This window comes from Pseudomonas sp. X4 (assembly GCF_040784925.1).
In the GTDB taxonomy this organism is placed as follows: Bacteria; Pseudomonadota; Gammaproteobacteria; order Pseudomonadales; family Pseudomonadaceae; genus Aquipseudomonas; species Aquipseudomonas putida_Z.
On record NZ_CP160798.1, the window covers coordinates 5,723,758 to 5,780,491 of the forward strand.

Consider the following 56,734-nt stretch of genomic DNA (forward strand, 5'->3'; position numbering starts at 1 on the left):
CCAGCCTCAAACGATCCGGCTGGTTGTCGATCACGAACACCTCGGAGGCACCTTTGATGATTGCCGAATAGGCCGCCATCAACCCGACAGGGCCCGCTCCATAAATCGCAATGCTCTCGCCCGGCTGCAGGCCGGCCAGCTCTGTCGCATGCCAGCCAGTGGGGAAAATATCCGAAAGCATGACGTAGTCATCTTCACGTTCCTGGGCGTCATCCGGCAGCACCAGGCAGTTGAAATCAGCGTATGGCACACGCAACAGCTCGGCCTGGCCACCTTGGTAGGGCCCCATGTCGGCAAAACCATATGCGGCCCCGGCAGCACCCGGGTTGGCAGTGAGGCAGAACCCTGTCAGGCCTTTTTCGCAGTTTTCGCAGAACCCACAGCCGATGTTGAACGGCAGGCTGACCCAGTCACCGACTTTGACGCGGTCCACCCCGGCCCCCACCTCGATCACCTCACCGAGGTTCTCATGGCCGAACACACGCCCGGCCTCGAACGATGTGCGCCCCTCATACATGTGAAGGTCGGACCCGCAGATGTTGGTGGTGGTGATGCGCACCAGCGCATCGGTAGGTTTCTCGATCCTTGCATCGGCAACATTCTTGACGGCGACGTCGCGCGGTGCGTTGTATACGATTGCTTTCATGCTGAACTCCCAGAAGTCAGGGGCGATGGAAAAGCGCCCTACCCTGTTGGGGTAATGGATTTACCTCAGGTGTTCAGTGCTGTACGTGAATAGCAGATCAGTGGCGCTAATCATCGTCGCGCCTTGGATCTAACCACGCTATAGCATTTTCTCCAGTCCGATCGCGCTGCTGAGCCAGGAGTTGAAGTGTCGCCACCAACTCCCCGGTTCCTTGGTCAATGTATGTTGCTTGCCATCGTCTTCGGTGACCCATACCAGCTGATTCTTTTCCAGCCGGGTGTGATAACTCAGAGCCGGTGCCATCCCCTCCAGAGCCAGTTCGCGCACCAGTATCCGAGTACTGATGCCGTCGTGAACGATGTAGTATTGCAAGTCGATGCTGCTTTGAGCATTGCGAATCAGCTCGGCGCGTGCGGCGAAAGCCTCGGCACTATCGGAATACAAGCGAAAGCCCGACTGGCCCCGATGGGGGGCTGCCTGGGCCTGGATAGAACGACCGAACGCCGAATCGTTCGCAGGCAAGGCCTGACTGGGTTCGTGAGAGACAGTGGGTGTCGTACAACCAACAAACAGCAGGGTAAGTAACAGCAGAGCAGTAAGGGGCTGTTCGATTGTCACGGAGGCTACCCCGGGTGATGGCGATGAGGGTGCCGGGTCCCGAAGAATGGCCAGTCCCTTACCACCAGCATCAGGCCGTATCGACCTTGTGCAATGTTTCTTCGATCTGCGGTGTTGTTACAGAAGCGTAGTTCATCTCCTGCTGACCGCGGTGCCTTCACCGAAGGCGCCTGCCGCCAATCAGTCGCGATCTAGCATCTAAGGACCTTGCATAACCTGATCAGGCTGCGACGACGAGGTCAACTGCAAGCGCACTTATGCTCTTGGCGTCCGTTGCAAATCGGCTGCTCCTGTTGATAGCGAGTATTAACCTATGTCGGTCAGCCGAGCTGGATCCGAATGCTGGCCTGTGTGTACCAAGGCGCAGCGGAGTCGACGTGCACATGTCTCTGCTGCTTCGGCTCGAAGGGGGTATCAAGCGTTCCTAGCGCTATGGATATCCAGCCGGCATATTCACCTTGAGAACGTGACCAGAATAAAGTCGAACCACACGCCAGACAAAATTCGCGCATTACTGTCGGTGAAGACGCATACGTCCTGATGCTATCGGCGCCACGTAGTACTCGCAGGTCGCTACGCGGGACGCTACCGTAGGATGCGAATGCAGCCCCGTGACCTTTGCGGCACTGGCTGCAATGGCAGTGAGTAACTGCCTTTGGCGCAGTGACTAGTTCGAAACTTACTGCAGAGCACAAGCAGCTACCTAGGTAAGTCATTTTCATTGACGCTTCCGTGCAAATGACGCGAGCGTAACTGTCTTGGCTGAATTGGTCGACAGGTTGTAATTCGCTCTCGGTAAATGGCTGTTATGGGTCGAAAGCAGTCACCCACGACCGGCTGCTTTCGACCCAAAACGGACGCTAAAAGATAACTGGTTTCGTAAGCGCGACGCGAACTCTGTGGGAGCGGGTTTACCCGCGAAGCAGGCGCCGCGGTGGATGGCACCGGCCGTGCCGGTGTTCGCGGGTGAACCCGCTCCCACAATGATTGCTGTGGGGCAAAATGACCGCTACGGGTCGAAAGCGCCCTCGTATCTGCTCCGGTCTGGCGTAACAACCAAACCGCTCGGGAATTTAGGTATGAAATAGATGAGCAGTTGATTTCGATAACCTTGTGCCCAACCGGTTGCGCCTGGCACTGGCGCTCCGCTGGCGGCCGGGTTCTACTCAAGCTCCAGGCTGTAACCCACCCCATATACCGACCTGAGCGGGTCATGTCCTGGAGTTACCCCTGACAGTTTGCGCCGTAAATTCTTCACGTGACTGTCTACGGTTCGGTCTGCGACCACGCGATGGTCTCGGTAGATGTGATTCATCAGTTGGTCGCGTGACAGCACTTGTCCCGGGCGAGCCGCCAGTGCCGCAAGCATGCGAAACTCTACCGGCGTCAGGTCCAGCGCCACCCCCATGTAGCGCGCCTGGAATGATCGAGTGTCGAGCTCCACGCCTAGGCTCGGTGCCTGCTGCCCGCTACGGCGCAACACGGCCTTGACCCGTGCGACTAACTCGCGTGGTGAGAACGGCTTGCAGATGTAGTCGTCGGCGCCCAGCTCCAAGCCCAGCAGGCGGTCGATCTCGTCGACCCTGGCGGTCATCATGATCAATGGCATCTGGCTGAAGCCGCGCAGCTCGCGGCAGATATCCAGGCCATCGCGACCGGGCAGCATCAGGTCGAGCAGAACCAGGTCGTACTGGCCCTGGCGAATCGCCGGGATCACCGCCAGGCCGTCCTCCTGGTGGTCGACGCGGTAGCCACCGGCGCGCAGGTAATCGCCCACCAGCGCGGCGAGCTTGGGTTCATCTTCCACCAACAGAATCTGGCTCATGCCTGATCTCCGGCAACCGGAAGCGTGAGTGACAACAGCAAGCCGCCCAAGGCCGAGGCTTTGGCCGTCAGCTTGCCACCGTGTACTTCGGCGATGCCACGGCAGATTGCCAGGCCCAGGCCGGTGCCCCCACTGGCACGGTTACGCGAACGCTCGGCGCGGTAGAAACGCTCGAACAGGCGCGCCAGGGATGCACTGTCCACGCCGGGGGCGGTGTCCTCGCATTGCACCAGCACCTGGTCGCCGTCCTGGAATGCGCGCAGCACCGTGTGGCCGCCCGCATCGGTATAACGGCGACTGTTTTCCAGCAGGTTGTGCAGCAACTGGCCCAGGCGTGACTCATCGCCCAGCACCCACAGCGGTTCTTCCGGCAATTCCAGGCGCAACGCCAGGCCACGCTCGGCAAAACCGGCCTGGAAGGCATCGGCCACCACCGGCAGCAGCACCCGCAGGTCGATACGTTCGCGACGATAGGTCGGTCCACCTACTTCGGTCAACGACAGGTCGAACAGGTCGTCGACCAGCTTGCTCAGCGACCCGACTTCGCCTTGCAGCGAGCGCAGACCGTTGCTATCGACCGGGCGAATGCCATCTTCCATGGCTTCGAGTTCGGCCCGCATCACCGCCAGCGGCGTGCGCAGCTCGTGGGAAATATCGGCCATGAAGTCGCGCCGCAGGCGCTCGTTGCTCGCCAGCGTGGCGGCCATGCGGTTGAAATCGCCGGCCAATTGCCCAGCTTCGTCTGCCGAACGCACCGGCAGCTGGATTTCATAATCACCTGCAGCCAGGCGATGGGTGGCACTGGCCACTTCACGGATCGGGCGCAGCAAGGCACGGCTAAGCCACCAGGCGATCACACCCGTGGCCAACAGGCAGGCCAGACCTATCAGCAGGCTGGAGCGCAGCTGGTTCAGCTGGAAGCGGCGGTCACCCACGCTGGTCACCGACTGCAGCGGCGCAAGGGCCATCCAGCCGACCAGCTGTTCTTGATGCCTGATCGGGCGCAGCAGCATTTCACTGCCAGGCCCCTGGTAGCCGATGATAGGCCGGCGCTGGGCATCGAGCAGGGCGAAGCGCACGAACGCGCCAGTCAGGTCGGAGACTGTCAGCAAGCTGGGGTCGAAAGTCTTGTCCGGCTGGATATCGTCCGGGCGCAGCAGTTCGAACCACTGGTCCTTGTCGCGACGGATGAAGTCCCAGCTGCCATTACGCGCATAGGCCTGCTCGACCCGCGGCACGATGCGATCCATGCGCTCCTCGGCTTGCTGATTGAGGTAGCCGAGAAAGCCATACTTCAAGCTTAAGTAGGCGGCGAACACCATGCCCAACACGGCGAAAGTGCAGACCAAGAGCATCGCGAAGAAAAACTTGTGCGAAAGGCTGACTTTCATAGCTCCGCCGGTGAATTGGAATTGCCACCATTGAAGCGTGCCAACTCCAGTGCCGCAAGGCGCGCAGGCCAATCTCCATCCTTTCTGCACATTTGCTGCACAATTCCCACGCACGCTTGGGCCATCTGAATCAATTGGGTCGGAGCCTGCGATGCATACGTTATTCCACTCCCTGTTCTATACACGTTCACCTTGGTCCCGGGCGCTACTGCTTGGCGCCGGCCTGCTTGTCCTGGGAGGTTGCGGTGAAACCGAAACCGCTGCAGCCCCCGCTCCTGTACAGGAAGTGGCGGTGCATGAAGTGACAACCGCCGCCCAGGCCCTGACCACCACCCTGCCCGGTCGCGCCAGCGCCCACCTGATTGCCGAGATCCGTCCGCAAGTTGGCGGCATCATTCAGAAACGTCTGTTCAATGAGGGTGACACGGTCAAGGCCGGCCAGGCGCTGTACCAGATTGACCCGCAGTCCTACCAGGCCACCTTGGCCCAGGCCAAGGCCACCGTCAGCTCGGCCAGAGCCACGCTGCGGGCTGCCGAACTCAAAGCCAAGCGTGATGCTCAACTGGTGAAGCTCGACGCAATCAGTGCCGAAGACAACGAAAGCGCCCAGTCGGCCTTGCTCGAGGCCCGTGCCAGCCTGCAGTCTGCCTTGGCGGAGCAGCGTACCGCACAGATCAACCTCGACTACACCCGCATCAACGCACCGATCGATGGCCGCACAGCCACTTCCACGGTCACCCCTGGCGCACTGGTCACTGCCGAGCAGACCACGGCCCTCACCACGGTACAGCAACTCGATCCGATCTACGTCGACTTCACCCAGCCAAGCAGCACCCTGCTACGCCTCAAGCGCGAACTGGCCGAAGGCAAGCTGGCACGCAGCGGGCAGGCGGATGCCGCTCGTGTGACCCTGGAACTTGAAGATGGGAGCGCCTACGCCCATGCCGGCACCCTCACCTTCAACGGCGTCAGCGTTGACCAAAGCACCGGCAGTGTGACGTTCCGCGCAGTGGTGCCCAATCCCGACGGCCTGCTGATGCCGGGCATGTACATCAAGGCAACGTTGCAGGAAGGCGTGCAGAACGACGCTATTTTGGTACCGCAGCAGGCCGTCAGCCGTGACGAGCGCGGTAGCGCCACCGCCCTGGTAGTGGTCGATGGCAAGGTAGAACAGCATGAGCTGACGTTGGCCCGTGCTGTGGGCAACCGGTGGTGGGTCAGTCACGGCCTGGCAGCTGGCGACAAGGTCATCATGGAGGGTTTGCAAAAGGTGCGTGTTGGCCAACGGGTGCAGGTGCAGAACAGCCCCCTGACCGCTCACAACGATAGCAACTGAGGCCCATCCCATGGCACGTTTTTTCATCGACCGGCCAATCTTCGCCTGGGTCATCGCCATCCTGATCATGCTTGGCGGAGGCCTGGCCATCTTCGAACTGCCGCTGGCGCAGTATCCCAACATCGCCCCGCCGCAGATCAGCCTCAACGCCACCTACACCGGCGCGTCGGCCAAGACAATGGAAGATTCGGTGACCCAGGTCATCGAACAGCAGATGACCGGCCTCGACGGCCTCACCTACATGTCCTCCACCAGCAGCTCGTCCGGCAGCGCCAAAATCACCCTGACATTCGAGGCCGGCACGGATGTAAATACTGCGCAAATGCAGGTGCAGACCAAGCTGGAGCAGGCCAAGGCGCGCCTGCCCGATACCGTGCAGCAGCAGGGTATCCAGATCAACAATTCGGCCAGCGACTTCCTCATCATCGTATCCCTGGTATCGGACAGCCCTGATGTGACCGCCACCGACATCAGTGACTTCATCTCCAGCACCTTGTATGACCAGATCAGCCGGGTCAGCGGCGTCGGCGATGTGACCACCCTCGGTTCGAGCTACGCCATGCGCATCTGGCTCGACCCGGACAAGCTCAAGCAATTCGCGCTGATGCCCTCGGACGTCAGCGGCGCGCTGGAAGCGCAGAACGTCGACACCTCGGCCGGCCAGTTGGGCGCTCTGCCTGCCCGCGCCGGCCAGCAGCTCAACGCCACCATCAACGCCCGCAGCAAGCTACAGACCGCCGCGCAGTTCCGCGACCTGGTTCTCAAGTCCAACAGTGCCGGCGCTATGGTGACTCTGGCCGACGTGGCCCGGGTAGAGCTGGGCAGCGAAAGCTACGACGTGGTCGCCGAGCACAATGGCCGGCCTTCCGGCGGCCTTGCGGTGAGCCTGGCCACCGGCGCCAACGCACTGGACGTTTCTGAAGCGGTGCAAGCCAAGTTGGCCGAACTGGAGCAGTTCTTCCCTAGCAAGCTGCAACTGCGTAGCGAGGTGGCCTACAACACCGCGCCGTTCGTGAAGATTTCCATCGAGGAGGTGGTCAAGACCCTGTTCGAAGCCATCGCCCTGGTAGTGCTGATCATGTACCTGTTCATGCAGAACCTGCGCGCCACGCTGATCCCCGCCATTGCCGTACCAGTGGTGTTGCTCGGCACCTTCGGCGTATTGGCGATGCTCGGCTACTCGATCAACACGTTGACCATGTTCGGCATGGTGCTGGCGATCGGCTTGTTGGTTGACGATGCCATCGTGGTGGTGGAGAACGTCGAGCGCATCATGGCCGAAAAAGGCCTGTCGCCGCGTGAGGCGACCCGCCAGTCGATGGGCGAGATCAGCGGCGCGCTGATCGGTATTGCCGTGGTGCTCTCGGCAGTATTCATCCCGATGGCCTTCTTCGGCGGCTCAACCGGGATCATCTACCGTCAGTTTTCGGTAACCCTGGTAGCAGCCATGGCCTTGTCTGTCCTGGTGGCGATGACCCTGACCCCGGCCCTCTGTGCCACCCTGCTCAAGCCGGTGACGGCCCACGGTACAACGCAGCGTGGCTTCTTCGGCTGGTTCAACCGTACCTTCGACCGTACCTCACAGCGCTACCAGCGCGGTGTCGGCAATGTACTTGCGCGTCCGCTGCGCGGCCTGCTGGTCTACGTACTGCTGCTGGGTGGCGTGGCGCTGATGTTCGAGAAACTGCCCACGGCTTTTCTGCCTGAGGAAGACCAGGGCATGCTGATGATGCAGATGACCCTGCCGGTGGGCGGCACCGACGAGCGCTTGCAAGCGGTCAACCGTCAGGTTCAGGAATACATGCTGCAACAACCGGAGGTGGCGTCGATCCTCACTGTGCGCGGCCTGGGCACCGGCGGTAACGCACAGAATTCGGGGCGAGCCTTCATCAAACTCAAGGACTGGAGCGAACGCCAGGGCGACGAACACAGCGCCACAGCGGTGGCACGAAGGGCCAACATGGCGCTGGCAAAGATCCTTGATGCCAATGTGTTCGTCATAGCCCCACCGGCTATCCAAGGCTTGGGTCAGAGCTCAGGCTTCGATGTGCAGTTGCAGGACCTGGCTGGCCTCGGTCACGCCGAGCTGCTCAAGGCCCGCGATCAGTTCCTTACCTTGGCGGCCAAAGACGCGCGCCTGGCCAACGTTCGTGCTCAGGGGCTGGAAGACACGCCCCAGCTGAACGTCGCCATCGACGACCGCAAGGCCGGTGCCATGGGTGTTTCCGCCAGCGATATCAATGACACCCTCAGCACCGTGATGGGCGGCAGTTACGTTAACGACTTCGTCGACGCCGGCCGGGTGAAGAAAGTCTACCTGCAGGGCGAGGCCGACAAGCGCATGCTGGCCGAGGATATCGGCGCCTGGTATGTGCGCAACGACAGTGATGCCATGGTGCCGTTGTCGGCATTCACCAACACCTCATGGAGTACCGCTTCGCCGTTACTGGAGCGCTTCAATGGCTTCGGCTCGTACGAACTGGTAGGTGAGCCGGCCAGTGGCGTGAGCTCCGGCGAGGCCATGACGGCAGTCGAGCAGATCATGGCGCAATTGCCTGACGGCATCGGCTACGCCTGGGCCGGGCAGTCATACCAGGAACGTATGGCGGGTACCCAAGCCCCCCTGCTGTATGCCATCTCGATCATGTTCGTGTTCCTGTGCCTGGCGGCGCTGTACGAAAGCTGGTCGGTGCCCTTTGCGGTGATGCTGGTGGTGCCGGTGGGGATCCTTGGCGCGCTGCTGCTGACGGGCCTGCGCGGCCTGGCCAACGATGTCTACTTCCAGGTCGGGTTGCTGACCACGGTGGGTTTGACGGCGAAAAACGCCATTCTGATCGTCGAGTTCGCCAAAGAAGGATACGAGCGCGGCCAGGACCTCATCACTGCCATCCTGGAGGCCGTGCGCATTCGCCTGCGGCCAGTACTGATGACCTCGCTGGCATTCATCCTTGGCGTACTGCCGCTGGCACTGAGCAGCGGCGCCGGGGCCGGTGGACGAAAAGCAATTGGCACCGGCGTGCTGGGTGGCATGCTCGCCGCCACCCTGCTTGGCCTGTTCTTCATCCCGTTGTTTTACGCCCTTGTGCAGCGCTTGGCCGGCCGAGGCGCCAGCACTGTCGATACTGTTGCAGGAGAAGCGTGATGCGTCTGTCCCCCTTGTTGCTGGCGCTGGTTCTTACTGGCTGCGTAAACCTCGCACCCGACTACCAGCGCCCGGCAGCACCGGTAGCCGAGCAGTGGCCAACCGCCACCAGCGCAAGCACCACGAGCGCCGATATCAACTGGAAATCGCTGTTCACCGATGCCCGCCTACGCGATACCGTGGCGCTGGCGTTGACCAACAACCGAGACCTGCGCGTGGCCGCATTGAATGTCGAATACCAGCGGGCGCAGTACCGCATCCAGCGCGCCGAGCTGTTTCCGGCAGTTTCGGCAACTGCCGAAGGTACCCGACAGCGCAGCGTGACCAACGGCAGCTCGGCGGTCAGCAGCCAGTACAGCGTCGGCCTGGGCGTCAGCAGCTATGAGCTGGACCTGTTTGGCCGCCTGGATAACCTCAAGGATGCTGCGCTGGAGCAGTACCTTTCGCTGGAGCAAACTCGCCGCAGCACGCAGCTCAGTCTGGTAGCCGAGGTCGCGACGGCCTGGATGACCCTGGCCGCCGACCAGCAACTGCTCAAGCTGGCAAATGACACCTATGCCAGCCAGCAGAAAACCTACACTCTGGTGCAGCAGAGCCATGGACTGGGCGGAGAGTCCGGGGTGAGCCTGGCGCAAGCGCGCAGTACAGTCGAGTCCGCCCGGGCCGATGCGGCCAATTATGCCAGCCAGGTCGAGCAGGACCGTAACGCCCTCGAACTGCTGGTCGGCGAACGCCTGAGCGACACGCTGCTGCCAGGCGACCAGCCATTCGATACCACACTGCTGGTGGGCGTGCCGCAGGGCCTGCCCTCGAGCCTGCTGCAGCGTCGCCCGGACGTTTTGGCCGCTGAGCATTCACTGAAGGCGGCCAATGCTGATATCGGCGCGGCTCGGGCTGCGTTTTTCCCGAGCATTACCCTTACCGCCAGCGGCGGCACCGCCAGCAGCGAGCTGTCCGGGTTGTTCAAAGACGGCAGTGGCGCATGGAGCTTCGCCCCCTCGATCAACCTGCCGATCTTCAACGCAGGCAGCAATCGGGCCAGCCTGGATGCAGCCAAGGTCAACAGCAAAATCGAAGTGGCGACCTACGAGAAGACGATCCAGACCGCGTTCAGCGAAGTGGCCGATGCGCTATCAGTGCGTGGTCATATCAATGAGCGCCTTGATGCCCAGCGCAGCCTGACCGCCGCTACCGACACCGCTTATCAGCTCTCGTTGGCCCTATACAAGGAAGGCTCGGAAAGCTTTATGGACGTGCTCGACGCCCAGCGCTCTTTGTATTCGGCGCAGCAGTCGCTGATCAACCTGAAACTGACAGAACAGACCAACCGGGTGACCTTGTACAAAACACTTGGTGGCGAATGGGCAAACGGTGAAAAATCCAGTTGATACAAGCCCGATAATGCCCCCATCTGCTCTCGGCATCGTTCAGAAAGAGCAATGTGTAGGCAGCCAATTTTCAGCCCCGCCCATCCAGCTATCGACTCGAAGCGGACATCTGTAATCGGGGCCGCTTCGCGGCCCATCGCCGGCAAGCGCGGCTCCCACAAGTACAGCGCATGCCTTAAGGCTGGTGATATTCCTGTGGGAGCCGGCTTGCCGGCGATGAGGCCTGCACTGACTACAGAGCTTTGGATCAGTGTTCGCTTTGGGTCGAAAGCCGTCATCTACGACCGGCAGCAAACGACCCAGAGCGGACACTGAAAAAACTGATGTCGTGAGTGCCATGCGCACTCTGTGGGAGCGGGCGTGCCCGCGAACACCGGCGCAGCCGGTGCCAGTCTCCGCGTTTGATTCTTCGCGGGCGCGCCCGCTCCCACAGAGATTGCTGTTCGGCTCACCGGCAGCAACGGGTCGATAGCGGTCGGTCGTGGATGGCTGCTAACGACCCATTGCGGACATTCATCAGAGGCTAAAATACAGCACCAACTCACCAACAACTGCCTGCCCTACTCTTCGTCTTCCTCAATAAAGCTCGCAATCGCATCAGGTGTGGTATTGGGAGCGTCGACAGCCAATCTCTGCTTAGCGTTCGTGCGCCAGCCGCCATGAAGGCGAGAGCTGTAATTTCTCCATGCCGCGGCAGGGCGTGATAGAAGGCACGTGTCGGGCGCCCGAAGACCCTCGATAAGTGCTGCCCCTGCCTGAGGGCCTAAAGCATTGGTTAGGGGCCGTCAGCATCCTGCCCCGGGGCGACGGAATGCTGCATCCTCAAAATGAATTGCTTGGTTTCGGGCAATAGTTTCTGGAATACCTCGTCCAGTTCCGGGGCAATCTGGATATCCCCGTCTCGTAAACCCTGGGCAACCTGATCCTGGTAACGCTCAACAAAACGCTGCCGGATGTGCAGTGCCTCGGGGGTATCGTTGGCGACAAGTTCTTCAAGAACCCCTTGCATTGCTTGCATGAACACCAAGCTGCGCTTGTACTGCTGGTCTCGCAGCCTGGATTGCTCGAGCGCTGCTGCATAATGCTCATCCATGACCTCAACCCTTGCCTGCAACAGGTCATTGGTGCTCTGCAACGCCTCAAACGCTTTTGACATTCCAGTCGTCTGTCCGCCCTCGGCGTGCTTGCCCGCTTTCGCGACTTGGGAGAGTTGTTGGTACATCAGGTCAATCATTGTCTCCTGGCGCTCGACAACGGCCCTGAGCTGCACTGCCTCCTCGAAATACTGCCGTAGATGCCCCCTCAGCGGCTCCAGTTTTTCATTGGCGCACGCCGCCCCCGCATCCCAGCCTTGCGAGTAGCCGTGGGAATGCCCTTCATCGAAGCCCTCCTTGCGCCCTTCTTGCCGCCCCTGGCTGCGCCCGACATGCAAGTTGGAGATCGCATGGTCCAGGGACCCGGTATAACCGCCATCCAGGCCGCCACCGCGCCTGCCCGCACCCCAGTTGTGATCCATCTGCCACCTCCTTTGATCCGCCTGTCGTTAGCATGCCCACCGGCGAAGTCTGGCACAGGGTGGCGGATTAATGTCAGCGTCGTACAGCGCTCGAAATCGGGCAGCATTGGTGTGGGTAGCCTTGGGCTGGCCATGTCCTTGTTGCTGCCAGTACCATCTAAGTGCGCCGTGACGTGCAATGAATCACTCATGCCGTGTCCCTATGAACATACGTCGGATCAGTCCGCATTCAACTTCAGAATGTGATCACGTATTGCAAACCCGGCCTGGTCGATGAGTGGTTCCCAGAACTCACGCCCCCTGGCCATGAGTGGCGAGCCTCGCAAAGCGTCCGCCGAAGCATGCAGTGCAAGCACTCCGAACTCTTCAGCCATGCTGGTGACGCAGCGCTTACGCCTGTCCAGGTTGTCATACGGTTTCTCATACCACGTCGCGATCTGGAACTCGACACCCTGCTTTTCGAACTTGGCGTACAGATGAGAGACCAGTGCAATGATGGTTTCTCGAATCAGGCCAGGGTCAACACCCTGTGCTTCCAGGAAAGCCTGAGTAGCAATCTGGGCAACCGCAGACAGATCTTCGTGGGTATAGCCAGACATCGGCGGAAAAACGCCATCCGGCAATTCCATCTCGGCACCTGAGTCGTGGCAGGTATTTTCATCATCTTGCATGAAGGGCACCAGAGCAGTTCAGCTCATGAAAATGAATGTCGAAAAATTGCAGTTGAACACATGCAGCCCGTGCTGGGCGAGTATGGCCAGGCTTACCCAGCGCTCGTAACGTCGGTCGAGGGCTCCATCCTGGCTCGCGAGTTTGCCCACTAAAGTGCCGCACAGCAGGCTGACGTCAGCCAAGACTGGCTGAACGCTGCCGATATACCCACCACAGGGATCATCGAGTCAGCCGCAGACGGCATCTGGAACATGAACCCCTAGCCAGAAATGCAGGCACAAAACCGACAACAGCCGGTGAATTCACGCGCTATCGCGAAGCAGTCTTGAACTGCCGGGTGCTGTCCTTGCACCCCATGGATGCAACCGTGAACAATACCTCATAGCGCGTGTACGAACTTGCATCAATGCTCGATGGCCTGGGCCCTTTATCAACAGTTTTGCTATATGCGAGCACCGCATCGCACGCGATAGCATCCACGACCTGGTTACCGACACGTGCCGCACGCTGGCGCATACCCAGCTCGAACCCCGCATCATCCAGAACAACCGGCGTACGCGCTGGCGTGGTCGCCAATGCAGCGTAAGTCCCCTGGGATTCCCCCAGCAAACGTACGGAAATCGTGATGCCACCACCGCTCTCGATCCGCGGGTAGCCGGCAAACCGTGCAATGAACTTATCCTTAGCCGCCAACTGGTTTACCGTGCGACTCACCACTTTGGACCAGTACTCATTTGGCGGATTTGAAGGATCATATGCTGGCGCTCCTCGATCATAGGACTTGCCCGCCATCCTGAGCTGCTCCTGGCGCAAGAAGTAGCTGGAGCGGCACCTGTTGCTGATCTGCGCGTCCAGCGGCCGACCAGACTTTGCGCTGTAAAGCAAAGCGGATGCGCATTGCAGCTCGAACTGCCCATTGAGGTACAGTGGCTCACCGGTCCCCAGCGGGCTTATAGTGGGGATAAGGTTGACCGCCTCCCCACCTGCACCACCCGCAACCCCGGTCACAAGGGCATTGGGCATCATCGAGGTCAGAGAACTGACAGCCTCGTCCGAAAAGCGAATCTTGGTGGTGCCGTCCGGCATCTGCTCGGTGGTTACACAGCCCGCCATTGCCGCAGTCGCCAGCAGGAGCAGGATGAGTTTGTACTTGGTCATGCTTGTGTCCTTACTTAAAAAATCTAACCAATTTATGAACCCCACCTGCCCACAAGGTGAGCTATTAGTTTACCGTGGCATTACTGGCTTACAGTTCCACGGCAACAACGCTTCGAAGTCACCAACTGTTGACGCATGCGGCAACTGTTTCAGTGCGTAGCTCAGCCACGCATAGGGGGCGCGGCTATCGACCCATTGAAACTCGCATGGACGTGACGGTGTTAGTCCAGACCGACTCAATACGCATGACGCTGAGGTTGCCTGAGCATCACGCAAGCAAAGGGCGAAGGAAGGTTCTCTCGTAGCTCACGATGAACTTCAATTCGGACGCTTCCTCAACCAAACGTAAACATTCAGGATCGACTGCGGCTTCTTGCCGATACCGTTCGTAGTCGGCAAGGCCGGAGAAGCTAAAGAGGCAATACGCGACGTTATTTGCTCCTTCAGCCGGTAGGAAGTAGCCGTGATGCTGGCCACCCATTCGGGTTACTACTGGAATCCAAGAGCGAGAATAGCGTTCGAACGCATTGATCTGATAGGGGTCGATGATGTACCGGACATGACAGGTGATCATGAAATCGTTCCTTGATTTGGGATCGCCATTTTAGGGGGCGACGACGACGGGTCAAGAGCAAAGGCGATCGCTCACGTGCGGATGTGATTCTTGAGTCGCTCTTGGTTTGGTACCTAGAATGGCTGCAAAGAGTCGATAGCGGTCGGTCGCGGATGGCTGCTAACGACCCATTGCGGACATAGCGTTTGTCGCTGACTTGGACAACTCAGCCAACAATCCTTGAGATTCCTCCTTGCCATTGGCATACCCCACCGTCAGGATGGATGCTTTATCAGGCTTAAGGAGAGAGCCGTGTTTCCAATGAATGTGTGGTTTGCCTACACTGCTGCCTGCGTGCTGTTGGTATTGGCGCCGGGCCCTGACAACCTGTTGGCCATTGGCCGTGGTCTCAGCCAGGGCAAAGTCGCAGCTGCCGTATCCGGCATGGCGTCAGGCGCGGGCATTCTGTTTCACGTCGCAGCCGCTTCGTTAGGGTTGACCCTTCTGATGCAAACCTCGGTAGTCGCTTTCTGGGTGATCAAACTCATTGGTGCTGGCTATCTGCTCTGGCTCGGCATCAAGGTCTTGCGCGCGCGCAGTTTGATCAGCTTTCAGCCGACTTCCCGGCAATCGTTGCCCAGCATTTTTCTAACCGGTCTGCTTTCGGCTGCGCTCAACCCGAAACCTGGCTTGTTCGTGTTGGCATTCATTCCCCAATTTGTCGATCCGGCTCGCGGATCGGTCAGCGTGCAGATGATGGTTTACGGGGTGTGGTTTGCTGTACTCACAGCCTTCGGTTTTGCCTTGATGGGCATTTTCGCCACGGTGTTATCTCGCTACCTGTACCAGCGGCCGCGGCTGGTAAATGGGCTAAATGTGGGCGCTGGCCTCACCTTTGTCGCATCTGGTGTTTCGATTGCGGCTTTGAGTCAAAGGTAGTGGGTGAGGAAAAGCGGCGGGGCTTTGGATGAGCCCCGCGTTGTCATCAAGATGCTGAAGGTTCGTTGGCCAGCTTCGCATGGGTGGCCAGTTCTTCAGTGATGAAGGCCGAAATCATTGCCCGGTAGACCTGCTCCACGACCTCAGCCGAGGCACCAGTTTCGTCAGCCATTTCACGAACCTTCCTTATCACTTGCTCAACCCGAGCAGGCGCACGCACATCATGGGTGGTTTTCTTGAAGGCAGCTGCTTGCGTCACAAGCCGGCCCCGTTTTGCGAGAAGCGAAACGAGGTTGCGGTCGATTTCATCGATCCCTTGGCGGACTTCGTCCAGAGAGGTGCAAAGTACATCCATTTGCTTGACTTCCTTTTCATGAGCCTGCGCTTGATTAGTGCAGGCAGTTGCTGGTGATCTGGTGCTGTATTGTAGCCTCTGGTGAATGTCTGCAATGGGTCGATAGCGGTCGGTCGTGGATGGCTGCTAACGACCCATAGCTGCCACTCGTGGTAAACGAATCCCGATGCCAGCCCCTCACGGTAGCCCCAGGAGAAATAAACACTATGGACTGTGTAGCAATCGTGCTTCTTGGCATGTGGCTTTACGCCATCGGGACACTTATCACATTGCCGTGCAAGATCTTCGGCATGAAGCGGCGATCCCAGGACATTCGGGCCTTTCTGACGCGGCGGCGACTTCTCTTTCTTGGCTGGCTCTACCTGATCACTGCACCGCTGGTAGGATTGGTCATCTTGGGCATTAGTGGCGCCGGGATAAGCGGCAGCAACGCATCGGGCGTGTCCGATACGCTTGTAGTTCTTAGCTGGCTGAATCTATGGACGTTTCTGGTGGCCGGCTGCTTTGCCTTGAGCGGCGCCTACCTATGGCGGCGCTGCTGATAACTCAAGTGAGTGCTGCATAAAACGGAGGCACTCTCTGCGACCCGCCTGAGTTCATTCAGCCTCAGCGCACGATGAGTTCGTCAGGGAAATAAACTCCCATAGAGTCGTTGGTACGTATTCCTAGCACCCCACCGGCCATGCTCTGCACCACCGTCTGCCCGCCCTCGATGAGCGTTCCAGTACGTCGATCCTGAGCTTGTGCGTCCGGTGGCAGGCTAAACAGCATCTGGCCCTGATCAAAGCTGACCTGGATATCGGCCGGATAGTGAATAGCGCCGAAGTTGAAGGGCTGGTTTGCGGAGCCTCGCCACCAGCGCCCATCCCCATATGGGCGATCCAGCATCATGCTCAGTGAGCGCAGTTCGATCCCCAGTAGCTTGACCGGGCTTTGCTCGGACCTAGCCTCCCAACCCGTGGTATTTGAGAACACCTCTACCGGGCCAGGCCAGACAATACCGCCCAGCTCGGTACCTGGCGCCAGCGTGCATTGGTGCATTTTCCACTTGGAAAACATGAAATGAGCACCGAATGGAAAGCGGAACTCTACCTCCCCTGGCGCACATTTCCATCCTGCCAGGTCATGGGCCGACAGCGTCTCGACCGTCGCGAAACCGTGGCCCTGCGCCAGTTTCAGACGGCGCACAGGCATGCCAATGATGTTACCTGGCGTGCGGTCGAAATCAGCATGATCCAGGCTCTGCATGCCATAGGGCACGGGATCGCCGGACAGGTCATTGAAAGGCTCCAGGTTTTGCAGGTGGACCTGCGTACCAGCCGGAAGCACCAGGTCACCGAGCACTTCCTCGTGTTTGAGACGGGGATTGTGCGAACGCCAATCCTGCCAGAGGCTGTTGGTGGACTCGATGTAAGGCACACTGCCGCCTGCCAGCAACATCAGCAACAAACCGAACCTCCAGCGCCGCGCCACCATATAACGACGGCTTCGCGGAATCAGCAGGGCGATCAGGCCGGCGATGAAAAGCCAGAGAAAAACTTCGGAAAAGATGTAGATCATGTAGCCGAGCAACATGAGCGGCATATCGACAGGAATCATGGACGTCCTTGTAAGTCCTGATGCAGGCCGCGCAGAATAAACCAGCTCACACTGATGCACCACGCCCGGCTCTTGAAATCGGATGTATGCTGCCAGTGCGCCCCGATTGAGCTTCATCGCCACGGACGACAACCAAATCACAAGGGAATGTATGCTTGCAAAAATTCTGCTGCTTGTAATCGTGTTATCTCTAGGCGGCTGCTTCAGCACTATTGGCCACATGAGTGGGGAACGCTGCGTTTATCACGGCACACGTGCATCCTGGGCCTGGGCAAATCACCCAGACACATTGAGCAGTTGGCCATTTCTGATCGATACGCCGTTTTCTTTTGCGCTGGACACCCTCTTGCTGCCCTACGACCTTACGGCCTTTCTACCTGATAGCATGGGTGGCGACCGAAGCGAATGCGTGATCAAAGGTGGGTTGAACGTCATTATGTAATCAGCCCCTTTAATCGCGAACACGGGCGAAGCCCGTGCCATCCTACGCGTTGCCTGCTTCGCGGGTGAACCCCGCTCCCACACGGATCGAGCCTGCTTTCGAAAGTTGAGTAAGACAGTCTCTCCCCCAAAGATTGCTGTTCGGCTCACCGGCAGCAACGGGTCGGTTAGCGACCGTCCATCGCATCGAGTTCACCCTTGTCCTCCTCTAACGCGGAGGAGAACACATGAAAACCGCTGCTATCTACACCCATCGCCCATGGAACAAGGGAAAGCTAGTCGGGCAGAAAGCCCCGCTCCGACTCAGAGATATCTGGGCCATCCGGGTAAGTCTCCAGATCGCAGAGAAATCCAGGGATCTGGCGTTGTTCAACTTGGCAATCGACAGCAAGCTGCGAGCCTGCGACTTAACCAAGCTTCGTGTACGGGACGTAGCCCATGGAGAGCATGTGTCGTCACGAGCGATCGTGATGCAGCAGAAAACTCACCATCCAGTGCAATTTGAGATCACCGAGCAAACCCGTATGGCTTTGGAAGCCTGGATGCACCAGGCTCATCTCCGTAGCGAGGACTGTCTGTTTCCAAGTCGGCTACACGGTTCAGCTCATCTCTCCACCAGGCAATACGCTCGAATAGTGAAAGCCTGGGTGACAGCCATTAGCCTTGATCCAGCGCTGTACGGCACCCACACGCTGCGAAGAACAAAGGCGTCGTTGATCTATCGTAGAACCAAGAATCTGAGGGTAGTCCAACTCTTGCTTGGCCATACGAAGCTTGAAAGCACCGTCAGATATCTGGGGATTGAGGTCGACGATGCCTTGGAGATGGCAGAGCAGACGGAGGTCTGACCATCCAAAGCGACGGTCGAGGGCAGACCGTCGCTAACCGACCCAAAGCAGACGCTGAAAAAAACTGATGTCGTGAGTGCCATGCGCACTCTGTGGGAGCGGGCATGCCCGCGAACACCGGCGCAGCCGGTGCCAGTCTCCGCGTTTGATTCTTCGCGGGCGCGCCCGCTCCCACAGAGATTGCGGTTCGGCTCACCGGCAGCAAGGGGTCGAAAACGGCCACTCGTGAACGGCCGCCTTCTTCCATGGCGAGCTTTCGCAGTCTGGCGTCAGCGCTCATTGGCTTGGCTGCGTCTCCTCCTGCTTGAAAACACGAAATCCGCGCGCCTGATAATTTCCAAGCGCGGCAGGATGGTCGAACGTGCATGTGTGTACCCACACCCGCTCTGTACCTTGCCATTCCCACGCAGATCGAACAGCGTGACTCAAGAGCGCCCCGCCGAAACCACACCCGAGAAACTGCGGTGCCAACCCGAAGTAGCGGATTTCGCAGTTACAGCCATCGGGGCGATAAAGCTCGTAATAGCCAGCTATCGCGCCACGGTGATAGGCAACCCAGGTATGGTGGCACTCCTGTTCAACGAGTGCCTGCCATTCGGAACTGCTCCAGCTATCAAGATCGCCCCACTCCCAGGGCGTTCCTACCAGCTTGTAGAGAAACCGATTGAATTCCGCCTGAGGCACTTCACATTCGATGATCTGAAGGTCGTGACGCTGTGGTTTTTCCTGCAGCTCGGAAGCCGAGGTCATTTCCAGGTAATAAGTGATGCAAGACCGTTCCATCGTAGACTCCCTGCGTCTTCCCGCTAGCGATCAGACAAGCATGCCAGCTGCGGCTCGACCGCGGCTACACCAAATCTCTGCGCCGGCTAGAAAGCGGTCACTCTCAAGTAATAAACAAGAATTGGCTCGCGTTGCGCGAACCACAGCTTGGCGCAATCGGAATTAGCCATGGCATCTTGTGCTAGTGCCATCCCCAAACCCGCACCGTAGCATCTCCTTGCCCAAACGTATTGCACCAAGCAAGGAGAAAACATGGTTACTGACACCGCATTGATCACTGGCGCCTCGGGTGGCATCGGACTGGAACTGGCACGCCTCCATGCGGCCAAGCGTGGCGATGTCCTCCTGGTAGCGCGCTCGCGTGACAAGCTGGAGTCCATCAAGCAGGAACTTCAGACTCGATACGGCGTGAAAGTGTATGTAATCGTGGAAGACCTGGCCGATCCTGGCGCAGCAGATCGGGTATTTGCTGCCACCGAAGCATTGGGGTTGTCCATCGACGTTCTGATCAACAACGCCGGGTTCGGTGGCCACGGGAAGTTCGTCGAACGCGACATCGCTGCCGATCTAGCCATGATGCAAGTGAACATGACCGCGCTTACCGCTCTGACCCATCATTATCTGAAGGCGATGGTGTTGCGTCGACGCGGGCGTATTCTCAACGTCTCGTCGACCGCCTCGTTCATACCAGGCCCCCTGCAGGCGGTTTATTACGCCACGAAGGCATTCGTGACATCCTTCACCCAGGCTATCGCCGAGGAAACCCGAGAATACGGTGTAACCGCCACTGCGCTGTGCCCGGGCGCGGTCGCAACAGGTTTCGTCGCCGCAGGTGATCTGCAGGGTGTGGATGCCTGGAACAATGCCAGGACGGCACAATCCGTGGCGCAATGCGGTTACCAGGCCATGGAGCGCGGTGAACTGGTTGCGTTCAATGAAGGCAAGTTGCGCGTCATGCTCGACTGGATTGTTCCGCTGTTGCCTCGCAAACTGGTGCTCAGGATGTCCCGCAAGGCAATGGAAAAGGCATCCTGAGAAGGCCAGAGAAGCCCTACCCGTTCGCCTTGCTGACTTGCGTGCTACGGCAATGTGCTGCAAAGAGATGCCTCGATAATGAAACAAGCCAAGAATTTCGCCGTGCATGCTGGGTGGAAGGTGATCATTGCTGATTTGGGAGTTGCGCCTGGGGACCTGCTGGCCTTGGCCGAGCTACCGGCTGATCTATTCAGCCGCAAGGACTCCGTGCTCTCGCCACCTGAGTATTTTCGACTTTTCGAAAGCCTTGAGCAGCTGGTCGGAGAGTCGCATCTACCGCTCCGACTCGGTGGTGCCATTTCAGTCGAAGCCTTCGATCCGGCTCTTTTTGCTTGCCTGTGCAGCCCCGACTTCAACGTAGCGCTCACCCGGCTTGCCGAATACAAGCGTCTGTGTGGTCCCTTGGCACTGGATGTGGTCTTCCACGACGCTTACACCGAGGTTTTTATCGAGTGCTATGGATACGACCGTCCGCTCCCGCGCAGCCTCCTTGCGATGGAACTGGTTTTCCTTACCCACCTGGCGCGCCTCGCCACAAGGCAAACGATCACCCCGCTGGAGGCAGAGCTGGTTGCGCTGCCCGAACCAGCAAAACCGTGCGAAGAGTTCCTGGGATGTAGCTTGCGACAAGGCAACTGCAATCGTATTCGCTTTTCCAAAGAAGATGCTGCGCGCCCTTTCCTTACCGAGAACGTTGCCATGTGGCAATTCTTCGAGCCGGAACTCCGGACGCGGCTTTCAAAGCTCGAAGCCGGCGCCACCACGCAAGAACGAGTACACAGCGCGCTGCTCGATATGCTGCCGAGCGGGCGGAGCAGCATCCATGATGTCTCCAGTCGTCTGGCGATGAGCAAGCGCTCGCTCCAGCGTCATCTTGCAGACGAGGCGCTGAACTATCAGGAGATACTCAATGACACGCGTCAGGGCCTGGCTTGCCATTACCTGTCTCGCTCAAACCTGTCCCCCGGGGAAATTGCGTTCCTGATCGGGTTCATGGATGCCAATTCTTTCCTGCGCGCCTTCAAAGCCTGGACAGGCATGACACCGGGCGAGTACCGGAGGCAGCACAGCCACCAAACGTGAGGGCTGAATGGCAGCTTTGGCGTCAGAAGCGCTCATCGCCGATCGCCGGCAAGATCAGCTCCCTTACGAACGAAGCCCCGGACAAGCGCAACAGCGCGTCGACCATGGTGACCACATCATGCACCGGTACCTGGCGCCGTTCGCCTCGTGCTGCGGCTTGTGCCAATGGCGCGTTCAGGGAGTCTTCGGTATTCAGGTAACCCAGGTGAAGCACGGTCACCGCCAGGTTGTCATCCCTGAAGCCTTCACGTAGCGCATCAGCCATGCCGTTGAGGGCGAACTTGGAAGCGCCGAACGCCACCTCCGGGCGCCCGCTCTGGCGAAGGGCCGAGGTCGAACCGGTGAGGATCAACTGCGGCCGGGGCGCACCCAGCAGCTTCGGCACCAGCCGCTTGAGCAGAAGCAGCGTGGCGGTGATGTTCACCTCGACCAGCCTGGCGATCGATTCGTCGCTGTCGTCGAGGAATGCGTAGTGCTCGCTGAAGGCATGTTCTTCCCAGATGCCGACGTTGCAGATCAGGACATCCAGATCGGCAGGTGTTAGATCCGCGATCTGTGCTACAGCCGCCGTTGGCTTGGCAAGGTCGGCATCGATCCAGTGCAGATCGATGCCCGAGGCAAGGGCCAGGTCGACCGGCTGTTTGCGGGATACGCCGATCAGCGTGTCCCCTGGCTTGCCGAGCCCTTCGAGCAAGGCACGGCCCAACCCTCTGCTGGCACCTACGATCATCGTCTTCATCTGTTGCTCCTTCCTGGCATCCTGCAAGTATCCATTGACCGATCAACCCCACCGGACATTGAGTACGACGAAGTGCAGCAGGATCCAGACCATCAGCAGCAGATGGGTCAGTTGCAACCCTTCCTGGCGAATCCAGTAGCCGAACCATATCCCGCCCAGCAGCATCGCGAGCAGGAACCCGAGCGTTGCGCTCAAGGCCAGGTTCAACCAGGGCAACGAAGCCTCCAGGCCGGCGCCAAGCACCAGTTCATAGCACCCGACCCAGGCCGCGAGGGCGGCGGCTGCCTGTATCAGCACGATGATCGACAAGGCCAGGCGATGGAGAGAGGGAGAGGTCATCGCTCGCCCCAGCAGTGGGAGGCTGATTGCGGGAGGTTGGGCCAGCGGCGCCATCGACATGGTCGCCCCGATCGCCCCGGCCGAACTGGCAAAGGCATGCAGGTTGTTGATCAGGCTGATGCTCAGCCACAGGCTCAAGCCAATGCAGCAGGTGATCTGGAAAATCAGCAGTGAGGTCGGAGTGTCCATTCCTGGTCCTTTGTGAGTTCGTTTCCGGAAGTAGCGAGAGAGTCCGGACGACACTCTAGAACCTCCACTTAACTCGAGGTCAATACCGTTTTCCAGGAAGGCTTCCATGCTGGCGAACCAGGTTAAGCCAGGTTCTACTTCACGCGATTGGAGGAGTGGCCATCTCAATCGTTGCCCGCTACTTCGACAACCTCGACAAACCCCTCTGACCTGCAAGGCGGCTCGAATGCAGCCGCAACTGCCTCGATACTCTCCCGCGGCACTTGATGATCCGCGCGGCGTAACGCATTGCGTGCCAGTGCCTGCTCCACCGAGGCACGAACCCAGACCGCCGAGACCGGCACGCCAATGCGCGCGGCCAACGCCAGAAGTGGCGCACGATGCACGCGCCGCGGCAGTGCTGCATCGAAATACAGGCAACCGTTATCATCCCCTGCCCCACGATGCTGCTCGATCCAGGTGGTTTTCCCCGCAGCTTGCATGCCCACGACCAACAGCAATCGCGCTTTCGGGCCACTGCGCGTTAGCGCAGCCTCCAGCGCCAGCAGGGTGAGCCGCCAAGCGTCGGCGTTGCGCGATTGGCTGAACACGCGCCCACCGAGCGTTTCAAGGTAATGGTCTGGATTGAACACTCGGATATCGGCTGGAGGGGCAGACGACCAACGATAGCCAGTCAGCGACCACGATTGCCCTGCCAGTTCAATGGACCGTACAGACGCCTCCTGGCCACTGCAGCGTCGGTAGAAGTGCCGATTCGGGTTATCCGTCAGCACCCAGGCGAGCAAACCTTGCCGGCCCGGCGCTTGAAGCTGCATCGCCACGGCCAGCAGCAACTGCCGCCCAACGCCCTGCCCTTGCCAATGCGGCAGCAGATAAAGACCATAGAGCTCGTTAGCCTCCGCGAACGCCGGGCTTCGGTTCGGCCCCCCCGAGCAGAAGCCGACGATCTCGCCCGCTACCTTGGCCACGTGGTAGATCACTCCACTAACGGCGAACAGGGCCCGATGCCGTTGTTGCTGAGCCTCGATGGTCAACCCGGCCAGAAATGCATCCGGCAGGATGCCCTGAAACGTTGTCTGCCAAGCCTTCACCGTCACGGCCGCGATGCCTGCCAGGTCCTCAGGGGCTGCCGGGGCAATGAGCAAATCCATGTGCGCTCTCCTTCGATTCGCCATTTGTTCGTGCCATTTGGCCTGAAGCACGCAGAGCGAAAAAGCCTCGTCAGGGTTCGAGCATCAAGCCAAAGCGGGTTATCGCAAGTGGCTCACTGTTCTCTTCAAAGACGCGCTGGCTTGCAGCTTGCGCAGTGAAACCGTGCTTGAGGTAAAAGCGTTTGGCGCGCTCGTTGCCATCAAGTACCCATGCGCAGACCTGCTGATACCCATTGTTCCTTATCGCCTGCAGGGCCTCTGCCCACAGAGCCGTACCTATGCCATGCGCCCAGAAGGCCGGGGCCAAATAGATCGCCATCAGTTCGGCAGTGCAATCCACAGCGTCCAGATCGCGGCTAGGGCCGAAGGAAACCCAGCCAACCACCTGCCCATTCAATTCGGCTACACGAATGGAAGGATTGCCAGACTCGATTGCCTGCCTCAGGAAACCCACACGGCGTTCCACACTGCTGTCCAGGGCGCTCAGGTAACGGCTCGACAACAGCCCTTCATAGGCGCTCTGCCAGCTGCGAATGTGAAGGATGGCAATGGCAGCGGCATCAGCGCTGACGGGCTTGCGAACAAGGAGCTTGGGTAGCAGGCTGACGGGTTCCATGTGATCAGACCTCAACTGGGCATTCAACACAGTACTGCACCAGCCATGCCACCAGGCATGCAGCGATCAACTGCCGCTTTCAGCGGGTAGCCCGCAGGCTTGACCTGTACAGCAGCAACGCAAACTGTCTGAACACTGTCCCCAGGCCGACAGCATTGGCGCTGAGCGCTATCTGCCCAATATAGATAGCCCGCTCCACCTACCTCATGCCTGGTAGAGCGAAACATGTAAATGACCACCGGGCTCGATACCGGCCCGGTGATTGCTCAGCACCTTACCAATTGTGCGTATAGCTGGCAGTCAACACAGTGCCGGGTGCCGGCAAGTGGCTGGTGTTGTTGTTATTGCGCAGCAATTGGCTGTAGAGCGGGTAGTAGTCGCGGTTGAACAGGTTCTGGATGCCGACGCTAACCTTGTCGTCAGCGGAGATCTGGTACTGGCTGATCAGGTCGACTGTCGTATAGCTGCTCACCTGATGTCGACCAAAGCTGTCCACGCCATCGAGCCTGTAGTCCTTGGCGTCGAAGAACGTGGCTTGCAAGCGGTTGCTCCAATCCAGGGTCGGCTTGTATTGCACGTAGGCGGTCAGCTTCAGCGGCGGAACGCGATAGCCGGTCATGTCTTGCCAGCCTTTGCCGTCCGGTTTTTCTCGCCCGCGCATCCAGGTCGCACTCCCCCCTGCGCCCCACACCGCATCGTCCGATAGCCAATCGGCACTGGCTTCAGCGCCGTAGATGCGCTCCTTGGTGCGGGTCAGAATCAGGCCATTGTTGAAACTTTGCACATCCCCCAGTTTGGAGGTGGTGTAGAACAGCGCCAAGGTACCGAGGGTGTTGCTGCCCAGCTCTCCTCGCCAGCCAAGCTCGTAGTTGTTGGTCTTGACCGGCTCCAGGTTCGATGCGTCGATGTCGAAACCACGGCGCGCATTGCGCAACTGAATGCCCACATCGGGCAATTGGAAACCCTGGCTGAAGGAGGCGTAGATTTCCTGGCCGAGTACCGGTGAGTAGACGATGCCCAGGTTCGACAGCACCGCATCGTAATGAATGTCGCCACCCTTCACCGCCACCGGGGAGGCAGCCGTGGATTCAGACAACGGGACGAAGTCGTCGAACTCGGCGGTGGAGTATTCGTAGCGCAGGCCGCCGTCGATAGACCAATGCTCGTCGAAGCGATGCTGCAGCTGGGCGAACGCTCCGGCGCTTCGCGTCCTCAGCGGGGGCATGTAGGTGAGCTTGCCGGTCTTGTCGAATACCAGGCCGCCACTGGCGTCATAAGCCGCCGGGTCGAAGACGTCGAGCGGCATGTCGCTGCGCTCCTGGTTATAGTCGCCACCCCACACCAGCTCGGTACTGCCGCTGTCGCCAAGTGGCGTGCGCAGGGTCAGGCGGCTGCCGAAGACTTCACTGTTCTGCATGATCTGGTCGATGTTGCCGCCGCGGGTGGCAACGGCCCGGGCGTCGAACGGGGTGAAGCGGGTGAAGTAGTCCCGGTAGTACATCTGGGCAGAAAGCCGGTTTCCGAGAATATCGAGATTCTCGTACTCCAGGTTCACCAGCGTGTTGCGGATGCGGTTCTGCTCGTCGAGGTCCAGGCCCTTGATCGCATTGGCCGGCACAGAGCCTGCGGGGAGTTTCGCGACGCTTGGGTCGGTAGCGTAGTCAGTGTCCTGGCGGGCGTCGTAGTGGCTGACTGCAAGCTGGATTCGCTGGTTCTCGTCGATGTGCAGCCCCAGCTTGCCGCCAATGTTGTAGATGTTCGAATCGAACAGGTCGCCTTGACTGGGCTCCGGGGCGATCCGGTCGCCGTGCGCATCGTATGAGGCACCAATGTGGCGGGTACCGAAGTCGAACGAGTAGTCCACCGCACCCTGAGAGCCTGCGAAATACTGCTGGAACTGCCCCCCCAGGCCATCGCTGCCCAGGCGGGTGAGTGGCGAGGTGACGCTCAGGCTGGTTTCGGCACGGTTTTCGCCACCAGCAGGCCGTGTGGTGATGGAGATGATGCCCCCCGTGGCGCCGCTGCCGTAGATGGCGCTGCTGCCACGGATGACTTCGACCCGTTCGATCAGTGCCGGGTCGATGTTGGCCAGGTTGCGCGAAGAGTCGCGGTTGGTATTGAGCGGCACCCCGTCGACCATGACCAGCATGCTGCGCCCGCGCAGGGTCTGGCCATACTCGGTGACGGTGCGGCTGGAGTCGGACATGCCCGGAATCGCCTTGGCGAGTACCGTGGCCAGGCTCTCTGAACCCTGGCGCAGCTCCTGCAGTTGTTCATGCTCCAGAACGGTGGATTGCCGCGTTGCGGAAACCAGGCTGCTGCTGGTGCGCGAGGCGGTGATTTCCATCTGCGCCATTTCCACGGGCACGCTTTGGGTTGCGGGGCTGGATGCAGGGGCACCCTGCGCGACGATGACGAACGTGCGCTCATCCTTGGCCTGTACCTGCAAGCCACTGTCCTTGAGCAGCGTTTGAAGTGCTTCCTCAGGTGTGAACCGCCCTTTCACCGCAGGCGCGTTTCGGCCTGCACCGAGATCGCTGGCAAAGATGATCTGCACCGAAGACTGCTGTGCGAGCGCATTGATGGCCTCGCCCAGCGGCGCAGCGGGGAGATCCATGTTCACCTTTTCCCGGCCCTGGGCCGACATTGCGATGAGCAGGCTACTGGCGAGCAATGACAGGCGTATTTGGCGACTGCGGAGGGGAAAATGCACTTCTCGAGTTCCTTTTTATGGTTGGGCTTTTTCAGTAGCCGCCATGGGGATCGAGAAACCCTACCTGCGCCTGAGAATTATTTTCTTGTCGATTTGGGTTGAATCCGGACGCTGCCATCCCCTTCTCGCAGCACGGCGACGGGCAGGATGCTTGGCAGCAGATCCAGTAGCAGGTCGACATTGTGCGCCTCGAACACCCCTGTCACCTTGAGTGCGGCCAGGCTTGGGTCGCTCAGCTCGATGGGGGCCTTGCGATAGAGGCGCAGCAACGACACCGCTTCATCCAGCGGCGTCTGCTCGAACACGATGCGATCATCTTTCCATGCCATCGCCCTGGAGGCGTCGGCCTTCGCAACCGGCATCAGTTGCCCGCCAATCGAGTCGACCTGTTGCCCTGGCCTGAGGGTGACAGGCGCTTGTGCTGCAGCCGCCGCGGTGACGTCCACGCGCCCACGGGCCAAGGACACACGCACCGCGTCGTTATCCAGGCGGCGAACATTGAACAGCGTACCGAGCACCTCGACTTTCGCCAGGCCAGCGGACACCACGAAGGGGCGGTACACGGCCGAGGACACATCGAAAAGCGCCTGCCCTGCGCGCAGGTCGACTTCGCGGCTGAGCAGACGCCAACTGATATCGACATGCGTGCCACTGTCGAGCAGCAGCTTGCTTCCATCGCTCAGCAGCACAGCGCGCCGCTCACCAATGGCGGTAGCGAAACGCTCGCTCTTGTAGGCGGGGTTAAGCCAGGCCAGGGCTGCAAAGGCGATCGCAAGCGCCAGCGTGATACCTGCCGACTTCACCGCTTTCGAGGGCGCAGGCCTGGACGGCGGCATGGGGAACCGCTGCTTGAGCTCTTCACGATGTCGCCCCAGGGCCTCGTCCAGCGGCGCCTGTTCGGGCTGCTTGGTCATGGATGCACCTCATCGCGCCCAAGCCGTTGCCTGCACGCCGCCAACCCCAGGCGCAGGTGCTTTTCCACTGTCTTGATGGAGATACCGAGGCGAGCGGCTACTTCTGCCTGGGGGATTTCGTGAATCTTGTGCATGACGAAAACAGCCTGACAGCGAGGTGGGAGGTCTGTGATAGCGTCGACGAGCAGTTGAAACTCGCGCTCGCTGTCATACCTGGTCATCGGGGTGGCTGCCGGGCAGGCCACCTCAGGCAGCTCGGAGATAGCCTCTACCCAGGCGCCTCGGCGGCGATCGCTACGATAGCGACTCACGGCGGTGTCGTGGGAGATTTTTCGTAGCAAGGCCAGTGGGGTTCGGACGTCGTCTTTCTCACCGCGCTCAAGCAATTGCACGCACACGTCATGCACTACATCGCGCGCCATGCTTCTGTCGCCGAAGCGTCGGCGAATGTGGTCCACCAGATCGTCATAGTGACGTACCAATGTAGACAGCAGCGTCGGTTTGGCGGGATCGAACGACACGATGCATCCTGAATAAGAGGTAGGCCCCGAAACAAGACACAAGTGTAAATGAGAAATAATTGCGAATAAACAAGCTACGGCGTCGAGCCACGCTAAATCGCAGGCAGGTGAGGAATGGTCAGCCCGTTGGCAATGGCACTGGCTTCAAGCTTTGCACGCTCCGCGTCCAGAAGAACATAGGCGGCTTGCAGCGTGGTGATCTTCGCTTGAATGTCGGCCATCTTGCTGGCTACCAACATCGCGCCTTGCGCGCAATCGATCGTATTACCCCGCTTGGCTGCAAGGATGTCGCCGATCTCGGCGAGCGAGAAACCCCCGCTCTGGGCGCTTTGAATAAAGGCCAGATCAACAACGGTCTGGTCGCTGTAGCTGCGGTAATTGTTGGCTTGGCGATGGGCCACGATAAGCCCGAGTTGCTCGTAATAGCGCAGTGTATGGCGGCCGACTCCACTCCGGCGCTCCAACTCTCCAACATTCACAGTAAAAATTCCTTGACTGTAGAGTACGCTCTACACCTTAGCCTGCGCCAATCATCCAGACAAGGATTCAGATATGAGCGTGGAATGCTTCGTTACCGGCGGCAGTGGGTTTGTCGGCCAACACCTACTGGCCCGTCTTACTGCGACAGGGCACAAGACCTGGGTGCTCATGCGCAACCCTGAAAATATCGAACGCCTCAAAGCGCAAGTAAGCCAACTGGGAGGTAACCCTGCATATATAAATGCAGTTGAAGGAGACATCAGCAGGGAGGGGCTTGGACTCAGCGAAACAGACAGGCAATGCGTAGCTTCAGTCGCTGTGGTCTTCCACCTCGCGGCGCAGTTTACCTGGGGCCTGACAATGGAGCAGGCCCGCGCAGTCAATGTACAAGGGGCGCTGAGAGTCGCCAGGCTCGCGGCGAGCCAGCGTATCCGCTTGCTGATGGTGGGCGGCTATATGCTGCAGAACCTTACTCATCTGGCAAGTATCGGGGTTGATCACGAGCGCCCTGAACACACCAATTGGCCTGCAGTCTACAGCCGTGTGGGTGGCTACGAAGGCAGCAAGCTGGAGTCCCATTTTGCAGTCATCCGTTACATGCAGGAGGCAGGCGCGGATTACACGATCGTTCATCCTGCTACGGTGTGTGGCCATAGCGAGAGCGGGCATATCCCTGAAGGGCAACCACTGGCCGACCTCATTCGAAACCTGGCACTGGGCCGGTTCAAGGCTGTCCCTGGTTCCGCCAGGCACTGGTTGCCATTGGTCAGCGTCGATTACCTGGTAAAGATGATGATCTGCGTGGCGTTCGACCCGTCGATGGCCAACCGGCAGGTCCTGGCGCTGTATGAGCACACCCCGAACCTGCAGGGTATGCTCGAACAATTGGCACAAACGCTGGATATAAAGGCCCCCCGCCGCCATGTACCCATAGGGTTGCTGAAGTGGCTATTGGCGATTCCCGGCCTGGCCACCCGATTGTCGATCAGCGCCGAGTCACTGAACTTCATCCAAACGCAGCGCTTCGACATGAGTGACAGCCAGCAACTGGAACGAAAGTATCAGTTGGCACATCCCGACATGGCGCGAACTTTGGAAAAGACCGTGCGCTACGTCCAGGGTTACTTGCCCTCTCGTCATGTTCACACTTCTGCAAATCCTGGCGGAAGATAACAAACGGGTTCTGACAGAGCGCGTAATTCTGTCGAACACTCCGGCAACTTCGGTGTTATATTATTGCACATGAACCAGATGGTTACTTCCTGACCGTCTGGTTAGTTAAAGCGTGTCGACGCTCAACTTGGTCTTTAGGGAAAAAGGCGTGTGAATTGACGTGAAGCGTGACATCCACCTCGTTGTGCTACTGCTATCGGTCATCGGTTGCTCTCTCGCATCGTTAACGCTGTGGAAGGTCATGGCTTCTCGCGAGCGCGCCCTGGAAGACGTCAATGTCCATGGCCTGAACCTGACCCAAGCACTGTCCACCTATTCGGAAGGTATCGTCCGGCAGAGCTCGATGCTGCTGCTCGGCCTGGTCGAGCGCCTGGAAACCGAGGGCGCCGGGCCTGCGCAGATCGAACGTCTGGATCAACTGGTCAAGCGCCAGCAACCATTGATGCCGCCGATGAGCGGCATCATGATCTACGCCAGAGACGGAGGCTGGCTGATGTCGTCCAACCAGCCGACCCCCGTCGGTGCCAACAGCAGCGATCGAGCCTTTTTCATCCACCACCGTGACGACCCATCCCGCGCCCCCTTCATCGGGCTGCCAATCCGTAGCCGCGTCAACCAGGAATGGGTGATCACCATCAGCCGGCGGTTCAACGATGACCACGGCGAGTTCGCCGGCGTTGTCGCCATGACGCTTGGCGTGGAGAACTTCCTGCAGCTTTTCGGCAAACTGGATGTCGGCCATGACGGTGCCATCGGGCTGGCCTACACCGACGGTTCCATGCTGGTGCGCTACCCATTTCGGGAACAGGACATGGGGCGCAACTTTTCGAAGTCGCCCATCTTTACCAAGTATCTCGTTGACCAGCCAGCGGGCACCGCATCGTTCACCTCCAGCCTGGACGGCGTGGAGCGCCTCTATGCGTTTCGCAAGAGCGACAAGCTACCCCTGGTGACAACGGTCGCGCTGGGCAAGCAGGAAGCACTCTCGGCCTGGCGGCTCGAGGCGCTGCTGTCGTCACTGGTGGTCGCTGCGCTGCTGGCACTGATCGGGGCCATTGGCTGGCTGCTGATTCGCGCCATGAGCCGGCGAAGTGCGGTCGAAAGCGAGCTTCGACTGACCCAACAGCAGTTGCTTGACAGCAACCAGCAGCTCGAAAGCCTGGCGATGCACGATGCGCTGACCGGGCTTGCCAACCGGCGTTGCTTTGACGAGGCGCTGACCCAGGAAATCCGCACCGCCCATCGAAACGGCACCACGCTGGCTTTGCTGATGATCGACATCGATCATTTCAAACGCTACAACGACACCTACGGGCATCCGGCTGGCGACGCCTGCCTGCAGCAAATGGCTGCCCTGCTCTCTTCCTGCATCCGCCGCCCTCGCGACCTGCTGGCACGCTACGGGGGTGAGGAACTGGCCGTGATCCTGCCCGATACCGACAACGACGGAGCGGCCGTCGTCGCCAGGCTGATGCTCGAGCGCCTGGCCTTGCAACCTATCCCTCACAAAGGCAGCCCTTTCGGGCATGTGACCGCCAGTATCGGCATCGCCTGCGCCGATGGAGCGGCCCTCGAAAGCCCGCCATCGCTGATTGAACGCGCCGACCGGGCGCTCTATATCGCCAAGCAGGCGGGCCGCAATCGCCTGCATGTCGACCGGGCGAAGGCATAAAGCCAATAACAAGGAATGTACAAATGCAATCTCATTTCGGCAAAGGCGTACTCTTTGCACTCTTCGCCGCTGCATTGAATGCAACGATCGGCGTACTCAGCAAAGTGTTGATGAACAGTGGATTCAGCTCCAGCAGCATCGCCCTGATAAAAACAGTCCTCGGCTGCCTGTTGCTGTCAGCATTGCTCCTGTTTCTAAAGCGGCCCCTGCATACGGCCAAGTGGTTCCATGCTGCCGTTTGCGCATTTCTCGGCATTTTTGTGTTGTTCCACTTTGAAACCTCGGCCTATAGCCATTACGCCGCGGCAGGCGTCGTGGTGATCCTGATGGCAAGCGCGTCCATATCTTCGATATTACTGGGGCGAATAGTTCTCAAGGACCCGATCACCGCCAACGCGACGGTAGGCGCCGGTTTGACCATAGCTGGCATTGCCGTGATTTTTGGCGCCGACCTGGAACAAGGCTTTACGCTGCAAGGTGCAGTGCTCGCTTCGATCGGAGGCTGCGGTTATGGCGCATTTTCGGTTGCCATGAAGCGCATGGGCGTTTCCGGGGGGCTGCATTTCACTCGGCAACTATTGTTTTTCGGCAGCCTCTACCTGCTGATGCCGGCTGCAACCGATGGGTTCAACATTGGCGAGCTGTCGCTGGTGGCGGTCATGGCACTGCTGGCGCTGGCCGCGTTGCCGACCATCCTCGGCTTCTTCTGTACCACCAAGGCCATCGAGTACCTGAAACCCTCGCAAGTCCAGGCGCTGGAGCTGACCGAGCCGCTGTTTGCCGCACTGCTGGCGTTCGTGGTGCTCAATGAAGTACCGCGGGACACGTTGTACCTGGGGGCCGGGCTGATTCTCTTCGGCCTGTGCTTCTCCAATGAGCTGATCCGACTGGGCAAGAAAGCGCCACAGCCGTCCAAAGCATGAAACGCGTGCGAGCAAGCACCTCGAGGCATGCATGCTCGCACGGCCGCATTACCAGATCGCAATATCGTAGGTCAGGTAGATCCGGTTGCTGTCGCGCCCTCGGGAAAAGTCAGAGCGGTAGACGTAGTTGCGAAGCTTCACACCCAGACCTTTGACAGGCCCGGATTGCACCACATAGGCAAGCTCCACGTCACGCTCCCACTCGCTGAGCCCGGCATCAGCCGAGCGACCGTTGTCCCCGCTCAGGTAGCGCGCCATGAAGGTCAGCCCGGGGACACCGGCCGCAGCAAAGTTGTAGGCATAGCTGGCCATCCAGGTTTTCTCTTCCTCCTCGATGAACTTGCCGATGCCGACGTTACTGAACGAGTAGACCGTCGCGCCGCTGATGTATGGCAGCCCTGCCTCGCCGTCGAGCACCTGGTAACCGGCACCGACAGTGTGCCCGGAGTGGGTATAGGACAGCTGCCCACTGAACATGTCATTGTCTATCTGACCACCATGAGCGGCCCCGCTGTCGCGGCTCTTGAAATAGCGCAAGTCGGTGGTCAATATACCGCCGGCCAACGGCAGGTCGTGGATCAGGCCTAGGTAGTCCTGGCGATAGAAGTGTTCGAGCTGGCCGTGGAAATAGCTCAAGCGCAGCTGCTTGCTGGCGGCATATTCGGCCCCCGCAAAGCTGAAATCGCCAGACTCGCTGCCACTGTAACCATCCAGGAACAGGCCGGTGCTGTCGGAGGAGTCCCGCTGCTTGAAACGGTCCAGGTGGCCGGCGGTCAGGGTCAGGCCATCGACATCAGTACTGGTCAGCTGCGTACCCTGGTAGGTCTGCGGCAACAATCGCGCATCGTTGTACACCAGCACCGGTGTCTTGGGCAGCAAGGTGCCATGCTTGACGATGGTCTGCCCCAGTCGCGCCTTGGCCGTCACACCGGCACTGGCGAACTCGTCCGCGGCACGGCCATCGTCATGCACCGGCAGCAAGCCGGTACCGCTGCGCCCGCGGCCCGAATCGAGCCGTACGCCTACAAGCCCCAGGGCATCGAGCCCCAGCCCCAGCGGGCCTTGGGTGAACCCTGATTGGTAGTCGAGCAGAAAACCCTGTGCCCATTCCACACGCTCGCTCTTTGCAGTTGCAGCAGCGCGGGCGCTCATGCCTTGTTCGTCGCGGAAGTTTTCGTTGAAGTAAACGTTGCGCAGCTGCAGCTTGAGCTTGCCGTCGTCGATGAATCCGGCAGCGCCGGCCACAGGCAGCCAGCCGCAGAGCAGGCCACAGGTGGCCCCACGGAAAACAGTTCGGGACATTTTCGATACTCTGTTGTTGTTCTTGGATGAGGTGGGCGCCAGCAGCACCCGAGGCAGATCAGACGAAGAAGGACAAGGCACCCGTGACCAAGGCCAGTGCGGTGATGACCAGTGATGTCAGCACCGCCCATTTCACGGTGGCCTTCTGGAAGTCGCCGATGTCGCGATCGACCATGCCCACCAGCAGCAAGGTCGAGGCCACCAGCGGGCTCATCAGGTGCACCGGCTGCCCCAGCACCGAGGCGCGGGCGATTTCAACCGGGTCGATGCCGTAGGCGGCCGCAGCGTTGGCAAGGATCGGCACCACGCCAAAGTAGTAAGCGTCGTTGGACAGTACGAAGGTCAGCGGCATGCTGGTCAGCGCCACCACCAGCGGGAACCAGTGGCTCCAAGCCTCGGGAATCCAGTCGACCAGGGTCTGCGCCAGTGCATCGACCATCTTGGTGCCCGAGAAGATCCCCGCGAAGATGCCTGCGGCGAATACCAGCAGTACCACGGTCATGGCGTTGCCGGAGTGGGCGAGGATGCGCTCTTTCTGCAGATCCAGTTGTGGGTAGTTGATCATCAGCGCTGCAACGAAACCGATCATGAACAACAGAGCAGAGTGCATGACGCCCATCACCAGCGCCGTCATGACGGCGATCACCAGCACCAGGTTCACATACGCCAGGCGCGGGCGCTTGTGCGGGTTGTCGCCGAGGATTTCCTTGATGTAGCAGTTGCCGCCACCCGACTCCAGGGCGATGTTGCCGATGCGTCGGCGCTCGGCACGGCCCAGCAGGAAGGCGGTGAACACCACCCAGGCCGCACCGCCGATCACGGTCGGCAGCATCGGGATGAAGTACTCGGTCGCATCCAGCCCGAGCGCGGCAATGGCCCGGGTGGCCGGCCCACCCCAAGGGCTCATGCCACTCATGATGCTCAGCGACAGCATGGATACCGTGGCCAGGATCATCGGGTTCATGCCGATGCGCTTGTACAGCGGCAGCATGGCCGCGCAGGTAATCATGTAGGTGGTGGTGCCGTCACCGTCGAGCGCCACCAGCAGCGACAGCAGCGCGGTACCGATGGCGATCTTGACCGGGTCGCCATTGACGCGCTTGAGGATCTTGCGGATCAGCGGGTCGAACAGGCCGGCATCGATCATCAGGCCGAAGAACAGGATGGCGAACAGCAACAGCGCTGCCGAGGGCGCCACCATTTTCAAGCCATCGAGCATCATCTTGCCCAGTTCGGGGGCGAAGCCACCGATCACAGCGAAGACAATGGGTACCACGGTGAGCGCAACGATTGGCGACAGGCGTTTGCTCATGATCAGGTAGGTGAAGGTCACCACCATGATCAGGCCCAGGAGTGCGAGCATGGTCTTTTCTCTTGTTTTTATTCTATTGCGGCCATCGGCAAGGCAGACGGCCCCCTAGCCCACTCGGCATCGCCAGGATGCTGAGTGGGATTTTAAGTCAACAATGGGAGATGGAAGAGGCTTTCAGCTGTGATGCCGAGGCTCGGCAGACCAGTCGGCCTGCGCAATATCCGCCTCGTCCGGTGCAGCCGGAATGCCGTTCAGGCGGCGCAGCAAGGTTTCCCGTTCACAGGCATTCTCCGACAGCGAGATGACCACGGTGGCTACGGCGTTGCTGGCCAGGCTGGTCAGGGCACGCGCCTCGGACATGAAGCGATCGATGCCGATCAGCAAGGCAAGCCCTGCCAACGGAATGTCGTGAATCACGGTCAAGGTTGAAGCCAGTGCAACGAAGCCACTACCGGTCACACCCGCTGCGCCTTTTGACGACAACAGCATGATCGCCAGCATCGTCACCGTCTGGCCCAGGCTCAGGTCGATGTTGCAGGCTTGAGCGATGAAGACTGCCGCCAACGACAGGTAGATGGCAGTTCCGTCGAGGTTGAAGGAATAGCCGGTTGGCAGCACCAACCCGACCACGCCTTTCTTGCAGCCCAGCTTCTCCAGTTTCTCCAGCATGCGTGGCAGCACGGGCTCGGTGGACGAGGTGCCGAGCACCACCAGAAACTCCTCGCGGAAATAGCGCAGCAGCTTCCACAGGCTGAAGCCGTGAGCACGGCAGATTCCACCGAGCACCACCAGCACGAAGAACGCACAGGCGATGTAGAGCGTACCGACCAGCTTGGCCAGTGCCCCCAGGGACGTCACGCCGTACTGCCCGACGGTAAAGGCCAGCGCACCGAAGGCGCCGACCGGGGCGAAGCGCATCAGGTAGCCAAAGATGCGAAACACCATGGTCGAGGCAGACTCCAGCACATCGAGTACCGGCTTGCCCTTCTCGCCCATGGACGACAGGGCAAAACCGCTGAGCACCGCGATGAACAGCACCGGCAACACTTCGCCCTTGTTGAACGCCCCGATGAAGGTGTCGGGAATGATGTGCATGAAGAAGTCGACCACGCTGAGCTTTGCCGCAGACGCGGCGTACTGGCCGAGCCCCGCGGTGCTTAGCGTGGCAGGGTCGATGTTCATGCCGACACCTGGGCGGAACAGGTAAACCGCTGCCAGGCCGATCATCAGGCTGATGACGGTCAATACCAGGAACAGCAGCAAGGTCTTGCTCATCAAACGCCCGAGGGAGCGCTTGTCGGTCATCCCGGCGATACCGGTGACGATGGTGCAGAAGACCACCGGCGCGATCATCATCTTGATCAGCTTGATGAACGCATCACCCAGGGGCTTGAGCGCAACGGCCTGTTGCGCCCAGAAGTGACCGACCACCACGCCCAGCAGGACGGCGCAGAGGATCTGGAAGTACAGCGATTTGGCGAGTCTCATGAGGCATCACCCATTGTTGAAATTGTGCGGATGCGCTTGTTGCGAATGTACAGGTCTGGACTACCGCCTGGGCCTACCCCGCCAACCTGCGGAATGTAGGCGCGTAAACGAAGCCTGAGAACAGCCGCCGGGCGGTTCGCACCACAGAGGCCTGAATCGTCTTGCCATCGGCGCCGCTGCGTGACAGCGCGACATCGATACCACCGCTTGGGTGTTCCAGGCGTACCTCGGCCAGTTGCTCGGCGCCCTCGCCCAGCAGTTCGCCGATCACCGTACCTGGGCTGACGCAGGCAGTCGCCAGCCCTATCGCTCCGGTGATGGCCAAGGCTCGGTGGCAGTTGTGCGGCATGAAGTAGCGGACCTGCAACGTGCCGTCATAACGGGGCTTGGACACCAGAACAGGCTTGGGGATGACCATACCGCTGACATCACCCAGACCCATGGCCTTGCCGGCTTTCAGCCGCAACACCTCGAGGCGCTCGAGCAGTTCGCCGTTGGCGTCGAGTTCGGCCGGGGATTCCGAGCCGGTGACGCCCAGCTGGCTGGCCTCCACCACCATCATCGGCATGGCCATGTCGATGCAGGTGACCGCAACGCCGTCAATCACATCCTTGGCCTTGCCGGTCGGGAACAGCTTGCCGGTCTTGCTGCCGACCGCATCGAGGAAGGTCAGGTGCACCGGAGCGGCAGTGCCCGGTACGCCATCGATCGCCGTGCGGCCTTCATAGCGCACGATGCCGCCGGGGGTTTCCACCAGCGAATTGACGAAAGTGCCGGTGTTGAGGTTGCGAATACGCACCAGCGTCTTGCCGTCCTGGCCTTTGACAAGCCCTTGCTCGATGGCGAACGGGCCAACGGCGCACAGCATGTTGCCGCAGTTGGGCGCGGTATCAACCCGGCGCTGGGCGACCATGACCTGCACGAACAGGTAGTCGACGTCGGCGTCGGCATGCAGCGAGGGGCTGACAATCGCTACCTTGCTGGTCTGCGGGCTACCGCCACCGATGCCGTCGATTTCCAGTTCATGCCCGGAACCCATCAGGTTGATCAGCAATTCGTCGCGTTCGACCACATTGGCAGGAAGGTCCCATGCGTGGAAAAAGGGGCCCTTGGAGGTGCCACCGCGCATGAGTACGCAAGGAATTCGTTGCATGATTTCGCACTCTTGTTGATCAATGGACATCATTGATGCTGTGGACAAAAGATTGACAGGGATGGATAAATCAATCCAATGCAAATATCGTAGCCATTATTGCGATTCAAGCATCAATTCAGAACCGACTGCCAAGAGCGATCCGAGATGGAATATGAGCTGCAAGACATACGATCTTTCGTGAAAATCGCCGAACTCGGCAGCTTCCACGAAGCCGCAGAAGCGTTGCACCTGTCGCAGCCCGCCTTGAGCCGGCGGATCAAGAAGCTCGAGGAAGGCTTGGGCACTTCGTTGCTGGAACGCACTACTCGTCGCGTCAGCCTGACCAGCGTCGGGCGTGACTTCCTGCCCAAGGCAAGGCGCCTGCTGGATGACTTCGAAGACTCGATCCTGAGCATTCGCGAACTCGCAGAACGACAGACCGGTCAGGTAACCCTCGCCTGTATTCCGACTGCAGCGTTCTATTTCCTGCCGTCGGTGATCCGTGACTACAACGAGCAATACCCCAAGATCCGCATTCGTCTGCTGGACCTCAGTGCCAACGACGGGCTCGAAGCCGTGCTGCGCGGTGAAGCCGATTTCGGCATCAACATGATGAGCGGCCAGCACCCGGACATCGAGTTCGTCTCCCTGGTACAGGAACATTTCGTCCTGGCCTGCCGCAGGGACCACAAGCTGGCGAACCGTGAAGCCGTCACCTGGACAGAACTGGCCGACTACCGCCTGATCGGCGTAGGCCGGCTTAGCGGTAACCGGATGCTGCTGGACCATGCCCTGTCCGGGCTCAACCTGCGGCCCAAGTGGTTCTACGAGGTTCAGCATCTGTCCACCTCGCTGGGCATGGTCGAGGCCGGGCTGGGCGTGTCGGCCATGCCCAGCCTGGCCATGCCCAGCGCCGACCACCCGACGCTGGTCAGCGTGCCGCTGATCGAACCCCAGGTAACCCGTACCCTTGGTTTGGTCTACCGCAGAGGGGCGTCGCTGTCGCCGGCAGCGGAGAAGTTCGTGTCGATCCTGCTGGACAAGTGGCCCAACCGCTGAACGAAATGCCTTGCTTCCGGCTCGGCACGGCGCAGGGGAAATACAGGCTGAGTTCATGGTTCACTCCCCGCCCAGGCCCAGCTTGTTGGGGCGGCGCTTCTCGATTGCAAACTTGAGCAGTGCCGCGCTGCGGAACAGGCCATGGGCAAACTTGCCATAGGGCAGCGTGATGAACAGCGCCATCACCGTCCCCAGGTGAAGCGCCAGCACGATCGCCATCGCGGCGGTATCACGCAGGCCCAGCAAGGCAAGGCCTGTGGCGCTGACCAACAGCAGAAGCAGAATGAAGGCCCGGTCCATGAGGCGCTGGGCCACATCGCCCTGCTCCGGCGCCCTGCGCAGGTTCAGCGCCAGCAACCCGGCAGGCCCGACAATCAAGCCAATTCCGCCCAGGGTTCCGAGCAACACCGGTGCGCTCAGCAGCGGGTACGGCGCCTGCTGGCCCAGCAGATAGTGATACCCGGTGGCGACCACCGTGGCGGCAAAGCACAGCATGAAGCCGTAGAAGGTGAAGTGATGGAAGCGACGGCGCCAGAGCGTGTAGCGATCATCGGCGTTGTTGCAACCTTGGCCGTGCCCGCCGTCCAGGTATTTCAGGGTCAACGCCGCGCTTGATGCCTCAAGCACAGCCCCTTTTGCCGGTTGCGCCAGCGCCTCGGCAGGCGAGACCGAACGCCAGAAGCGACGTACCGCCACCGCCAGAGCCAAGCCTGCAGCGACAAAGACGCTACCGAACATCAGCGCCAGGGTGTTGTGCGGGAAGATCGCATAGAAATTGCCCGCCAGCCGACCAGGTAGCAGCGTGCCATTGACCCACAACGCCAGCAGCAGAAACAGCGACAAGGCCACTGCCAAGGCACTGGCAACATAGGCGCCGTTGTGCCGATACAGCCGGCCGAACAGGGCCGGCCATGCGTACTCGGCGTAGGTCTGCCCGCGCACCTTGGCCATTGCCTGCGGCACGTTGACGGCGAATTCGTGGGGCTGAGCGTACTGGCAGGCATGCAGGCAAGCGCCGCAGTTGTGGCACAGGTTGGCCAGGTAATGGATGTCGGCCTTGCCGAACTCCAGCCTGCGGGTCATTGCCGGGAAAACTGCGCAAAAGCCCTCGCAGTAGCGACAGGCGTTGCATATCCGCATTTGCCGGTTCACTTCCTGCTCCTCGACGTTCAACACCGGGATCAGTTCGAGGGCCGACCCGGCGGCATCAGGCTGGCGTGGTTCAGGCAGTTGCGCAGTCATGGCTCTTCTCTTTTTCTGGATGTTCGTAACCCGCCGCCGCAGCAGCGCTGGTTCCGGCGATACGGCCGAAGGCGGTGCCGATGGACATGCCGACGCCTGCGGTGTAGCCCTTGCCCAGTACATTGCCCGCCATCATTTCACCGGCAACGAACAGGTTCGGGCTGGGACGCCCGTCGAAATGAACGGCGGCGGTTTCATCGGTGCGCAGCCCCAGGTAGGTGAAAGTCACGCCAGGGCGCAGCGGGTAGCCGTAGTAGGGGGGCGTATCGATCGGGCGCGCCCAGTGGCTTTTCACCGGTTCCAGGCCAACGGTGTGGCAGTCGTCCAGCCGTGTGTGGTCGAAAGTGCCCACCTGGCAGGCTCGGTTGTAGGCATGTACGGTTTCGAGGAAGGCCTGCACAGGCAAACCGAGCAGGCCGGCCAACGCCTCAAGGCTATCGGCGGTGGCGCCCGGGAAAACCGGTGGCATGAAGCGCCCGAGGGCTTTCCGGTCGATGATCGAAAACCCGACCTGCCCTGGCTGATGCGCCACCAGGCGCCCCCAGATGGCATAGCGCTTGGGCCAGAAATCCTCGCCTTCATCGTAGAAGCGCTGGCCGTCGCGGTTGACCACCACGCCCAGCGACACACAATCGATGCGCGTGCAGATGCCGCCGTCGTATAGCGGTGCGCGGGCATCGATCGCCACCATATGTGCCTGGGTCGGGTCGCCAATCGTGTCGGCGCCCTGTTCGATCATGCGGCGCAACAGCGCACCATCATTGAAACGCGTACCACGGATAAGGAAGTTGTCCGAAGGCCACTCCCCTCGCTCGTTCTGCCCCCACGCCTCGCGCAACCACTCACGGTTGGACTCGAAGCCGCCGGCGGCAAGCACACAGGTACGCGCCTCGATGCGCTCGGCAGGCAGGTGTCGCCCCTGAACCTCGCGCGCAGGCACATGGGCCGCAACGAAGCGTCCGTCCTGCAGTTCTATGTCGGCTACGGGGGCGTCGTAGCGTATCTGTACGCCAAGGTTTTCGGCGCTGCGGAAGTAGGCATTGACCAGCGCCTTGCCGCCGCCCATGAAGAAGGCATTGGTCCGTGCGGTGTGCAGCGCACCTGACAATGAGGGCTGGAAATGCACGCCATGCCGGCGCATCCACCCGCGACAGCTGGAGGATGCGCGAATCACCAGGCGCGCCAGCTTTTCGTCGGTCTGGCCACCGGTGACCTTCAGCAGGTCCTGCCAGAACTCCTCTTCCGGGTACGCCTCGAGCAGTACGTCCTGGGGGCCATCATGCATGCACCGCAGGTTACGCGTGTGTTGTGAGTTGCCACCACGCCAGGCGCGGGGTGCGGCCTCGAGCAGCAGCACGCTGGCTCCGGCCTCTCGCGCCATCAGCGCGGCACAGAGGGCGGCATTGCCCCCTCCGATGACTAGCACATCGATCATTTCGCCTCCAGATCACGAAGAGCCGAATGTTCGGCTGCTCCTCGTGACCAGGGACTTTAATGAGAGCCTGGAGGGCGCGAAACGCGATCGTCGAGGGGAGGCATTCAGTTTTTCTAAAGGGGCTGGAAGAGTGAACTCAGAATCCAGGTCAAAGCAGCCGGGCCCCAGGCCATCGGCCCTGTTCCACCAGATCCCGAGCGACCTCCTGCAGTACGATCCGCGTTGCCAACGCTGCCGGCGAGAGCTCGTCATCGGTCAGGCTGACAATTACGTTGCGACGCTGCGCCTGTGCTTCATCGATGGCAAACACGCGCAGGCCCGCCTGATGCGCCCGGGCCACCGTCGCGCCGGGCTGGATGGTGGCGGCATGGCCCGCACACACGCAATCCATCAACAGCGACAAACCATCGACTTCCATGACGATGCTGGCCTCCAGCCCTGCCCGCTCGAAAATCGAGCGCAACGTCGTTCGCAGACCGTGTTGCGTGCTTGGCATAACCAACGGCAGCGTCGCGATCTGTTGCAACGTGAGCGACTCGCCCCAGCCGTCCTTGACCAGTGGCGCGGGAACCAGCACGAACAGCCGCTCCGTCAGAAGCGCCCGTACCTCCAGCCGCGGCCCCGTCTCTGCCTGGAACAGCACCGCCAGGTCGAGGTGCCGGGCATTGAGTTGGTTCATCAGATAACCAGACAGCATTTCCACCAGGTGCAGCCGGATGTCGGGATAGCGTTCGCGCATCCTGTCGATCAACGCCAAGCCAAGGATCGATGCAGTGGTCGGTGCCAGCCCCACGCTGGCATAGCCGCTCATGCGACCACTTTGTGCCGCCAGGACAGCATGCTCCGCCTGACGAAGCGCCAGGCGCGCATGGTATTCGAAGGCCAGCCCGGCCGCCGTCGGCGCGACGCCGGTGCTCGAACGTGTCAAAAGCCGGGTACTCACCTCGCTCTCCAGCTTCGACAACTGCTGGCTCAAAGCCGAGGCGCCAACCCCTAGCTCGACCGCAGCCCTGCCAAGGCTGCCGTACTCCAGAACACTCAGGAAATAGCGAAGCTGACGTAACTCCATGCGAATCTCTTTCAACGATGGGGGCGGGCCTGGAGCATGTTAAACGTATTTGCACAGCCTTGATCGACAGAACGCTACCGTGCCTCATCAAGTTGACAGGGACCCTGTGGGAGCGGCCTTGTGTCGCGAAAGGGCTGCAAAGCGGCCCCAGGTTTGATGCGCAACAGTTGAAATTGCTGGGGCTGCTTTGCAGCCCTTTCGCGACACAAGGCCGCTCCCACAGGGATCGCGCCAGCTTTGGGAATTGAGCAAGGCCGTTGCTTTCACAAGGTGCGCAGAACAGATCCGGCGGCCTTGCAATACATTCGAAAATCCGTATATTCGAAAAAACATATACAGTGAATACCCCGCCATAGGCACCAACTGCCCGCACCGAGAACACCCATGACTGACTCGCTGACCCCGACCCAGGTCTTCAAATGCCTCGCCGACGAGAACCGCATTCGGATGATGCTGCTGATCACTCGTGAGGAAGAGCTGTGCGTCTGTGAACTGATCTGCGCCCTGGAAGAAAGCCAACCCAAGGTTTCTCGCCACCTCGCACAACTGCGCACCTGCGGCCTGCTTGAAGACCGCAGGCAGGGCCAATGGGTTTACTACCGCCTTCATCCAGAACTGCCCGCCTGGGTACGCGATGTCCTGGTAACCACGCTGGAAGCCAATCGCGAATGGTTGAGCACCAGCGCCAAACGACTGGACACCATGGGTGACCGTCCTCAGCGCGTCGCTGCCTGCTGCTGACCACTGCCGAGAAAAAGGCATTTCTCGCATTGCCTTTCGAACAACTGGATGCCGCCCGGCTCAAGGCCGAGCTGGCGATCATCGGAACGCTCTGACGTTCAGGGAGATACACCATGAGCAAAAGCCGGCTTTCATTCCTCGACCGCTACCTGACGGTCTGGATCTTCCTGGCCATGGGCCTGGGGATCGCTCTCGGCAGCCTGTTCCAGGGGTTGCCAGCGTGGCTGCACAGTCTGTCGGTGGGCTCGACGAACATCCCCATCGCAATCGGCCTGATCGTCATGATGTACCCGCCATTGGCGAAGGTGAAATACGAGGAGTTGCCACAGGTCTTCAAGGACAAGCGCATCCTCGCCCTGTCGCTGATCCAGAACTGGGTGATCGGCCCGGTGCTGATGTTCGGGCTGGCAGTAGTGTTCCTTTCCGACAAGCCCGAGTACATGACCGGCCTGATACTCATCGGCCTGGCGCGTTGCATCGCCATGGTGCTGGTATGGAACCAGATCGCCGGCGGCAATAACCAGTACGTGGCCGGCCTGGTCGCCTTCAACAGCATTTTCCAGATCCTGTTCTTCAGCGTGTACGCCTGGATCTTCCTGGGCCTGCTGCCGCCACTGTTCGGCCTGGAAGGTAGCGTCATCGAGACCAGCTTCCTCGATATAGCCCAATCGGTGCTGATCTACCTGGGTATCCCGTTCCTGGCCGGTTTCCTGACCCGCAAGACCCTGATCAGCCGTAAAGGCGCCACCTGGTACCAGGAGCACTTCATTCCGAAAATCAGCCCGCTGACCCTCGTGGCGTTGCTGCTGACCATCGTTGCCATGTTCAGCCTGAAAGGCGACATGGTGCTGCAACTGCCGCTGGACGTGCTGCGCATTGCCATCCCGCTGACCATCTATTTCGTGGTCATGTTCTTCATCAGCTTCTGGATGGGCAAGCTGCTGGAGGCCGACTACCCCCGCACCACTGCGCTGGCCTTCACTGCGGCAAGCAACAACTTCGAACTGGCCATTGCGGTGGCCATCGCCACCTTCGGCCTCGCCTCGCCGGTCGCGTTTGCCACCGTCATCGGGCCCTTGGTGGAAGTGCCGGTACTGATCTCGCTGGTTGGCGTGGCCTGGTGGCTCAAGCGTCGCTGGTTCGATCAGCCATCGGGTGCCTTTTCCCAGGAGTGAAACCATGACCGAACACCCCATTCCCAACATCGACAACGACCTGGTCGATCTGCCGACAGCCGAGAAACTGGCGATCGCGCAGCAGTCCACCCACAAGCCTCGCATCCTGCTGCTGTACGGCTCGACCCGCGAACGCTCCTTCAGCCGCCTGCTGACCGAAGAAGCCGCCCGCCTGCTGGAGCACTTCGGTGCCGAGACGCGAATCTTCAACCCGTCCGGCCTGCCATTGGCGGATGACGCGCCGGATGACCATCCGATGGTCAAGGAGTTGCACGACCTGGTGCTGTGGTCGGAAGGCATGGTCTGGTGCTCCCCGGAACGTCATGGCGCGATGACTGGTGTGTTCAAGTCGCAGATCGACTGGATCCCCCTGAGCATGGGCGCCGTACGGCCGACCCAGGGCAAGACCCTCGCGGTCATGCAGGTATGCGGCGGTTCGCAGTCGTTCAACGTGGTCAACCAGTTGCGCGTGCTTGGCCGCTGGATGCGCATGTTCACCATCCCCAACCAGTCGTCCGTGCCCAAGGCCTACCTGGAGTTCGACGAAACGGGCCGCATGAAACCGTCCCCGTACTACGACCGTGTCGTCGATGTCATGGAAGAGCTGGTGAAGTTCACCCTGCTGTTGCGCGACCGCGCCGACTACCTCGTCGACCGCTACTCCGAGCGCAAGGAGTCGGCCGAGGAACTGTCCAGGCGTGTCAATCAACGATCCATCTGAAGTCACAACTCGAGAACAAGACCATGGCAATCAAAGTAGGCATCAATGGGTTTGGCCGTATCGGTCGCCTGGCGCTGCGCGCGTCCTGGGGCTGGCCGGAATTCGAATTCGTCCAGATCAATGACCCGGCCGGCGACGCCGAGACCCACGCCCACCTGATCAACTTCGATTCGGTCCACGGCCGCTGGCAGCGTGAAGCCCGGGCAGAAGGCGACTCGATGGTGATCGAGGGCAAGCGCATCAAGGTCACCGCGAACAAGACGATCGCCGACACCGACTGGTCGGGCTGTGATCTGGTCATCGACGCCAGCGGCAAGATGAAGTCGGTAGCGGTGCTCCAGGCCTATCTGGATCAGGGCGTCAAACGCGTGGTGGTCTGCGCTCCGGTGAAGGAGAAAGGCGCGCTGAACGTGGTGATGGGCGTCAACCAGCACCTGTTCGACCCGGCGCAGCACCGTATCGTCACCGCCGCTTCCTGCACCACCAATTGCCTGGCCCCGGTGGTCAAGGTGATTCACGAAAACCTGGGCATCCGCCACGGCTCGATCACCACCATCCACGACCTCACCAATACCCAGAGCATCCTCGATACGCCACACAAGGACCTGCGTCGTGCCCGTGCCTCGGGCATGAGCCTGATCCCGACCACCACGGGTTCGGCTACCGCAATCGCCGAGATCTTCCCTGAGCTGCGCGGCAAGCTGAATGGTCACGCTGTGCGTGTACCGCTGGCCAACGCCTCGCTCACCGACTGCGTGTTCGAGGTGGAGCGTGAGACGACGGTTGACGAGGTCAATGCGCTGCTGAAAGCCGCTGCCGAAGGGCCGCTCAAGGACATCCTCGGCTACGAAGAACGCCCTCTGGTGTCCATCGACTACCGCACCGATCCACGGTCTTCGATCATCGACGCGCTGTCCACCATGGTGGTCAATGGCACCCAGGTGAAGATCTACGCCTGGTACGACAACGAGTGGGGCTACGCCAACCGTGCAGCTGAACTGGCACGCTTGGTCGGCGCAGCGGAGTAACCGGCAATCATGAAGGCGTTGTCAGCCCTGCCTGCACAAGTGCGTCAGTACCTGCTGGTTACCGGCAACTACTGGGCCTTCACCCTCACCGACGGTGCGTTGCGCATGTTGGTGGTACTGCACTTCCATACGTTGGGCTACACGCCGCTGCAGATCGCGGCGCTGTTCCTGTTCTATGAGGTGTTCGGCGTGCTCACCAACCTGGTGGGCGGCTACCTCGGCGCCCGCCTGGGGCTCAACCGCAGCATGAACATCGGCCTGGGCATGCAGGTGCTGGCCTTGCTGATGCTCACGGTGCCGGCAGCCTGGCTGACAGTGCCCTGGGTGATGGCGGCACAGGCGCTGTCCGGCATCGCCAAGGACCTGAACAAGATGAGCGCCAAGAGCTCCATCAAGCTTCTGGTGCCGGATAGCCAGCAAGGCACCCTCTACAAGTGGGTAGCCATCCTCACGGGCTCGAAAAATGCACTCAAGGGAGTGGGCTTCTTCCTCGGCGGAGCGCTGCTCGCACTGCTCGGGTTTACCTTGGCGGTGCTGGCCATGGCGACGGTACTGGCATTGATCTGGGTCGGCAGCCTGATCCTGCTGAAGAAGGACCTGGGCAAGGCCAAGGCCAAGCCGAAGTTCCGCGACATGCTGTCCAAGAGCCGGGCCATCAACATTCTTTCGGCCGCACGGCTGTTTCTCTTTGGCGCCCGTGACGTCTGGTTCGTCGTGGCTTTGCCGGTGTACCTGAGCACGGCTTTTGGCTGGGACTTCTGGCTAGTCGGCGGCTTCCTGGCTGCATGGATAATCGGCTACGGCATCGTCCAGTCGCTTGCCCCCCACATCACTGGCAAGAAACGCGGCCAGGTGCCCGACGGTCGCGCGGCTTTCATCTGGGCGATCGCCCTTGCCGGGCTGCCGGCGCTCATCGCCGTGGGCCTGTCGGCAGGCTGGTCGGCCCAGGTGATGGTGCTTGGCGGGCTGATGCTGTTCGGCGTGCTGTTCGCCGTGAATTCGTCACTGCATAGCTACCTGATCGTCAGCTATGCCAAGGAAGACGGGGTATCGCTGGATGTGGGCTTCTACTACATGTCCAACGCGCTAGGGCGGCTGGTCGGTACGCTGCTTTCCGGCTGGGTATTCCAGGCTTACGGGTTGGAGGCCTGCCTGTGGATCTCCACAGTATTTGTTCTGCTGGCAGCACTGATATCGTGTGCATTGCCAAAGCATGCCAGCGATTGCAATTGACCCACTCAGCGTGTGCCATAGAATCGCGTCCCCCGAAATCTGCTCTCCAGCACGACAAAGTCAGGGGGCCGCTCGATAAAGCGGCCCCCATCGGCGGATACCATGGCGTTCAACGTTCTCGGTTCTATTCGCTCAACAACTGGATGATTGTCTTGCCCTTGGCGCGGCCTTCTGCGACCTGGCGGAAGGCGTCGTTTACCTCGTCCAGTGCGAACCGTTGCCGATCCACCCGGATCGTCAGTTGCCCCGCATCTGCCCGCCTCTGATCGGGACTTTTCTGCAGCGCTATCCCGATGTGCGGCTTGACCTCCGGCTGAACGATCACAACGAAGACCTGCTCATGGAGGACATAGATGTGGCGATCCGGATAGGCGTAGTGAAAAACGAGGGCCTGGTGGCGGTACCGCTCGGCAACACCCTGCGGCAGGTATACGCCTCGCCTGCCTATCTGGAACGCCACGGCCTGCCACTGGAGCCTGGCGAACTGGCAAACCACAACTGCATCGGCTTCACGTTGCTGGAGCAATACGATCGCTGGCGCTTCACACGGGGGTCGGACGCGTTCGATATCGCCATCACAGGCAACGTCACCAGCAACAGCAGCGAGGCCATTCGGGAAATGGTGCTGTGCGGTTTGGGCATCTCCCTCTCCCCACAATGGCTTTTCAAAGCAGACGTTGAACGCGGCAGCGTGCTAAGCGTGCTTGACGATTACAAAGCCACGGCACTGCCCGTCAGCGCGGTGTTCAGCCGCGAGCGGCGACATTCGGCACGGGCGATGGCCTTCATCGACTTTCTGCGCGAGCACCTGCACGGTCTTGCGCAAGAGCCGTAGGCCTGCGTCAGTCGGGTGCACAGGCGTGGAGCAACGTCAACAAACAATCTGGCACTGCTCATTTGGACCGGCTTCGCAGTGATGAGAAACGCAGCCGTCTCAGCGCTTGAAATGTTCCCGGATAATGTCCGCGAGGCCAGAAACGGAACGACTGGCATCCTCGACCGTCTGCAACCGCACGGCGAACGCGGGCAGTGTTGGTAACCCACATTCAGGTGCAGCCAGGCTGATATCTTCAGGAACGAGACTTTGCAGCCATGGCGTAACCGCCAGCCCGTTGCGAACCATGGTCAACGTGGTATCGACCGACGCATTTTCAAATACCACCTTTGCCACGATACCTGCTTCGCCAAGACACCGGAAAACGGTGTCGCGAAAGGCGCAATTCGCCGTCAGGAAGCACAGAGCCAATGGGCGCCGTGCCGATGCAGTCTCGTTGCCCAGCCACACCAGCTGATCAACAGCCAGGCGTTCGCCCAACTCGACATCAACCGGGCCTTGGCTGAGCACCAGATCGAGTTCGCCCGTGGCGAACACCTGGTCGAGGTCCACGGACGAAGCACTGAAGATCTTTACCTCGGCCTTGGGGAAGGCATCACCGAACGCCTTCAGCACGGGAGCAAGCGGCGCGCCGGCCATATCGAACGGGAGCCCGAGACGCACCGGGGCGTCTGATTCCCTGGCCCCGACACTGGCGCAAAATGCATCATGCATCCGCAGCAGGCGACGAGCGTCAGGCAACAACGACCTCCCCTGCCAGGTCAGGCTACTGCCTTGAGTGTCACGCATCAGCAATGGGCAGCCGAGGAATGCCTCCAACCGCTTGATTCGCTGGCTGACAGCCCCTTGTGTCAGGTGCAGGCCTACCGATGCAACACTCATGCTTCCGGTATCCGCCACTTCGACAAAGGCCCTGAGCAGCGCCAGATCAAGGGTGTGGTTCTTGTTCATGCCAGGCCATTAGCAGTGTTAATACCGGTATTGTAATTCGTCGATACGCAAAAGCCACGCGCCGCTCTAGATTGCAAGCCTCAGACTGACTTGCAGAAGGAAGTACGCGCATGATCAACACGGTGGACAGCATCAACCTGCAACATGAACTGGATACGCTGACCGGATACTGGAAGCCCAAGGTCATCGGCCGCGTCAACAACCATTTCATCAAGATTGCGAAATTGAAAGGCGCGTTCGTCTGGCATGCCCATGAACATGAAGACGAAATGTTTACGGTGGTCTCTGGCACGCTTCGCATCGAGCTCGAAAGCCGCACCATTGTCCTGAACGCAGGAGAATTCTGCGTGATTCCAAAGCAAATGCGACACCGGCCGATTGCCGAGGAAGAATGTGCGGTCATGCTGATCGAAACGGATACCACCCTCCACACCGGTGCAGAGACTTCATCACTCACGGTTTCGATAGAGGAGCAGTTATATCCGGCGTAACTCAGTCAACCGCGGTTCACGCCTTCAGGCGCACCGCGCAAATCGCCGGTGCAGGGAGAAAGCCGCACAGGGTGACTGTGCGGCGGGTTCAATCACTTTTTGATGATGTTGTGTTCCGGACCGTACGGGAACTTGGTGATGTTTTCACTACCGTGCTCATTGACGATCAGGATGTCGTGTTCACGGTAACCGCCAGCTCCCGGCAGGCCTTCGGGCAGCATGATCATCGGCTCGATCGACACCACCATACCCGGCTCGAGTACGGTGTCGATGTCCTCACGCAACTCCAGGCCTGCCTCGCGACCATAGTAATGGCTAAGCGTACCGAACGAGTGGCCGTAACCGAACGTACGGTATTGCAGCAGATCGTGCTCCAGGAAGATCTCGTTCAGCTGCAGCGCGATGTCGCTGCAACGCATGCCGGGCTTGACCAGTTCAAGGCCAGCCTCATGCACCTTGACGTTGACCTCCCACAGGCGCAGGTGCTCATCGGAACAGTGGTCCAGGAAAAGCGTACGCTCCAGTGCGGTGTAATAACCCGCGATCATTGGGAAGCAGTTGAGGCTGAGGATGTCGCCCTTGTTGACCTTGCGCGAGGTCACCGGGTTGTGGGCGCCGTCGGTATTGATGCCCGACTGGAACCAGGTCCAGGTATCCATCAGCTCGGAGTCCGGGTAGGTGCGGGCGATCTCACGCACCATCGCCTGGGTAGCGTGCAATGCCACTTCGTACTCAGGTACCTGGTCACGCAGGGCCTCCACCACTGCAGCGCCACCGATGTCGGCTACCCGGGCGCCCTGGCGGATGATCGCGTGTTCTTCAGCCGACTTGATCATGCGCATGCGCATGCACGGCGCGGCGATGTCCACCAGCTCGGCCTGCGGGTAACGGCTGGCCAGTTTGTCCCGGTTCATCAGGTTGAGGTGGTCGAACTCGATGCCGATGCGCCCGGCCTTGGGCAGTGCCTGCTGAATCGCGACAAAATAGTTATCACGCTGCCAGTCGGTGTAGATGATGTTGTCGGTACCGACCGTACGGCGCCATGGCTGGCCACCATCGATGTTGGCACTGATCGACACGACGGCTTCCTGAGTGACAACCAGTGCATAGGGGCGGCCAAACGAGCAGTACAGGAAGTCGCTGTAGTAGTTGATATTGTGGTAGGAGGTAAAGACCGCAGCATCGATATTGTTTTGTGCCAGGTAAGTGCGCAACTTGGACTGACGGTTGGCATATTCCTGTTGCGAGAACGTCGGTTTGACTTTTTCGCCGTTCTTGATCTGAATGGTTTTTGGCATTTGCATGTTTTTTATTCCTTGTAGTTAACAGCGGAGAAACTTGTTTATCGGTGCCACTGGTGACCATTCGACCAGATAAGCCGAATGCTTTTTTGCGCGAATCCGACCCGTAAATGACCAGATCCGTCGCCGTGCAAACGAGGCCAAACACCGCAAAGGCGACGCAGAATCCGAGGCGCCAGCGCAATCAACCGATAGTGAGGATTCAGTGGGGGCGGTGCGCGAACAAGCGCTCGAGAAGTTGCCGCGAAACGCCGATCAGCGTTGCCAGTTCGCTGACTCCAAGCAGGTGGGATGTAGACGGCGGGAACAAAGCCAGGGTCTTCTTGACCTGTTCCGAAACACTGGCCGGTGCATGCACACATTTGATCTGGCCGACAGGCAGGTCTGCGTAATCGTCAACGGTGGGCAACCACCACGTCATCTGTTTTGCCGCACAGCGCACCTTCGGCCCCGATACACGGTGGCGCAGATGCGGGGTGCCTGTGCGTGAACGCATTTCATCACCCGGGCAGACAATGAGTATATCCAGCGGTTTTGCCTGGCTCAGTTCCACGGTGGCCGTGGAAATACCGTTGCTGGCCTTCAACGGCCGGCCGCCAAGGCTGATGATCTGCCACTGGCACACTTCGCACCGGGCAATTTCATTGGCGATGCGCAACGGCTCCAATGCGGCGGCCAACGCATAGAAATCAAACCCTTCACTCAACAGGAAACCAATGCGCACTGTGCTTGCCAATGGCTGGCCCACTTCGGTCAATTGCTGCATGTACTACCTCCAACTTTACCCACGCAGCGTCTACTGCGAACAGTAATATTGTCCCGGTAGTTGCCTGGCCAGATATGTCAGATTTCGACCCCTAATTGCCAGGCAGAATGGGCAAGCAAATCAGTTCGTCCGACATGAACGTTTTCGCCGCCCCTGAACTCGTGAATCAACGCATGCCGTGACCTACGGGATAGAGCCACGGCAGCTTTTGTCAATTCCAGGTCGGAAACTGACAATTCCAGCCGATGGCGATCTGATCAAATTGGGACATCTGCTACTGCTGCAAACCGGACGAGCTTTTGCAATTACAAGAACATAGAGAGACCACCCGATGAACGATAGCGTTGTAATTGGCGAACTCACCTGGCCCGAGTACGCCCGGCGTGTTGCATCCGGCAGCCCGATATTCTTGCCTGTAGGCGCCCTGGAGCAACACGGCCACCACATGTGCATGGAAGTGGATGTACTGCTACCGACCGCGCTGTGCAAGGCCGTAGCGCGCAATGTCGACGGCCTGGTGCTCCCCGCATTGGCCTACGGCTACAAGTCGCAGCAAAAATCGGGCGGCGGAAACCACTTTCCCGGCACCACCAGCCTGGATGGCGCAACACTGACACATACCATCCAGGACATCATCAGGGAGCTGGCCCGGCACGGCGCGCGTCAGCTGGTGATGATGAACGGGCACTACGAGAACTCCATGTTCATCGTGGAAGGCATCGACCTGGCGCTGCGCGAACTCCGTTATGCCGGCATCACCGATTTCAAGGTCGTGGTCCTGTCCTACTGGGACTTCGTCAACGCGCCTGAGGTCATCCAGGAACTCTACCCTGACGGATTCCTCGGCTGGGACATTGAACACGGTGGCGTCTTCGAGACTTCGTTGATGCTGGCCCTGCACCCCGAGAAAGTCGACCTGACCCGTGCCGTCGATCATCCGCCAGCCACCTTCCCCCCCTACGATGTGTTCCCGATCATTGCCGAGCGCACGCCGGCGTGTGGAACCTTGTCATCGCCAAAAGGCGCCAGCCGCGAGAAAGGCGAACTGATTCTGCGTGTCTGCACCGAAGGCATCAGCAACGCTGTCCGCGAGGCATTCAGTTAAGCGCCGCAACACCGCATTGATCTACCAGAGCACGATTCGCATTAGCTGTTAACCCGCCATCTATAACAACAAGGGTAATGATAATGTCCAGCCATTCAACTCTGGCCCCCGGCCTCAAGCAGCGCCACGTCACCATGCTCTCGATAGCCGGCGCTATCGGTGCCGGCCTTTTCATCGGATCGGGGCATGCAATTGCAGCGGCCGGCCCAGCGGCCATCCTGGCCTACATCATGTCCGGCACACTGGTTGTGCTGGTCATGCGCATGCTCGGTGAAATGGCAGTTGCTTCCCCTGATACCGGTTCGTTTTCCACCTATGCCGAACGCGCAATGGGTCGTTCGGCCGGTTTTACCATTGGATGGTTGTACTGGTGGTTCTGGGTGCTGGTCATTCCCATCGAGGCAATTGCCGCAGCGGCAATCCTGCATGCCTGGTTCCCCGCGATCGAAACCTGGGAATTCGCACTGGCCGTTACTGCCCTGCTCACCTTGACCAACTTGTTCAGCGTTGCGCGCTACGGGGAGTTCGAGTTCTGGTTCGCCATGCTCAAGGTCATCGCCGTACTGGCCTTCATCGCCCTGGGTGCGCTGGCCCTGACCGGCGTGGTGCCAAACCTCAGCGTCAGTGGCGTGGCCAAGCTGAGCAACGACTTCGGCGGTTTCATGCCCAACGGCATGGCAGCGGTGATTGGCGCCATGCTGACCACGGTGTTCAGTTTCATGGGCACCGAAATCGTCACCATCGCCGCCGCAGAATCCAAGGACCCCTCCAGACAGATCACCCGCGCTACCAACTCGGTCGTGTGGCGCATGGGCATCTTCTACATCGTCTCGGTGTTCCTGATCGTCTCGATCGTGCCCTGGAACGACCCCATGCTGGTGCAGGTCGGCTCCTATCAGAGGGCCCTTGAGCTGATGAACATCCCTCACGCCAAGATGATCGTGGATGTCGTCGTGCTGATTGCCGTGGCCAGCTGCCTCAACTCGGCAATCTACACCGCATCGCGCATGGTCTACTCGCTGAGCAGACGTGGCGACGGCCCTGCCGTTCTCCAGCGCACCTCATCGGCCGGTGTGCCATTCGTCGCGGTCATGGCCAGCACCGCTGTAGGCTTCCTTACCACCGCGTTGAACTACTTTGCGCCGGACGAGGTGTTCTCCTTCCTGCTGGCGAGTTCCGGTGCCGTGGCACTGCTGGTCTACCTGGCCATCGCGGTATCGCAACTGATCCTGCGCAAGCAGATGGCTCGTCGAGGTGAGGTCATGGCCTTCAAGATGTGGTTGTTCCCCTGGCTGAGCTACTTGGTCGTCGCCTCCATCATCGGGATTCTGGCAATGATGCTGATCATGCCCGGCCACCGCATGGAAGTAATGACAACCGGCGCGCTGGCAATTGCCATCGTGTGCATGAGTTCGATCTTCTCGCCCAGGAAGCGCCCACTGCCCCGTGTCGCAACCAAATCGGCCTGAGGCTGGCTCAGCCGCTTCGCCCTGCGAAGGCTATGCGTTCGCAGGGTGTCGCCTTTTTGCGTCAAACTGCAAACAGGGGGCGAATATCGGCCAGTGCGCACCCTGTAGCCTGATTGCTGCGTGTAGTATGCCGCCGCAGGCTTGGAGCCCTTTTACACAAAAAATTGCCTGTATCGGGAGACAGGCGCTGAACACGTCATCTTGCATTGTAGGAGTCGTATTGATGGCTACGCCGAGATCCTCCCCGCTGGCCACGGGTTACCCTGTCGATGCCCCCACACCCAAGATCGTCGGGTTTCTGGTGATCCCCAATTTCACCACCATCGGGTTCGCCTCTGCGGTGGAGACCTTGCGCATGGCTAACCTTGCTGCGCGCAGGGCCATGTTCCAGACACTGATCATCGCCGCCGACATGGAGCCGGTGAGCGCCAGCAACGGCATGCGCATCCTGCCTGAATACACCATCAAGGATGCGCCCAAGCTGGACATGCTGTTTGTGGTAGGGCCAAACCCCATCGTCTCCGACCACAATACCCGCGCCATCCTGAACTGGCTGCGCAAGCTCGCCCATGACCAAGTGGCATTGGGTGGCATTTGCACGGGTAGCCATTTGTTGGCGCGTGCCAATCTGCTCACGGGTTACCGTTGCACCATCCACTGGGAAGATATCGAAGCGCTGAAAGAGCGCTTTCCCGGGATCATCATTTCCAGCCAGTTGTTTGAACTTGACCGTGACCGGTACACCAGCTCGGGTGGGGTGGCATCAATGGACATGTGCCTGCAACTGATCGCACGCGAACCCGGCGGGCGAGAGATTGCCGAACATGCGGCCGAATTGCTGTTGTGCGACCGCGTTCGCAGTTCGCAGGAACGCCAGCGCGTGCCCCTGCGACAGCGGCTAGGGACGTCCCAACCCAAGCTCAGCCAGGTAGTCAGCATCATGGAGGCCAATCTCGAAGACCCTGTGACCCTGGAGGAACTGGCGCAGTTGAACGACATCTCAGTTCGGCAGTTGGAGCGCCTGTTCCACAAGCATCTGCAAAGTACCCCTAGCCAGTACTACCTTGAATTACGCCTGTCGCGCGCCCGACAACTGTTACTGCACAGCGAATCGCAAGTACGGGATATCGCCCTTGCCTGTGGTTTCGTTTCGCCGGCGCATTTCTCCAAATGCTACAGCCGTTTCTTCGGCGTCTCTCCCATGGGTGAACGCAAGCAGGTTGCTGCGGCTCAGTGCTGATCATCGACGAGTGCAACGAAGCGTCGGTGAAACAGGGATCGCAAGTGACCGCTTTGAACCGTTAGCTGCCCTTGCCAAGGGCGGCTAACGGCCAAAGGCAAATATCGCTGAATCAGCCCTTCAGGCACTGAGCAGTGCTTCGAGCTCGCCCTTTTGATCGAGGCGTTTCAGATCATCAAAACCTCCCACATGGACACTCCCCACAAAGACCTGCGGCACGGTCCTGCGCCTGGATCGCAGCAGCATCTCGGCCAGATGGTTCGGCGAAGCCTCGATATCGATTTCCACGGCACTGACCCCCTTGTGCGCCAGCAGTCGCTTGGCGCTCACGCAGTAAGGGCAGTGTTGGGTGGTATAGATTGTCACCTGGTTCATGTCGGTTGCCCTCCTAGTGTGCCAACGGCGGGAAGTCGATATCGGTGGTGGAGATGTTGTTCAGGTAGTTGGTCAGGGTCAACAGCGTGACCTGTGCCACCACCTCCACGATCTTGCCATCGCTGAGACCAGCCTCGCGTGCTGCGGCGACCTGATCGTCATTCAATTGGCCGCGGCTTTCGGTGATCTGATGCGCCAGCGCGGCGACCGCGCTGAGCGTGCCACTACGCGCCTGGCTAATGGCCTCATCGCTCAAGCCGGCTTTGGCACCAAAAAAGCTGTGTGCGGCCAGGCAATAGTCGCAACCATTGATTTCCGAGGTGGCAAGCGCAACCACTTCACGCTCCGCGGCGCTCAGTGAGCTCTTGCCCAGAGCCTGGGCGAGGCCCAGGTATCCATTGAGAGCGGCTGGGGAGTGAGCCAGGGTCTTGAAGGCGTTGGGTATGAAACCAAGGCCTTTCTGAATGCCTTCAAGGGCAGTGCGCGAGCCAGCAGGGGCCTGG

53 protein-coding genes and 4 pseudogenes (2 of these 57 running past the window's edge) are annotated in these 56,734 nt (G+C 60.0%); 23 read left to right on the forward strand and 34 right to left on the reverse strand.

Annotated features, from left to right (window positions below; genetic code table 11):
• The 5 genes and pseudogenes from ABX298_RS25425 to ABX298_RS25445 all read right to left on the reverse strand — a co-directional run.
• Positions 1-646, reverse strand: partial view of a glutathione-independent formaldehyde dehydrogenase gene (locus ABX298_RS25425; protein ID WP_367393844.1) — the 5' portion only. 494 nt of this gene lie to the left of the window's left edge; only the first 646 of its 1,140 coding nucleotides appear in the window; the start codon lies at positions 644-646; its stop codon lies beyond the left edge, outside the window.
• A 315-nt stretch (positions 647-961) separates the two neighbouring features.
• Positions 962-1,264 (reverse strand): annotated as a pseudogene (locus ABX298_RS25430) (phospholipase D family protein); the annotation flags it as partial.
• A 320-nt stretch (positions 1,265-1,584) separates the two neighbouring features.
• A complete protein-coding gene (locus tag ABX298_RS25435; RefSeq protein ID WP_075045466.1) occupies positions 1,585-1,986 on the reverse strand; it encodes a GFA family protein in 402 nt (133 codons plus the stop codon).
• 440 nt (positions 1,987-2,426) lie between these two features.
• Positions 2,427-3,089 (reverse strand): response regulator, encoded by a 663-nt coding sequence (locus ABX298_RS25440; RefSeq protein WP_075045468.1) that lies wholly within the window; start codon positions 3,087-3,089, stop codon positions 2,427-2,429.
• Entirely contained in the window at positions 3,086-4,480 is a 1,395-nt protein-coding gene (locus tag ABX298_RS25445) for an ATP-binding protein (protein WP_075045469.1), read from the reverse strand. The genes ABX298_RS25440 and ABX298_RS25445 overlap by 4 nt, the downstream gene beginning before the upstream one ends.
• Positions 4,481-4,631: 151 nt before the next feature.
• Between ABX298_RS25445 and ABX298_RS25450 the strand changes: the two genes are divergently transcribed.
• The 3 genes from ABX298_RS25450 to ABX298_RS25460 are packed head-to-tail and all read left to right on the forward strand — an operon-like array spanning position 4,632 to position 10,346.
• Entirely contained in the window at positions 4,632-5,816 is a 1,185-nt protein-coding gene (locus tag ABX298_RS25450; protein WP_286100038.1) for an efflux RND transporter periplasmic adaptor subunit, read from the forward strand.
• Positions 5,817-5,826: 10 nt separating this feature from the next.
• Positions 5,827-8,958 (forward strand): efflux RND transporter permease subunit, encoded by a 3,132-nt coding sequence (locus tag ABX298_RS25455; protein ID WP_075045471.1) that lies wholly within the window; start codon positions 5,827-5,829, stop codon positions 8,956-8,958.
• Complete coding sequence (locus tag ABX298_RS25460) at positions 8,958-10,346, forward strand: efflux transporter outer membrane subunit (RefSeq protein ID WP_075045472.1); 1,389 nt, start codon at positions 8,958-8,960, stop codon at positions 10,344-10,346. The genes ABX298_RS25455 and ABX298_RS25460 overlap by 1 nt, the downstream gene beginning before the upstream one ends.
• Before the next feature lie 775 nt (positions 10,347-11,121).
• Here the strand turns inward: ABX298_RS25460 and ABX298_RS25465 are convergent.
• The 5 genes and pseudogenes from ABX298_RS25465 to ABX298_RS25485 all read right to left on the reverse strand — a co-directional run bounded on the left by ABX298_RS25465 (position 11,122) and on the right by ABX298_RS25485 (position 14,266).
• Complete coding sequence (locus ABX298_RS25465; RefSeq protein ID WP_075045473.1) at positions 11,122-11,862, reverse strand: hypothetical protein; 741 nt, start codon at positions 11,860-11,862, stop codon at positions 11,122-11,124.
• A 218-nt stretch (positions 11,863-12,080) separates the two neighbouring features.
• On the reverse strand, positions 12,081-12,533 hold the full coding sequence (locus ABX298_RS25470; RefSeq protein ID WP_075045474.1) for a hypothetical protein: 453 nt from the start codon (positions 12,531-12,533) through the stop codon (positions 12,081-12,083).
• A 310-nt stretch (positions 12,534-12,843) separates the two neighbouring features.
• Positions 12,844-13,692, reverse strand: coding sequence for a hypothetical protein (locus ABX298_RS25475; protein ID WP_075045475.1), 849 nt, complete (start codon positions 13,690-13,692; stop codon positions 12,844-12,846).
• Positions 13,693-13,761: 69 nt separating this feature from the next.
• A pseudogene (locus ABX298_RS25480) lies at positions 13,762-13,884 on the reverse strand (transposase domain-containing protein); the annotation flags it as partial.
• Between the two features lie 76 nt (positions 13,885-13,960).
• Positions 13,961-14,266, reverse strand: coding sequence for an NIPSNAP family protein (locus ABX298_RS25485; RefSeq protein WP_075045476.1), 306 nt, complete (start codon positions 14,264-14,266; stop codon positions 13,961-13,963).
• Positions 14,267-14,557: 291 nt separating this feature from the next.
• Between ABX298_RS25485 and ABX298_RS25490 the strand changes: the two genes are divergently transcribed.
• Entirely contained in the window at positions 14,558-15,184 is a 627-nt protein-coding gene (locus ABX298_RS25490; protein ID WP_075045477.1) for a LysE family translocator, read from the forward strand.
• Between the two features lie 46 nt (positions 15,185-15,230).
• Here ABX298_RS25490 and ABX298_RS25495 read toward each other — a convergent pair whose 3' ends face one another.
• The gene (locus ABX298_RS25495; protein WP_075045478.1) at positions 15,231-15,539 is read right to left on the reverse strand and encodes a chorismate mutase; all 309 of its coding nucleotides are present in this window, start codon (positions 15,537-15,539) and stop codon (positions 15,231-15,233) included.
• Between the two features lie 206 nt (positions 15,540-15,745).
• Between ABX298_RS25495 and ABX298_RS25500 the strand changes: the two genes are divergently transcribed.
• Positions 15,746-16,081, forward strand: coding sequence for a hypothetical protein (locus ABX298_RS25500; RefSeq protein WP_075045479.1), 336 nt, complete (start codon positions 15,746-15,748; stop codon positions 16,079-16,081).
• Between the two features lie 64 nt (positions 16,082-16,145).
• On the opposite strand, the gene ABX298_RS25505 is transcribed toward ABX298_RS25500, so the two are convergent.
• Positions 16,146-17,138, reverse strand: a complete 993-nt coding sequence (locus ABX298_RS25505; protein ID WP_286100041.1) for a hypothetical protein — start codon at positions 17,136-17,138, stop codon at positions 16,146-16,148.
• Between the two features lie 151 nt (positions 17,139-17,289).
• Here ABX298_RS25505 and ABX298_RS25510 point away from each other — a divergent pair, with 151 nt between their 5' ends.
• Positions 17,290-17,580, forward strand: coding sequence for a YceK/YidQ family lipoprotein (locus ABX298_RS25510; RefSeq protein ID WP_075046995.1), 291 nt, complete (start codon positions 17,290-17,292; stop codon positions 17,578-17,580).
• Between the two features lie 226 nt (positions 17,581-17,806).
• Positions 17,807-18,427, forward strand: coding sequence for a tyrosine-type recombinase/integrase (locus ABX298_RS25515; protein ID WP_317409810.1), 621 nt, complete (start codon positions 17,807-17,809; stop codon positions 18,425-18,427).
• 276 nt (positions 18,428-18,703) lie between these two features.
• On the opposite strand, the gene ABX298_RS25520 is transcribed toward ABX298_RS25515, so the two are convergent.
• Positions 18,704-19,210: a GNAT family N-acetyltransferase gene (locus ABX298_RS25520; RefSeq protein ID WP_367393845.1), complete on the reverse strand. Its 507-nt coding sequence runs from the start codon at positions 19,208-19,210 to the stop codon at positions 18,704-18,706.
• Positions 19,211-19,462: 252 nt separating this feature from the next.
• Here ABX298_RS25520 and ABX298_RS25525 point away from each other — a divergent pair, with 252 nt between their 5' ends.
• Complete coding sequence (locus ABX298_RS25525) at positions 19,463-20,245, forward strand: SDR family NAD(P)-dependent oxidoreductase (RefSeq protein ID WP_367393846.1); 783 nt, start codon at positions 19,463-19,465, stop codon at positions 20,243-20,245.
• 78 nt (positions 20,246-20,323) lie between these two features.
• Positions 20,324-21,328, forward strand: a complete 1,005-nt coding sequence (locus ABX298_RS25530) for an AraC family transcriptional regulator ligand-binding domain-containing protein (RefSeq protein WP_367393847.1) — start codon at positions 20,324-20,326, stop codon at positions 21,326-21,328.
• A 22-nt stretch (positions 21,329-21,350) separates the two neighbouring features.
• Here the strand turns inward: ABX298_RS25530 and ABX298_RS25535 are convergent, their stop codons facing one another.
• From ABX298_RS25535 to ABX298_RS25570, 8 genes are all read right to left on the reverse strand, one after another.
• Positions 21,351-22,067 carry an SDR family NAD(P)-dependent oxidoreductase gene (locus ABX298_RS25535; protein ID WP_367393848.1) on the reverse strand — a complete coding sequence of 239 codons (717 nt, stop codon included), beginning with the start codon at positions 22,065-22,067 and terminating at the stop codon, positions 21,351-21,353.
• A gap of 42 nt (positions 22,068-22,109) precedes the next feature.
• Positions 22,110-22,595, reverse strand: a complete 486-nt coding sequence (locus ABX298_RS25540; RefSeq protein WP_084785207.1) for a DUF2165 domain-containing protein — start codon at positions 22,593-22,595, stop codon at positions 22,110-22,112.
• A gap of 164 nt (positions 22,596-22,759) precedes the next feature.
• Positions 22,760-23,746 (reverse strand): GNAT family N-acetyltransferase, encoded by a 987-nt coding sequence (locus ABX298_RS25545; RefSeq protein WP_286100046.1) that lies wholly within the window; start codon positions 23,744-23,746, stop codon positions 22,760-22,762.
• A gap of 70 nt (positions 23,747-23,816) precedes the next feature.
• Positions 23,817-24,362 carry a GNAT family N-acetyltransferase gene (locus ABX298_RS25550; RefSeq protein WP_157896965.1) on the reverse strand — a complete coding sequence of 182 codons (546 nt, stop codon included), beginning with the start codon at positions 24,360-24,362 and terminating at the stop codon, positions 23,817-23,819.
• Positions 24,363-24,636: 274 nt separating this feature from the next.
• Positions 24,637-27,075 (reverse strand): TonB-dependent siderophore receptor, encoded by a 2,439-nt coding sequence (locus ABX298_RS25555; protein ID WP_367393849.1) that lies wholly within the window; start codon positions 27,073-27,075, stop codon positions 24,637-24,639.
• 77 nt (positions 27,076-27,152) lie between these two features.
• Entirely contained in the window at positions 27,153-27,989 is an 837-nt protein-coding gene (locus ABX298_RS25560) for a FecR family protein (protein WP_367393850.1), read from the reverse strand.
• The gene (locus tag ABX298_RS25565) at positions 27,986-28,510 is read right to left on the reverse strand and encodes an RNA polymerase sigma factor (protein ID WP_025339489.1); all 525 of its coding nucleotides are present in this window, start codon (positions 28,508-28,510) and stop codon (positions 27,986-27,988) included. Before ABX298_RS25565 ends, ABX298_RS25560 begins: the two co-directional genes overlap by 4 nt.
• 92 nt (positions 28,511-28,602) lie before the next feature.
• On the reverse strand, positions 28,603-28,989 hold the full coding sequence (locus tag ABX298_RS25570; protein WP_050706059.1) for a MerR family transcriptional regulator: 387 nt from the start codon (positions 28,987-28,989) through the stop codon (positions 28,603-28,605).
• A 73-nt stretch (positions 28,990-29,062) separates the two neighbouring features.
• Here ABX298_RS25570 and ABX298_RS25575 point away from each other — a divergent pair, with 73 nt between their 5' ends.
• The 3 genes from ABX298_RS25575 (at position 29,063) to ABX298_RS25585 (ending at position 32,758) form a co-directional block, all read left to right on the forward strand.
• Entirely contained in the window at positions 29,063-30,163 is a 1,101-nt protein-coding gene (locus tag ABX298_RS25575) for an SDR family oxidoreductase (protein ID WP_367393851.1), read from the forward strand.
• 160 nt (positions 30,164-30,323) lie between these two features.
• Positions 30,324-31,835, forward strand: a complete 1,512-nt coding sequence (locus ABX298_RS25580) for a diguanylate cyclase (RefSeq protein ID WP_367393852.1) — start codon at positions 30,324-30,326, stop codon at positions 31,833-31,835.
• 23 nt (positions 31,836-31,858) lie between these two features.
• Positions 31,859-32,758 (forward strand): DMT family transporter, encoded by a 900-nt coding sequence (locus ABX298_RS25585; protein ID WP_075045491.1) that lies wholly within the window; start codon positions 31,859-31,861, stop codon positions 32,756-32,758.
• A 48-nt stretch (positions 32,759-32,806) separates the two neighbouring features.
• Here the strand turns inward: ABX298_RS25585 and ABX298_RS25590 are convergent, their stop codons facing one another.
• The 4 genes from ABX298_RS25590 to ABX298_RS25605 form a co-directional block, all read right to left on the reverse strand.
• The gene (locus ABX298_RS25590; protein WP_317409729.1) at positions 32,807-34,060 is read right to left on the reverse strand and encodes an OprD family porin; all 1,254 of its coding nucleotides are present in this window, start codon (positions 34,058-34,060) and stop codon (positions 32,807-32,809) included.
• 58 nt (positions 34,061-34,118) lie between these two features.
• On the reverse strand, positions 34,119-35,423 hold the full coding sequence (locus ABX298_RS25595) for a CitMHS family transporter (RefSeq protein ID WP_025339495.1): 1,305 nt from the start codon (positions 35,421-35,423) through the stop codon (positions 34,119-34,121).
• A gap of 123 nt (positions 35,424-35,546) precedes the next feature.
• A complete protein-coding gene (gene dctA, locus ABX298_RS25600; protein ID WP_025339496.1) occupies positions 35,547-36,860 on the reverse strand; it encodes a C4-dicarboxylate transporter DctA in 1,314 nt (437 codons plus the stop codon).
• A gap of 73 nt (positions 36,861-36,933) precedes the next feature.
• Entirely contained in the window at positions 36,934-38,013 is a 1,080-nt protein-coding gene (locus ABX298_RS25605; RefSeq protein WP_367393853.1) for a 4-oxalomesaconate tautomerase, read from the reverse strand.
• 147 nt (positions 38,014-38,160) lie between these two features.
• On the opposite strand from ABX298_RS25605, the gene ABX298_RS25610 reads away from it, so the two are divergent.
• Positions 38,161-39,054 carry a LysR family transcriptional regulator gene (locus ABX298_RS25610; protein WP_013972231.1) on the forward strand — a complete coding sequence of 298 codons (894 nt, stop codon included), beginning with the start codon at positions 38,161-38,163 and terminating at the stop codon, positions 39,052-39,054.
• A 60-nt stretch (positions 39,055-39,114) separates the two neighbouring features.
• Here the strand turns inward: ABX298_RS25610 and tcuB are convergent, their stop codons facing one another.
• From tcuB to ABX298_RS25625, 3 genes are all read right to left on the reverse strand, one after another.
• Complete coding sequence (gene tcuB / locus ABX298_RS25615) at positions 39,115-40,296, reverse strand: tricarballylate utilization 4Fe-4S protein TcuB (protein WP_075045494.1); 1,182 nt, start codon at positions 40,294-40,296, stop codon at positions 39,115-39,117.
• Positions 40,277-41,731: an FAD-dependent tricarballylate dehydrogenase TcuA gene (gene tcuA, locus ABX298_RS25620; protein ID WP_317409730.1), complete on the reverse strand. Its 1,455-nt coding sequence runs from the start codon at positions 41,729-41,731 to the stop codon at positions 40,277-40,279. Before tcuA ends, tcuB begins: the two co-directional genes overlap by 20 nt.
• A gap of 148 nt (positions 41,732-41,879) precedes the next feature.
• Positions 41,880-42,800, reverse strand: coding sequence for a LysR family transcriptional regulator (locus ABX298_RS25625; protein ID WP_025339500.1), 921 nt, complete (start codon positions 42,798-42,800; stop codon positions 41,880-41,882).
• Between the two features lie 384 nt (positions 42,801-43,184).
• On the opposite strand from ABX298_RS25625, the gene ABX298_RS25630 reads away from it, so the two are divergent.
• From ABX298_RS25630 to arsJ, 5 genes are all read left to right on the forward strand, one after another.
• Complete coding sequence (locus tag ABX298_RS25630) at positions 43,185-43,541, forward strand: metalloregulator ArsR/SmtB family transcription factor (protein ID WP_075045497.1); 357 nt, start codon at positions 43,185-43,187, stop codon at positions 43,539-43,541.
• 113 nt (positions 43,542-43,654) lie between these two features.
• On the forward strand, positions 43,655-44,716 hold the full coding sequence (gene arsB / locus ABX298_RS25635; RefSeq protein ID WP_075045498.1) for an ACR3 family arsenite efflux transporter: 1,062 nt from the start codon (positions 43,655-43,657) through the stop codon (positions 44,714-44,716).
• Positions 44,717-44,720: 4 nt separating this feature from the next.
• Positions 44,721-45,437 (forward strand): arsenical resistance protein ArsH, encoded by a 717-nt coding sequence (gene arsH, locus ABX298_RS25640; protein ID WP_354315991.1) that lies wholly within the window; start codon positions 44,721-44,723, stop codon positions 45,435-45,437.
• A gap of 23 nt (positions 45,438-45,460) precedes the next feature.
• A complete protein-coding gene (locus ABX298_RS25645; protein WP_085663399.1) occupies positions 45,461-46,465 on the forward strand; it encodes an ArsJ-associated glyceraldehyde-3-phosphate dehydrogenase in 1,005 nt (334 codons plus the stop codon).
• A 9-nt stretch (positions 46,466-46,474) separates the two neighbouring features.
• On the forward strand, positions 46,475-47,698 hold the full coding sequence (arsJ, locus tag ABX298_RS25650) for an organoarsenical effux MFS transporter ArsJ (protein ID WP_367393854.1): 1,224 nt from the start codon (positions 46,475-46,477) through the stop codon (positions 47,696-47,698).
• A 124-nt stretch (positions 47,699-47,822) separates the two neighbouring features.
• Here the strand turns inward: arsJ and ABX298_RS25655 are convergent.
• A pseudogene (locus ABX298_RS25655) lies at positions 47,823-47,954 on the reverse strand (zinc-binding dehydrogenase); the annotation flags it as partial.
• On the opposite strand from ABX298_RS25655, the pseudogene ABX298_RS25660 reads away from it, so the two are divergent.
• Positions 47,946-48,533: pseudogene (locus ABX298_RS25660) on the forward strand (substrate binding domain-containing protein); the annotation flags it as partial. The pseudogenes ABX298_RS25655 and ABX298_RS25660 overlap by 9 nt on opposite strands.
• 99 nt (positions 48,534-48,632) lie before the next feature.
• Here the strand turns inward: ABX298_RS25660 and ABX298_RS25665 are convergent.
• Complete coding sequence (locus ABX298_RS25665) at positions 48,633-49,484, reverse strand: LysR family transcriptional regulator (protein WP_013972220.1); 852 nt, start codon at positions 49,482-49,484, stop codon at positions 48,633-48,635.
• A 110-nt stretch (positions 49,485-49,594) separates the two neighbouring features.
• Between ABX298_RS25665 and ABX298_RS25670 the strand changes: the two genes are divergently transcribed.
• Positions 49,595-49,975 carry a cupin domain-containing protein gene (locus ABX298_RS25670; RefSeq protein WP_003256754.1) on the forward strand — a complete coding sequence of 127 codons (381 nt, stop codon included), beginning with the start codon at positions 49,595-49,597 and terminating at the stop codon, positions 49,973-49,975.
• Positions 49,976-50,067: 92 nt separating this feature from the next.
• Here the strand turns inward: ABX298_RS25670 and ABX298_RS25675 are convergent, their stop codons facing one another.
• Together ABX298_RS25675 and ABX298_RS25680 are read right to left on the reverse strand one after the other, a co-directional pair.
• The gene (locus tag ABX298_RS25675) at positions 50,068-51,279 is read right to left on the reverse strand and encodes a M24 family metallopeptidase (RefSeq protein ID WP_013972218.1); all 1,212 of its coding nucleotides are present in this window, start codon (positions 51,277-51,279) and stop codon (positions 50,068-50,070) included.
• Between the two features lie 199 nt (positions 51,280-51,478).
• Positions 51,479-52,042, reverse strand: coding sequence for a hypothetical protein (locus tag ABX298_RS25680; RefSeq protein ID WP_023660547.1), 564 nt, complete (start codon positions 52,040-52,042; stop codon positions 51,479-51,481).
• 331 nt (positions 52,043-52,373) lie between these two features.
• Between ABX298_RS25680 and ABX298_RS25685 the strand changes: the two genes are divergently transcribed.
• The 3 genes from ABX298_RS25685 to ABX298_RS25695 all read left to right on the forward strand — a co-directional run bounded on the left by ABX298_RS25685 (position 52,374) and on the right by ABX298_RS25695 (position 55,856).
• Positions 52,374-53,147, forward strand: coding sequence for a creatininase (locus tag ABX298_RS25685; RefSeq protein ID WP_013972216.1), 774 nt, complete (start codon positions 52,374-52,376; stop codon positions 53,145-53,147).
• Between the two features lie 83 nt (positions 53,148-53,230).
• Positions 53,231-54,616 carry a GABA permease gene (gene gabP, locus ABX298_RS25690; RefSeq protein WP_013972215.1) on the forward strand — a complete coding sequence of 462 codons (1,386 nt, stop codon included), beginning with the start codon at positions 53,231-53,233 and terminating at the stop codon, positions 54,614-54,616.
• Between the two features lie 223 nt (positions 54,617-54,839).
• A complete protein-coding gene (locus ABX298_RS25695) occupies positions 54,840-55,856 on the forward strand; it encodes a GlxA family transcriptional regulator (RefSeq protein ID WP_015270069.1) in 1,017 nt (338 codons plus the stop codon).
• A 120-nt stretch (positions 55,857-55,976) separates the two neighbouring features.
• Here the strand turns inward: ABX298_RS25695 and grxC are convergent, their stop codons facing one another.
• Both grxC and ABX298_RS25705 read right to left on the reverse strand, forming a co-directional pair.
• The gene (gene grxC / locus ABX298_RS25700; protein WP_015270068.1) at positions 55,977-56,231 is read right to left on the reverse strand and encodes a glutaredoxin 3; all 255 of its coding nucleotides are present in this window, start codon (positions 56,229-56,231) and stop codon (positions 55,977-55,979) included.
• Positions 56,232-56,244: 13 nt separating this feature from the next.
• A protein-coding gene (locus ABX298_RS25705) for a carboxymuconolactone decarboxylase family protein (protein ID WP_286918261.1) crosses the window boundary here: on the reverse strand, positions 56,245-56,734 show its 3' portion. 29 nt of this gene lie beyond the right edge of the window; the window shows 490 of its 519 coding nt (coding positions 30-519); the start codon falls outside the window, past its right edge — the gene reads right to left on this strand; its stop codon occupies positions 56,245-56,247.

Coding starts and splice junctions, on each gene's coding strand:
- ABX298_RS25435 (WP_075045466.1), bottom strand. CDS start 1,986: ATGAAAATGACTTACCTAGGTAGCTGCTTGTGCTCTGCAGTAAGTTTC.
- ABX298_RS25440 (WP_075045468.1), bottom strand. CDS start 3,089: ATGAGCCAGATTCTGTTGGTGGAAGATGAACCCAAGCTCGCCGCGCTG.
- ABX298_RS25445 (WP_075045469.1), bottom strand. CDS start 4,480: ATGAAAGTCAGCCTTTCGCACAAGTTTTTCTTCGCGATGCTCTTGGTC.
- ABX298_RS25450 (WP_286100038.1), top strand. CDS start 4,632: ATGCATACGTTATTCCACTCCCTGTTCTATACACGTTCACCTTGGTCC.
- ABX298_RS25455 (WP_075045471.1), top strand. CDS start 5,827: ATGGCACGTTTTTTCATCGACCGGCCAATCTTCGCCTGGGTCATCGCC.
- ABX298_RS25460 (WP_075045472.1), top strand. CDS start 8,958: ATGCGTCTGTCCCCCTTGTTGCTGGCGCTGGTTCTTACTGGCTGCGTA.
- ABX298_RS25465 (WP_075045473.1), bottom strand. CDS start 11,862: ATGGATCACAACTGGGGTGCGGGCAGGCGCGGTGGCGGCCTGGATGGC.
- ABX298_RS25470 (WP_075045474.1), bottom strand. CDS start 12,533: ATGCAAGATGATGAAAATACCTGCCACGACTCAGGTGCCGAGATGGAA.
- ABX298_RS25475 (WP_075045475.1), bottom strand. CDS start 13,692: ATGACCAAGTACAAACTCATCCTGCTCCTGCTGGCGACTGCGGCAATG.
- ABX298_RS25485 (WP_075045476.1), bottom strand. CDS start 14,266: ATGATCACCTGTCATGTCCGGTACATCATCGACCCCTATCAGATCAAT.
- ABX298_RS25495 (WP_075045478.1), bottom strand. CDS start 15,539: ATGGATGTACTTTGCACCTCTCTGGACGAAGTCCGCCAAGGGATCGAT.
- ABX298_RS25500 (WP_075045479.1), top strand. CDS start 15,746: ATGGACTGTGTAGCAATCGTGCTTCTTGGCATGTGGCTTTACGCCATC.
- ABX298_RS25505 (WP_286100041.1), bottom strand. CDS start 17,138: ATGATTCCTGTCGATATGCCGCTCATGTTGCTCGGCTACATGATCTAC.
- ABX298_RS25510 (WP_075046995.1), top strand. CDS start 17,290: ATGCTTGCAAAAATTCTGCTGCTTGTAATCGTGTTATCTCTAGGCGGC.
- ABX298_RS25515 (WP_317409810.1), top strand. CDS start 17,807: ATGAAAACCGCTGCTATCTACACCCATCGCCCATGGAACAAGGGAAAG.
- ABX298_RS25520 (WP_367393845.1), bottom strand. CDS start 19,210: ATGGAACGGTCTTGCATCACTTATTACCTGGAAATGACCTCGGCTTCC.
- ABX298_RS25525 (WP_367393846.1), top strand. CDS start 19,463: ATGGTTACTGACACCGCATTGATCACTGGCGCCTCGGGTGGCATCGGA.
- ABX298_RS25530 (WP_367393847.1), top strand. CDS start 20,324: ATGAAACAAGCCAAGAATTTCGCCGTGCATGCTGGGTGGAAGGTGATC.
- ABX298_RS25535 (WP_367393848.1), bottom strand. CDS start 22,067: ATGAAGACGATGATCGTAGGTGCCAGCAGAGGGTTGGGCCGTGCCTTG.
- ABX298_RS25540 (WP_084785207.1), bottom strand. CDS start 22,595: ATGGACACTCCGACCTCACTGCTGATTTTCCAGATCACCTGCTGCATT.
- ABX298_RS25545 (WP_286100046.1), bottom strand. CDS start 23,746: ATGGATTTGCTCATTGCCCCGGCAGCCCCTGAGGACCTGGCAGGCATC.
- ABX298_RS25550 (WP_157896965.1), bottom strand. CDS start 24,362: ATGGAACCCGTCAGCCTGCTACCCAAGCTCCTTGTTCGCAAGCCCGTC.
- ABX298_RS25560 (WP_367393850.1), bottom strand. CDS start 27,989: ATGACCAAGCAGCCCGAACAGGCGCCGCTGGACGAGGCCCTGGGGCGA.
- ABX298_RS25575 (WP_367393851.1), top strand. CDS start 29,063: ATGAGCGTGGAATGCTTCGTTACCGGCGGCAGTGGGTTTGTCGGCCAA.
- ABX298_RS25585 (WP_075045491.1), top strand. CDS start 31,859: ATGCAATCTCATTTCGGCAAAGGCGTACTCTTTGCACTCTTCGCCGCT.
- ABX298_RS25590 (WP_317409729.1), bottom strand. CDS start 34,060: ATGTCCCGAACTGTTTTCCGTGGGGCCACCTGTGGCCTGCTCTGCGGC.
- ABX298_RS25595 (WP_025339495.1), bottom strand. CDS start 35,423: ATGCTCGCACTCCTGGGCCTGATCATGGTGGTGACCTTCACCTACCTG.
- dctA (WP_025339496.1), bottom strand. CDS start 36,860: ATGAGACTCGCCAAATCGCTGTACTTCCAGATCCTCTGCGCCGTCCTG.
- ABX298_RS25605 (WP_367393853.1), bottom strand. CDS start 38,013: ATGCAACGAATTCCTTGCGTACTCATGCGCGGTGGCACCTCCAAGGGC.
- ABX298_RS25610 (WP_013972231.1), top strand. CDS start 38,161: ATGGAATATGAGCTGCAAGACATACGATCTTTCGTGAAAATCGCCGAA.
- tcuB (WP_075045494.1), bottom strand. CDS start 40,296: ATGACTGCGCAACTGCCTGAACCACGCCAGCCTGATGCCGCCGGGTCG.
- tcuA (WP_317409730.1), bottom strand. CDS start 41,731: ATGATCGATGTGCTAGTCATCGGAGGGGGCAATGCCGCCCTCTGTGCC.
- ABX298_RS25625 (WP_025339500.1), bottom strand. CDS start 42,800: ATGGAGTTACGTCAGCTTCGCTATTTCCTGAGTGTTCTGGAGTACGGC.
- ABX298_RS25630 (WP_075045497.1), top strand. CDS start 43,185: ATGACTGACTCGCTGACCCCGACCCAGGTCTTCAAATGCCTCGCCGAC.
- arsB (WP_075045498.1), top strand. CDS start 43,655: ATGAGCAAAAGCCGGCTTTCATTCCTCGACCGCTACCTGACGGTCTGG.
- arsH (WP_354315991.1), top strand. CDS start 44,721: ATGACCGAACACCCCATTCCCAACATCGACAACGACCTGGTCGATCTG.
- ABX298_RS25645 (WP_085663399.1), top strand. CDS start 45,461: ATGGCAATCAAAGTAGGCATCAATGGGTTTGGCCGTATCGGTCGCCTG.
- arsJ (WP_367393854.1), top strand. CDS start 46,475: ATGAAGGCGTTGTCAGCCCTGCCTGCACAAGTGCGTCAGTACCTGCTG.
- ABX298_RS25665 (WP_013972220.1), bottom strand. CDS start 49,484: ATGAACAAGAACCACACCCTTGATCTGGCGCTGCTCAGGGCCTTTGTC.
- ABX298_RS25670 (WP_003256754.1), top strand. CDS start 49,595: ATGATCAACACGGTGGACAGCATCAACCTGCAACATGAACTGGATACG.
- ABX298_RS25675 (WP_013972218.1), bottom strand. CDS start 51,279: ATGCAAATGCCAAAAACCATTCAGATCAAGAACGGCGAAAAAGTCAAA.
- ABX298_RS25680 (WP_023660547.1), bottom strand. CDS start 52,042: ATGCAGCAATTGACCGAAGTGGGCCAGCCATTGGCAAGCACAGTGCGC.
- ABX298_RS25685 (WP_013972216.1), top strand. CDS start 52,374: ATGAACGATAGCGTTGTAATTGGCGAACTCACCTGGCCCGAGTACGCC.
- gabP (WP_013972215.1), top strand. CDS start 53,231: ATGTCCAGCCATTCAACTCTGGCCCCCGGCCTCAAGCAGCGCCACGTC.
- ABX298_RS25695 (WP_015270069.1), top strand. CDS start 54,840: ATGGCTACGCCGAGATCCTCCCCGCTGGCCACGGGTTACCCTGTCGAT.
- grxC (WP_015270068.1), bottom strand. CDS start 56,231: ATGAACCAGGTGACAATCTATACCACCCAACACTGCCCTTACTGCGTG.